The sequence below is a fragment of the Achromobacter sp. GW823-FHT04E03 genome (assembly GCF_058796095.1).
Genome location: NZ_JBXAIJ010000001.1, coordinates 728,852 through 786,522 on the forward strand (window position 1 = coordinate 728,852; position 57,671 = coordinate 786,522).

At 68.0% G+C, this 57,671-nt stretch carries 46 protein-coding genes (2 of these 46 running past the window's edge); 25 read left to right on the plus strand and 21 right to left on the minus strand.

The window, feature by feature from the left end:
• Positions 1-819 carry the 5' portion of a hypothetical protein gene (locus tag AC1RHV_RS03385; protein WP_225591366.1) on the minus strand. The gene continues 9 nt to the left of window position 1, outside the view, so the window shows 819 of its 828 coding nt (coding positions 1-819); its start codon is at positions 817-819; its stop codon lies off the left edge, out of view.
• Positions 820-1,075: 256 nt separating this feature from the next.
• A complete protein-coding gene (locus tag AC1RHV_RS03390) occupies positions 1,076-2,653 on the minus strand; it encodes a TerC family protein (protein ID WP_492299720.1) in 1,578 nt (525 codons plus the stop codon).
• A 737-nt stretch (positions 2,654-3,390) separates the two neighbouring features.
• Between AC1RHV_RS03390 and AC1RHV_RS03395 the strand changes: the two genes are divergently transcribed.
• Both AC1RHV_RS03395 and AC1RHV_RS03400 read left to right on the plus strand, forming a co-directional pair.
• A complete protein-coding gene (locus tag AC1RHV_RS03395) occupies positions 3,391-3,753 on the plus strand; it encodes a hypothetical protein (RefSeq protein ID WP_492299721.1) in 363 nt (120 codons plus the stop codon).
• Positions 3,754-3,935: 182 nt separating this feature from the next.
• Positions 3,936-4,649: an MgtC/SapB family protein gene (locus AC1RHV_RS03400; RefSeq protein WP_492299722.1), complete on the plus strand. Its 714-nt coding sequence runs from the start codon at positions 3,936-3,938 to the stop codon at positions 4,647-4,649.
• Between the two features lie 11 nt (positions 4,650-4,660).
• Here the strand turns inward: AC1RHV_RS03400 and AC1RHV_RS03405 are convergent, their stop codons facing one another.
• A complete protein-coding gene (locus AC1RHV_RS03405; RefSeq protein ID WP_492299723.1) occupies positions 4,661-6,298 on the minus strand; it encodes an ABC transporter ATP-binding protein in 1,638 nt (545 codons plus the stop codon).
• Between the two features lie 185 nt (positions 6,299-6,483).
• On the opposite strand from AC1RHV_RS03405, the gene AC1RHV_RS03410 reads away from it, so the two are divergent.
• Genes AC1RHV_RS03410 through AC1RHV_RS03420 form a run of 3 tightly spaced genes read left to right on the plus strand, consistent with a single transcriptional unit; the run spans position 6,484 to position 9,469 of the window.
• Positions 6,484-7,251, plus strand: a complete 768-nt coding sequence (locus tag AC1RHV_RS03410; protein WP_054454294.1) for an endonuclease/exonuclease/phosphatase family protein — start codon at positions 6,484-6,486, stop codon at positions 7,249-7,251.
• The gene (clsB, locus tag AC1RHV_RS03415; RefSeq protein WP_119449204.1) at positions 7,248-8,441 is read left to right on the plus strand and encodes a cardiolipin synthase ClsB; all 1,194 of its coding nucleotides are present in this window, start codon (positions 7,248-7,250) and stop codon (positions 8,439-8,441) included. The genes AC1RHV_RS03410 and clsB overlap by 4 nt, the downstream gene beginning before the upstream one ends.
• A complete protein-coding gene (locus AC1RHV_RS03420; protein ID WP_492299724.1) occupies positions 8,438-9,469 on the plus strand; it encodes a lysylphosphatidylglycerol synthase domain-containing protein in 1,032 nt (343 codons plus the stop codon). Before clsB ends, AC1RHV_RS03420 begins: the two co-directional genes overlap by 4 nt.
• Here the strand turns inward: AC1RHV_RS03420 and AC1RHV_RS03425 are convergent.
• The 4 genes from AC1RHV_RS03425 to AC1RHV_RS03440 form a co-directional block, all read right to left on the minus strand.
• Positions 9,459-10,568: a DUF748 domain-containing protein gene (locus AC1RHV_RS03425; protein ID WP_119449203.1), complete on the minus strand. Its 1,110-nt coding sequence runs from the start codon at positions 10,566-10,568 to the stop codon at positions 9,459-9,461. The genes AC1RHV_RS03420 and AC1RHV_RS03425 overlap by 11 nt on opposite strands.
• 82 nt (positions 10,569-10,650) lie before the next feature.
• Entirely contained in the window at positions 10,651-10,989 is a 339-nt protein-coding gene (locus tag AC1RHV_RS03430) for an ElaB/YgaM/YqjD family protein (RefSeq protein WP_054454286.1), read from the minus strand.
• A gap of 45 nt (positions 10,990-11,034) precedes the next feature.
• Positions 11,035-11,235: a hypothetical protein gene (locus AC1RHV_RS03435; protein ID WP_054454284.1), complete on the minus strand. Its 201-nt coding sequence runs from the start codon at positions 11,233-11,235 to the stop codon at positions 11,035-11,037.
• A 44-nt stretch (positions 11,236-11,279) separates the two neighbouring features.
• Positions 11,280-13,052, minus strand: a complete 1,773-nt coding sequence (locus AC1RHV_RS03440; RefSeq protein WP_192352147.1) for a thiamine pyrophosphate-requiring protein — start codon at positions 13,050-13,052, stop codon at positions 11,280-11,282.
• Positions 13,053-13,213: 161 nt separating this feature from the next.
• On the opposite strand from AC1RHV_RS03440, the gene glgA reads away from it, so the two are divergent.
• The 8 genes from glgA (at position 13,214) to treY (ending at position 32,193) form a co-directional block, all read left to right on the plus strand.
• Complete coding sequence (glgA, locus tag AC1RHV_RS03445) at positions 13,214-14,770, plus strand: glycogen synthase GlgA (protein WP_192352148.1); 1,557 nt, start codon at positions 13,214-13,216, stop codon at positions 14,768-14,770.
• A 174-nt stretch (positions 14,771-14,944) separates the two neighbouring features.
• Positions 14,945-17,977 (plus strand): alpha-1,4-glucan--maltose-1-phosphate maltosyltransferase, encoded by a 3,033-nt coding sequence (locus AC1RHV_RS03450; protein ID WP_492300786.1) that lies wholly within the window; start codon positions 14,945-14,947, stop codon positions 17,975-17,977.
• An 18-nt stretch (positions 17,978-17,995) separates the two neighbouring features.
• The gene (gene treS, locus AC1RHV_RS03455; protein ID WP_175180973.1) at positions 17,996-21,349 is read left to right on the plus strand and encodes a maltose alpha-D-glucosyltransferase; all 3,354 of its coding nucleotides are present in this window, start codon (positions 17,996-17,998) and stop codon (positions 21,347-21,349) included.
• Entirely contained in the window at positions 21,346-23,544 is a 2,199-nt protein-coding gene (gene glgB, locus AC1RHV_RS03460) for a 1,4-alpha-glucan branching protein GlgB (RefSeq protein WP_054454272.1), read from the plus strand. The genes treS and glgB overlap by 4 nt, the downstream gene beginning before the upstream one ends.
• Positions 23,545-23,550: 6 nt before the next feature.
• On the plus strand, positions 23,551-25,659 hold the full coding sequence (gene glgX / locus AC1RHV_RS03465; RefSeq protein WP_054454270.1) for a glycogen debranching protein GlgX: 2,109 nt from the start codon (positions 23,551-23,553) through the stop codon (positions 25,657-25,659).
• Positions 25,656-27,434 carry a malto-oligosyltrehalose trehalohydrolase gene (gene treZ / locus AC1RHV_RS03470; protein ID WP_054454269.1) on the plus strand — a complete coding sequence of 593 codons (1,779 nt, stop codon included), beginning with the start codon at positions 25,656-25,658 and terminating at the stop codon, positions 27,432-27,434. Before glgX ends, treZ begins: the two co-directional genes overlap by 4 nt.
• A complete protein-coding gene (gene malQ, locus AC1RHV_RS03475) occupies positions 27,431-29,518 on the plus strand; it encodes a 4-alpha-glucanotransferase (RefSeq protein WP_175160532.1) in 2,088 nt (695 codons plus the stop codon). The genes treZ and malQ overlap by 4 nt, the downstream gene beginning before the upstream one ends.
• Before the next feature lie 2 nt (positions 29,519-29,520).
• Entirely contained in the window at positions 29,521-32,193 is a 2,673-nt protein-coding gene (gene treY / locus AC1RHV_RS03480) for a malto-oligosyltrehalose synthase (RefSeq protein ID WP_492300787.1), read from the plus strand.
• 117 nt (positions 32,194-32,310) lie between these two features.
• Here treY and AC1RHV_RS03485 read toward each other — a convergent pair whose 3' ends face one another.
• Both AC1RHV_RS03485 and AC1RHV_RS03490 read right to left on the minus strand, forming a co-directional pair.
• Positions 32,311-32,487, minus strand: coding sequence for a hypothetical protein (locus AC1RHV_RS03485; protein ID WP_166738370.1), 177 nt, complete (start codon positions 32,485-32,487; stop codon positions 32,311-32,313).
• Positions 32,488-32,650: 163 nt separating this feature from the next.
• Positions 32,651-33,565, minus strand: coding sequence for an EAL domain-containing protein (locus tag AC1RHV_RS03490; protein WP_054454265.1), 915 nt, complete (start codon positions 33,563-33,565; stop codon positions 32,651-32,653).
• Positions 33,566-33,872: 307 nt separating this feature from the next.
• Here AC1RHV_RS03490 and AC1RHV_RS03495 point away from each other — a divergent pair, with 307 nt between their 5' ends.
• Together AC1RHV_RS03495 and AC1RHV_RS03500 are read left to right on the plus strand one after the other, a co-directional pair.
• A complete protein-coding gene (locus AC1RHV_RS03495) occupies positions 33,873-35,999 on the plus strand; it encodes an FUSC family protein (protein ID WP_492299726.1) in 2,127 nt (708 codons plus the stop codon).
• A gap of 113 nt (positions 36,000-36,112) precedes the next feature.
• On the plus strand, positions 36,113-36,946 hold the full coding sequence (locus tag AC1RHV_RS03500; RefSeq protein ID WP_054454849.1) for a universal stress protein: 834 nt from the start codon (positions 36,113-36,115) through the stop codon (positions 36,944-36,946).
• A 10-nt stretch (positions 36,947-36,956) separates the two neighbouring features.
• Here AC1RHV_RS03500 and AC1RHV_RS03505 read toward each other — a convergent pair whose 3' ends face one another.
• The 3 genes from AC1RHV_RS03505 to AC1RHV_RS03515 all read right to left on the minus strand — a co-directional run bounded on the left by AC1RHV_RS03505 (position 36,957) and on the right by AC1RHV_RS03515 (position 38,431).
• Complete coding sequence (locus AC1RHV_RS03505) at positions 36,957-37,898, minus strand: 2-hydroxyacid dehydrogenase (protein WP_175160528.1); 942 nt, start codon at positions 37,896-37,898, stop codon at positions 36,957-36,959.
• A gap of 163 nt (positions 37,899-38,061) precedes the next feature.
• Positions 38,062-38,214: a DUF3309 family protein gene (locus AC1RHV_RS03510; protein WP_082400986.1), complete on the minus strand. Its 153-nt coding sequence runs from the start codon at positions 38,212-38,214 to the stop codon at positions 38,062-38,064.
• Between the two features lie 49 nt (positions 38,215-38,263).
• Positions 38,264-38,431 carry a hypothetical protein gene (locus tag AC1RHV_RS03515; protein ID WP_013393888.1) on the minus strand — a complete coding sequence of 56 codons (168 nt, stop codon included), beginning with the start codon at positions 38,429-38,431 and terminating at the stop codon, positions 38,264-38,266.
• Between the two features lie 121 nt (positions 38,432-38,552).
• Between AC1RHV_RS03515 and AC1RHV_RS03520 the strand changes: the two genes are divergently transcribed.
• On the plus strand, positions 38,553-39,623 hold the full coding sequence (locus tag AC1RHV_RS03520) for a DNA topoisomerase IB (protein ID WP_119449616.1): 1,071 nt from the start codon (positions 38,553-38,555) through the stop codon (positions 39,621-39,623).
• On the opposite strand, the gene AC1RHV_RS03525 is transcribed toward AC1RHV_RS03520, so the two are convergent.
• Positions 39,609-39,860, minus strand: a complete 252-nt coding sequence (locus AC1RHV_RS03525; RefSeq protein WP_082401045.1) for a hypothetical protein — start codon at positions 39,858-39,860, stop codon at positions 39,609-39,611. The two genes, AC1RHV_RS03520 and AC1RHV_RS03525, sit on opposite strands and share 15 nt — an antisense overlap.
• A 161-nt stretch (positions 39,861-40,021) precedes the next feature.
• Between AC1RHV_RS03525 and AC1RHV_RS03530 the strand changes: the two genes are divergently transcribed.
• The 3 genes from AC1RHV_RS03530 to AC1RHV_RS03540 all read left to right on the plus strand — a co-directional run bounded on the left by AC1RHV_RS03530 (position 40,022) and on the right by AC1RHV_RS03540 (position 41,742).
• A complete protein-coding gene (locus AC1RHV_RS03530) occupies positions 40,022-40,351 on the plus strand; it encodes a four-helix bundle copper-binding protein (protein ID WP_125472091.1) in 330 nt (109 codons plus the stop codon).
• Positions 40,352-40,428: 77 nt separating this feature from the next.
• On the plus strand, positions 40,429-40,770 hold the full coding sequence (locus AC1RHV_RS03535) for an ElaB/YgaM/YqjD family protein (RefSeq protein WP_054454257.1): 342 nt from the start codon (positions 40,429-40,431) through the stop codon (positions 40,768-40,770).
• Positions 40,771-40,854: 84 nt separating this feature from the next.
• Positions 40,855-41,742, plus strand: coding sequence for an SDR family oxidoreductase (locus tag AC1RHV_RS03540; protein ID WP_054454255.1), 888 nt, complete (start codon positions 40,855-40,857; stop codon positions 41,740-41,742).
• Positions 41,743-41,757: 15 nt separating this feature from the next.
• Here the strand turns inward: AC1RHV_RS03540 and AC1RHV_RS03545 are convergent, their stop codons facing one another.
• Both AC1RHV_RS03545 and AC1RHV_RS03550 read right to left on the minus strand, forming a co-directional pair.
• The gene (locus AC1RHV_RS03545) at positions 41,758-42,378 is read right to left on the minus strand and encodes a DUF4142 domain-containing protein (protein ID WP_119449614.1); all 621 of its coding nucleotides are present in this window, start codon (positions 42,376-42,378) and stop codon (positions 41,758-41,760) included.
• Positions 42,379-42,396: 18 nt separating this feature from the next.
• Positions 42,397-42,987, minus strand: a complete 591-nt coding sequence (locus AC1RHV_RS03550; RefSeq protein WP_125472095.1) for a hypothetical protein — start codon at positions 42,985-42,987, stop codon at positions 42,397-42,399.
• A gap of 250 nt (positions 42,988-43,237) precedes the next feature.
• On the opposite strand from AC1RHV_RS03550, the gene AC1RHV_RS03555 reads away from it, so the two are divergent.
• The gene (locus AC1RHV_RS03555; protein WP_225588734.1) at positions 43,238-43,471 is read left to right on the plus strand and encodes a DUF378 domain-containing protein; all 234 of its coding nucleotides are present in this window, start codon (positions 43,238-43,240) and stop codon (positions 43,469-43,471) included.
• 15 nt (positions 43,472-43,486) lie between these two features.
• Here the strand turns inward: AC1RHV_RS03555 and AC1RHV_RS03560 are convergent, their stop codons facing one another.
• On the minus strand, positions 43,487-43,720 hold the full coding sequence (locus tag AC1RHV_RS03560; RefSeq protein ID WP_054454248.1) for a hypothetical protein: 234 nt from the start codon (positions 43,718-43,720) through the stop codon (positions 43,487-43,489).
• Between the two features lie 166 nt (positions 43,721-43,886).
• Here AC1RHV_RS03560 and AC1RHV_RS03565 point away from each other — a divergent pair, with 166 nt between their 5' ends.
• Positions 43,887-44,270 (plus strand): hypothetical protein, encoded by a 384-nt coding sequence (locus tag AC1RHV_RS03565; protein WP_054454246.1) that lies wholly within the window; start codon positions 43,887-43,889, stop codon positions 44,268-44,270.
• 2 nt (positions 44,271-44,272) lie between these two features.
• On the opposite strand, the gene AC1RHV_RS03570 is transcribed toward AC1RHV_RS03565, so the two are convergent.
• The gene (locus AC1RHV_RS03570; RefSeq protein ID WP_492299730.1) at positions 44,273-45,649 is read right to left on the minus strand and encodes a sigma-54-dependent transcriptional regulator; all 1,377 of its coding nucleotides are present in this window, start codon (positions 45,647-45,649) and stop codon (positions 44,273-44,275) included.
• 276 nt (positions 45,650-45,925) lie between these two features.
• Between AC1RHV_RS03570 and AC1RHV_RS03575 the strand changes: the two genes are divergently transcribed.
• Both AC1RHV_RS03575 and AC1RHV_RS03580 read left to right on the plus strand, forming a co-directional pair.
• Positions 45,926-46,849: a sigma-54 interaction domain-containing protein gene (locus AC1RHV_RS03575; RefSeq protein ID WP_054454242.1), complete on the plus strand. Its 924-nt coding sequence runs from the start codon at positions 45,926-45,928 to the stop codon at positions 46,847-46,849.
• Positions 46,850-47,036: 187 nt separating this feature from the next.
• Positions 47,037-48,473 carry an RNA polymerase factor sigma-54 gene (locus AC1RHV_RS03580; protein ID WP_175160524.1) on the plus strand — a complete coding sequence of 479 codons (1,437 nt, stop codon included), beginning with the start codon at positions 47,037-47,039 and terminating at the stop codon, positions 48,471-48,473.
• A 27-nt stretch (positions 48,474-48,500) separates the two neighbouring features.
• Here the strand turns inward: AC1RHV_RS03580 and AC1RHV_RS03585 are convergent, their stop codons facing one another.
• The 3 genes from AC1RHV_RS03585 to AC1RHV_RS03595 all read right to left on the minus strand — a co-directional run bounded on the left by AC1RHV_RS03585 (position 48,501) and on the right by AC1RHV_RS03595 (position 53,708).
• On the minus strand, positions 48,501-51,509 hold the full coding sequence (locus tag AC1RHV_RS03585) for a GAF domain-containing protein (protein ID WP_492299732.1): 3,009 nt from the start codon (positions 51,507-51,509) through the stop codon (positions 48,501-48,503).
• Positions 51,510-51,607: 98 nt separating this feature from the next.
• Entirely contained in the window at positions 51,608-52,318 is a 711-nt protein-coding gene (locus AC1RHV_RS03590) for a DUF2325 domain-containing protein (RefSeq protein ID WP_125472098.1), read from the minus strand.
• Between the two features lie 82 nt (positions 52,319-52,400).
• Complete coding sequence (locus AC1RHV_RS03595) at positions 52,401-53,708, minus strand: MFS transporter (RefSeq protein ID WP_192354330.1); 1,308 nt, start codon at positions 53,706-53,708, stop codon at positions 52,401-52,403.
• A gap of 104 nt (positions 53,709-53,812) precedes the next feature.
• Between AC1RHV_RS03595 and AC1RHV_RS03600 the strand changes: the two genes are divergently transcribed.
• Positions 53,813-54,703 (plus strand): LysR family transcriptional regulator, encoded by an 891-nt coding sequence (locus AC1RHV_RS03600; protein WP_492299733.1) that lies wholly within the window; start codon positions 53,813-53,815, stop codon positions 54,701-54,703.
• A gap of 145 nt (positions 54,704-54,848) precedes the next feature.
• On the plus strand, positions 54,849-56,504 hold the full coding sequence (locus AC1RHV_RS03605) for a mucoidy inhibitor MuiA family protein (RefSeq protein WP_254596494.1): 1,656 nt from the start codon (positions 54,849-54,851) through the stop codon (positions 56,502-56,504).
• Between the two features lie 5 nt (positions 56,505-56,509).
• On the opposite strand, the gene AC1RHV_RS03610 is transcribed toward AC1RHV_RS03605, so the two are convergent.
• Positions 56,510-57,671, minus strand: partial view of a ferredoxin reductase family protein gene (locus AC1RHV_RS03610; RefSeq protein ID WP_175160516.1) — the 3' portion only. The gene runs 149 nt beyond the window's last position; the window shows 1,162 of its 1,311 coding nt (coding positions 150-1,311); its start codon lies beyond the right edge, outside the window — the gene reads right to left on this strand; its stop codon occupies positions 56,510-56,512.

Below are 57,671 nucleotides of genomic sequence, written 5' to 3' on the forward strand. Positions count from 1 at the left end.
GAAGGTGATGTTCAAGCCGGCGAACAGCGTGAACTGAGGCAGGCCCTCCCCCTTGTGCGCAACCGTCCATTGCGGTTCCGCGAACACGTTGAAGATGTTCTTCCCGACGCGCCAGGCCTTGCCCGCGCCCAGCCCCAAGGGAATGTAGTAGTCGTTCTTCTGCAGGTCGAAGGTCCAGGTTGCGGTGGACCTCAAATACCAGCCTTGCGGCAGATTGCGTATCAGGAACGGCTGGAAGGTGGCGGTGTGCACCGTGTCGCGCGCATTCTGGCCGGCGAAGGAATGCTGCCATTGCACCAGCGCGCCCAGCAGCCCTTCCTTGCTGGCATGCACCGCCACGCCGGCCAGCCCGGCGGACCATTTGCCCGCTCCCAGCTCGCTGCTGGTCGCGCTGGGCATGGTCAGCATCGGCCCAACGCCCAGGTCCACCGCGCCCTGCTGCAACAGGAAAATGTCGAACACATTGATGTCGCCCAGGCCGGTCTTGTAGCTGCCGTCGGCCTCGGGGCGCGTACTGACTGGGGCCGTGATGCGAAATATCTGCGGCACGCCGACGAGCTCGCCCGGCGCGACAGGGATCGTCGGCCGGATCAGGAAGTCGTTGGTGTGGGCGTTGCTGCCGAACAACTTCGGCGTGTAGTAATTCTGGAAATTCAACGACGCCGCCAGGTTCAGCGGGTTGTTGCTTTTGTTGGCGTCATCCGCCGACTGGGACTGGGCATGCGCAGGCTGCGCAAAGCACAGCGGCGCAGCCACCATCAGCCACGCCGCGATTCCTCTTCCACTGATTTCCTTGAATGCAGACTGCGTACTGCCCATGCGATGTACCCCGGAAAGAGATAACAAAATGCAAAGACGCGCCGTACGGAAATGCTGATTTCGGCAAACCGCGCCGAGATCCAAAGTCGTGAAATCTGTCGCAATCTTCGCACAGAGTTTTACTTTCACCAATACTGGCCATAGGCTGTGATCTATTGCTTTCAAGGCGAAGAACGGATAAGGCGCAACACACAGGCAAAAAAATGGGGATGCCTTCAGGCATCCCCATCGTGGTGCAGGCGCCGGTCGAGCGATATCAGCCGGCTTGCGGCGCCTCTGCGCGCATCAGGCTGGCGCGCACCTGGTCGATGCGCAGGCCGTCGCGGCGGGTGACCTCGAAGCGCCAATCGCGCCACTCGATCGCGTCCCCGGCGTCAGGGATCCGGCCGCCGGCGCGCAACAGGCAGCCGGCCAGCGTGGCGTCGGGGTACTCCTCGGCCAGGTCCGGCGCGTCCAGCAGGCGCGCGGCTTCAGCGACGGCCAGGCGGCCTTCCAGCAGCCAGGTCCCGTCCGCCAGCTGCAAGGCTTCGGGCTGGTCTTCCTGATGCTCGGGCATGTCGCCCGCAACGGCGGTCAGCACGTCCATGGGCGTGATCAGGCCCTCGCACACGCCGTGCTCGTCGACCACGATCAGCATGTGCTCGCGCGAACCGCGCAACTCGTCCAGCACCTTCAGCACCGGCATGGTTTCCATCACGTAGCGCGGCTCGCGCGCCAGCTCCACCAGGTCGATCGGGCCAGGGTTCTGCAGCAGCGGCAGCAGGTCCTTGAAGTGCAGCACGCCCAGCACATTGGACGGATCGCCCGCGCACAGCGGCAGGCGGGAGTGGCCGCTGCCGAACTTGCGCACGATGGCCTCCGGCGTATCGGCCACGTCCAGCCAGACCATGTCGCCGCGCGCCACCATGATGGAGCGCACGTCCCGCCCGCCGATGGACAGCACGCGTTCGATCATGGTGCTTTCCTCGGGCGCGAAAGCCGGTTCGCCGTCCGCGCCGTCGACCAGCGCGGCCACCTCGTCGGCCTGGCCGGCGGACTGCCCGGCGCGGCCGGCGCGCAGCAGGCGCAACACGGCCTGCGCGGTGCGCTGGCGGCGGCCCAGGGCGTGCGTGCCTTTGACGCGATTGCGGCGCGCCAGCTGATTGCACAGCTCGATCAGGATCGAGAAGCCGATCGCGGCATACAGATAGCCCTTGGGCACGTGGAAGCCCAGGCCTTCGGCCACCAGGCTGAAGCCGATCATCAGCAAGAGGCCCAGGCACAGGATCACCACGGTCGGGTGGCGGCCCACGAAAGCCATCAGCGGGCGGCTGGCCAGCATCATCACGGCCATGGCCACGATCACCGCGATCATCATGATGCTGAGGTCCTGCACCATGCCCACGGCGGTAATCACCGAGTCCAGCGAGAACACCGCATCCAGCACCACGATCTGCAGGATCACCTGCCAGAACACGGCATGCTGCGGCTTCTGGCCTTGCTCGTGGCTGGCGCTGCCTTCCACGCGTTCATGCAGCTCCATGGTGCCCTTGAAGAGCAGGAACAGGCCGCCCAGTATCAGGATCAGGTCGCGTCCGGAGATCTCAGCGCCCAGCAGCGTGAACATGGGTTCGGTCAGCGTGACCACCCATGCGATGCTCGCCAACAGGCCCAGGCGCATCACCATCGCCAGCGTCAGGCCGATCAGCCGTGCGCGGTTGCGCTGTTCGGGCGGCAGCTTGTCGGCCAGGATGGCGATGAACACCAGGTTGTCGATACCCAGCACAATTTCAAGCACGACCAGGGTCGCCAGGCCCAGCCAGGCGGTGGGGTCGGACATCCAATCGAAAATCATCGAGATTCCATGCAAATCGGGACCGTGCGCCACGCGGCGCCGGACAGGATCAAGGGGAATGCGCCGCGGATGCGGACACGAGACTCAGTGCGGGCGCGAACGGCCCCAGGGACGGCCGGCGGAGCGCGGCCGCCCAGGCGCGGCGTGGCCGCGGCGGCGAACATGGAATCGGCTTGCGGGCTGCGCGCCCGGGCCGTGGCGGGAAGATTGGGCACCGGGCGCCGGCTTGCTTGCGGCGCCCTGCTAGAGGGTGGGTCTTCGGTCATAGATGGCGGACGGCTCAGGCTGCCGGGGCAGCAAACGGATAGAGCGCCCGCCTTGCTCTCTTTCTTACGGGAAACTGAATACTACATGAATCCGGTCTCTCCCGCATCCGAGGATCCCCAGGCAATGCCATGCTGCGGACTCGCTTCTTTGCGGCATTTTTACTGGTGTTTACCCTAGGTCGACGATATACTGCGGGCACCTTCAACTCACCAGAGATCAATGTGGACAACGACGGATGTAGTCGGAACACGACTGCAAGCGCCGCTTGACGCAGGATCCGCGGAAATAGTCCGCGCCGGTCCTGCCTGAAAGCCAGGACCCGGCTCTTCGGTCCCCGACGCGGGACCGCCAGCCCTCTCCCCTACTGCTTGCCGACGCGATGCGTTGCGCCTTGTTGCGCGCGCCTGCGCATCGGCCACGCGGCGCATGCATGTGGACCTTCCACCGTACTCCCCGCTAAGGAGACGATCATGCGTATCAAGCAATTCCTGCCCTTCCCGGACCGGACCGGCGCGGCCGCGCCCATGGCGGCAGCGCCCAAGACGGCCTCTTCCACTTACCAATTCACCATCGTGAGCCTGGGCGACACGCTCAACGCGCTGCGCAAGCAGCTCTATTACGAACTGCGCGACCTGGACCTGCACGTGCAGGCGGTGCGGATATCGCGCGCCGAATCGGGTCAGTTGGCGTCCACCGTCGTCACGCTGCAATGCCCGCCGCATCTGCGCAACCTGCTGGGCGCGGTCGCCTTGCGGCTGGGCCAGAGCCCGGACGTGCGCCGGGTGCACTGGGAATGCGAGTCCGGCGCGGCCATCGCCGTGCTGCCCGCCTGACGCCAACGCGGCCGGGAGGCTGTCATGAAAGATCCGTACAAAACCCTGATGATTGCGCGCGTCGTCCTGCTGGCGCTGATCTGGCTGGCCGGACTGCTGCTGGTCCTGGCGTCGGTCTGGCGCCTGCCCTGAGCCCGTCCGCGCCCATCCATAACATGCTGTAGAAGAAGAGAGAGAAGAAGATGAAGAACTTCGAAAACATCCAATTCATCACGCTGGCCAATACCCTGATCAGCCTGTTGACCGCGTTCGTGCTGGGCTCCGTGGTGGGCTTTGAGCGCCAGTTCCGCCAGCGCACGGCCGGCCTGCGCACCAACGTGCTGGTGGCGGTGGGCGCCGCCATCTTCGTGGACCTGGCGTTTCGCGTGGGCGGCGCCGATGGCGGCTCGCGCGTCATTTCCTACGTGGTCTCGGGCGTGGGGTTCCTGGGCGCCGGCGCCATCATGCGCGAAGGCGGCAGCATCCGCGGCCTGAACACCGCCGCCACGCTGTGGGGCTCCGCCGCCATCGGCGCCTGCGCCGGGGCATCGTTGATCCTGGAAGCGGTCGCCGCCACCGCCTTCGTGCTGGCGGCGAACACCTTGCTGCGCCCGGTCGTCAGCTACGTCAACCGCCAGCCGGTCGACTCGCAGACCACCGAAGTCACGACCGTGATACATGTAATTGCGAAAGTGGAGCAGCGGCAGGCGGCCATGACAGTGCTGGAGGACGTGCTCGAAACCGAACAGCTGCCCCTGTCCGAACTGAAGATAGACCAGTTCGGCGAGAACGAAGTCGAAATCGAAGCGGCATTGAGCGAAGCCTCGGTCGACGAGCTGGACCTGGACCGCGTGACCGCCAGCATCGCGGCCTCGCCCGCCGTGCGCACCGCCTTCTGGGCCGCCCGCACGGTATAGCGTTGCGCGGCTCAGGCCGCCTGACGCAACGCCGCCGAGGCCGGATCCCAGCGCCGACCCGGCACGGCGGCAAGCAGCGCCTGCGTGTAGGGATGCGCGGGCTGGCCGAAGACCTGGGCGCAGGCCCCCGCTTCCACCACCCGTCCATTCTGCATCACCGCGATATCGTCGCAGATTTGCGCGGCTACGCGCAGATCGTGCGTGATGAAGAGGACGGACAGGCCCAATTGCTCGCGCAGCCGCGCCAGCAGCGCCAGCACCTGCGCCTGCACCGACACGTCCAGCGCCGATACGGGCTCGTCCGCAATCAGCACGCGCGGCCGCATGGCCAGCGCGCGCGCCAGTCCGATGCGCTGGCGCTGCCCGCCCGAGAACTCATGCGGATAGCGCCGCACGGCGTCCGGCGACAAGCCCACCAGTTCAAACAGTTCCTGTGCGCGCGCCAGCGCTTCCCGCCTGGGCGTGCCGTGCACGATCGGGCCGCGCGCCACGATTTCGCCGACGCGCTGGCGCGGATTCAATGAACCATAGGGATCCTGGAACACCATCTGCACCCGCCGCGCATGCTCGCGCCGTGCTGCGCCGCCATGGAGCGCCAGGGGCGCGCCGGCCAGCGTGATGCGGCCTGCGTCCGGCGGCGCCAGGCCCAGCAAGGCGCGCGCCAGCGTGGATTTGCCCGACCCGCTTTCGCCCACGATGCCCAGCGTGCCGCCCTCCTTCAGTGCCAGCGTCACGTCGTCCAGCGCCCGCGTTTCGCGCCCCGGGCGGCCGAACCAGCCGCGCTTGCGGTAGGTCTTGGAGACGGCTTGCGCGCTCAGGATGATGGGCGCATCGCCCCGCAGTTCCGGCCGGACCGCGGCCGGCGCCAGCGGCGGCACCGCTGCGATCAAGGCGCGCGTGTAGGGATGCCGCGGATGCTCCAGCACCTGCCGCGCCGCGCCGCTTTCCACCAGCACGCCGCGCTGCATCACCGCGACGCGGTCGGCAATCTCGGCGACCACGCCGAAGTCGTGCGTAATGAACAGCACGGCCGTGCCCTTGCGGCGCTGCAAGTCGTGGATCAGATGCAGGATCTGCGCCTGCGTGGTGACGTCCAGCGCGGTGGTCGGTTCATCGGCGATCAGCAAGGCGGGTTCCAGGGCCAGCGCCATGGCGATCATGGCGCGTTGGCGCTGGCCGCCTGACAATTCATGCGGATACGCGCCCAGCGCCCGTTGCGGGTCCGGCAGCCGCACGGACTCCAGCAGGTCCAGCGTGCGGCGCCGGATATCGGCACGTCCCAGGCGGGTATGGGTGCGGAACACTTCCGCGATCTGGTCGCCGATGGTGCGCAGCGGATTGAGCGCCGTCATCGGTTCCTGGAAGATCATGCCGATGCGCTGGCCGCGCAGCCGGCGCAAGGCCTCGGGCGCCAGCCGCAGCAGATCCTGCCCTTCCCACAGCACCTGGCCGGCGCTGGCGCGCACGTCCTGGGGCAGCAGCCCCAGGACCGCGCCGGCCGTCAGCGATTTGCCGGAGCCGCTTTCACCCACCACACAGACGATTTCGCCCGCGCTGATGTTCAGCGACAAGTCCTGCAGCGCATGCGGCCGGTCGGCGCCGGGCGGCAGGTCCACGGTCAGGTTCTGGATGCGCAGCAGTTCGGTCATGGGTCGTCCACCAGGAAGAAGCTTCGGATCGTAGGCCTGGCCTGCACGGATGAGAACTGCGCATTTCGCATTTGCTCATTCGGTTTGTGACGCAACAAGCCTGGCGCCACCCCGGCGGTTACGCCTCTTTACGTTTTGGGAACGCGGATTGCTCCGCTGTGCGGATCGACCCATCCGGAGCATCCATGCCCTCCTCCCGCTACATCGATGCCACCACGCTGACCGTGTTGACCGTGAACACGCACAAGGGCTTCACCAGCTTCAACCGCCGCTTCATGCTGCACGAACTGCGCGAGGCGCTGAGGATGGCGAGCCCCGACATCGTCTTCCTGCAGGAAGTGCTGGGAGAACACCAGGGGCACGCGGAACGGCACCAGGGCTGGCCCGCCTTGTCCCAGTACGAATTCCTGGCTGACTCGCTGTGGACGGATTTTGCCTACGGCCGCAACGCGGTCTACCCGGCGGGACATCATGGCAATGCGCTGCTGTCCAGGTATCCCATTGAACAGCACGAGAACCATGACGTGACGGTGCATGGACACGAAGGCCGCGGACTATTGCACTGTGTGCTGCGGGTGCCCTCGCTGGACATGCCCGTCCATGCCATATGCGTGCACCTGGGCCTGCTGGAAGGCCACCGGGGCAAGCAGCTGCGCCGCCTGTGCGAGCTGGTGGCGCAAGGCGTGCCCGCCGGCGAACCGCTGCTGATCGCGGGCGACTTCAACGACTGGCGCCTGCGCGCCGACGCGCTGATGCGGGATTGCGGCACACGCGAGGTCTTCACGTCGCGCCTGGGCCGCCCCGCCCGCACGTTTCCGGCGCGCTGGCCCCTGTTGCGACTGGACCGCATCTACGTGCGCAACGTCCGGGATTGGCAACCAGTGCCGCTGGCCTCGCGGGTCTGGTCGCGCCTGTCCGACCATGTGCCGATCTGCGCGGAGATCTCGCTATGAACCTGCGCTGGCGCGAGAACAACCGCTACACGCTGCTGGAGAATGGCACGGGCTACTTTCCGGCCGTGCTCGATGCGATCGCCGCGGCGCGCGGCGAAGTGCTGGTGGAAACCTTCATCCTGTTCGACGACGCCGTGGGGCAGGAATTCCAGCGCGCCCTGATCGCCGCGGCCCGCCGCGGCGTCAGCGTGGACCTGACGGTGGACGGCTATGGCTCGGACGAGCTGGACGGCGCCTTCGTCGGCGCCATGACCGAAAGCGGCATCCGCGTCCACGTATTCGATCCCCGCCCGCGCTTTCTCGGCGTGCGCACCAATGTGTTCAGGCGCATGCACCGCAAGATCGTGGCGGTGGATCGCCAGATGGCCTTTGTCGGCGGCATCAATTTTTCCGCTGACCACCTGCCGGACTACGGGCCGCAAGCCAAGCAGGACTATGCGGTGCTGGTGGAGGGACCGCTGGCCGCGGACATCGCGGACTACGCGCGCGAGGCGCTCGCGGTGGATGCGTGGACCCGCAAGCGGCGGCGGCCGGCGCGTCTGGATCCCATGCCGGAGGGCGACGGCGGCGGCCGTCTGGTGGTGCGCGACAACATCGAGCACCAGACGGACATCGAACGTTATTACCGTGCCGGCGTGCGCGCCGCGCGCGAAGACGTGCTGATCGCCAACGCCTACTTTTTCCCTGGTTATCAGTTGCTGCACGATCTGGCCAACGCCGCTCGCCGCGGCGTGCGCGTACGGTTGCTGCTGCAAGGCGAACCCGACGTGCTGGTCGCGCGGCTGGCGGCGTCCATGCTGTATGACTATCTGATCGATGCAGGCGTCGAGATCTATGAGTACTGCAAGCGTCCGCTGCACGGCAAGGTGGCCTGCGTGGACCGCGACTGGAGCACCATCGGCTCCAGCAACCTGGACCCGCTCAGCCTGGCGCTGAACCTGGAGGCCAACGTGGTGGCGCGCGACGCCGGTTTGAACGCCGCGCTGCGCCGCAGCCTGGACCGGCTCATCGAACAGGATTGCCGGCGCATCGAGCTGCCCGAGGGATCCAGGCGGCGCTTGCGGCGGCTGTGGATCGGCGTGGTGGTATTCCATTTCCTGCGGCGCTTTCCCGCCTGGGCCGGCAGCCTGCCCGCGCACAAGCCCCGCCTGAAGTCGCTGCCCATCGCGGCGCAAGAGGAGTCGGCATGAGAGTGTTCCGCTCCACGCTGACGCGCGCCTGGCGCCACCGCTGGCCGCGAGTCAAGCGTGCCTTGCCTGTGATCGTATTGGCGTTGGTGGCGGCGCTGCTGTACTACTTTGGCCGTTCGATCGACTGGGCCCAGGTCTGGGTCGCCATGCGCAGGATACCGCCGGGGACGATAGCTGTCGCCGCCGCGCTGGTCGTGGCGGGCTACCTGGCGTATGGCGCCCTGGACCTGCTGGGCAAGCGCTACACCCGCCATACCCTGCCCTGGGCCAAGGCCCTGGGGGTGGCCATGATGAGCTACGCCCTGAACCTGAGCCTGGGCGTCCTGCTCGGAGGCCTGGGCGCGCGCCTCAGGCTGTACGCCCGGCTGGGCTGCCGCAAGTCGGTGGCGACCCGGGTGGCCCTGTTTTCCGCGGTCTCCAACTGGGTAGGTTACGCGTGGGTTGCTGGCGCGCTGTTCGTCGCGGGCGCCGTGCCCGTGCCGCAGGGGTGGGCCATCGGTTCGAATCTGCTACGCGTGCTGGGTGCGGCGCTGTTGTTGCTGGCGGCCGGCTACGTGGCAGTATGTGTGCGGGCCACGCGGCGGTCCTGGACCTTGATGGGACAGCACGCCGTGTTGCCCCGCGCCGGCATGGCGGCGGCGCAGAGCGCGGTTGCGGCATTGTCGTGGGTGATCATGGGCGCCATCATCCACCTGCTGCTGCAGGGCAAGGCCAGTTATCCCGCGGTGCTCGGCATCCTGCTGTGCGCCAGCTTCGCGGCCTTGATCATCCGCGTGCCGGGCGGGCTGGGCACGACAGAAGCCATCTTCGTGGCCACGCTCGCGCCAGGAATCCCGGCCCCCGAGGTGCTGGGCGCGGTATTGGCCTACCGCGCGCTATATGCGTTCGCGCCTTTGTTCCTGGCGCTGGCAGCCTTTGGCGTGATGGAGGTGAAGCTCAGGCGCCGGCGCGCGCACGCGGGGGGCCACGCTCAGCCCGCCGCGGACGGCGGCCGCGGCAACAACACGGGCCAGTCGTTCAAGGCTTAGGCGTGAGCAGGTCCGACAAGGCATTGCCCAATTCCTTCACCGCGCCGGTGACGCCTTCGGCCGCGCCCTCGGCGCCCACCCCGATCGCATGGCTGAAGCCCTGAGCCACCTGGGCGGCAAAGCCGCGCGTGACGGAAAACTTGGGATTGTCCAGGTCGCCCGCCAGGGCAAAGTCGAAGCGCAGCGTGCCGCTTTGGTCCTTCAGCGCCGCCAGCACCGCCTTGCGCGGCAAGGAAAACAGGTCGCCGTTGCCGCCAAAGCGCAAGCCGCGCAGGGCCACGGTACCCGTGGCCTGCAGTTGCCGCTTGGCGATGGCGGTACGCATGTCCAGGTCCATGGCGCCCGCAGCCAAGGACGTGGCGCCGTTGTCCGCAAGGTACGGCGCGGCATGCTGGATGTCCATGTTGCGCACCGCCACCTTGATGTCGGCATCCGTGCTGCCCAGCACCAGCCAACCTTGCGCCCTTACCGTGGCCGCGCCGTTGCGGTTGCCTTCGACATTGCCGGAGAATTCCATCTCGCTGCGCGCGCCGTCGCCGGGGAGGGTCAGCGGACGCAGGCTCGCCTGGACGCCAGAAAACGGGATCCGATGCGCGGGCCGGGAGACCGCCGCGTCCTCGAAATCCAGCCGGCCGTCGCGCAGGATCAGTTGCGCGATGCGGATCGGAGTATTGCGCCGGGATTGGCCGTCATTGCCTGCGCCGGCCCGCAAGGAAGACTGCAAGGCGGGCGCGATGTCCATGTCGCCATTCGCCCTGCGCACCACGGTGAAGTCGAAGCCTTCGATGATGACGGTCTTGAAGACGGTCTCGTGCCGCAGAAAGGCAGACCACTCCGGCTCCAGGATCACGTGCCGCGCGCGGGCGCTGGCCTGCCCCGTGCCGCCAGATATCGTCACGTCCTTCAGGATCACCTGCCGGTAGCCGATATCCACCTGTCCCACCTCGCCGCGCGGCCCCAGCATGTTGGCGATGCGCTGCTCGGCGATGCGCAGGGCGGCGAACGCCAGCACGACGGCCACGGCCGCGATCAGGGTTACGACCGCGAAGGCTTTCCCCCATAGCGATCTGCGGCGTGGCGCGGCTGGGTCGAGGTTCATCGTGGATTCCGGTGTTGCGGCGCAATCCGAGCATGGTCCTGGAAACGCCCCGCCCCATCAATGGGCAAAAAGGATTAGGCGCTCAGCGGCGCTTATGGTCGGACATGAGGCACACCCCCGCCAGCACGCCGATCAGCGCCGCGCCCGCCAGGCTCTTCCAGGCGTTTTCGTGGACGTACTCGTCGGCGGCATGGGAGGCATGCCTGGCGCGGTCCCAGGCCGCCCGTTCCCAGCCCTTGGCGTGTTCGCGGGCAGCCTCCAGTTGGTGCTTGAGGCTGTCGCGCGCCGATTCGATCTCGGATCCGCCGTAGCTAGCCGTGCTGCGCAAGAGCGCCTCGGTGCCGGAGATCAGCTCGCGCATCGTGCGCGTGGCGTTGTCGGCCGGTTGAAACATGTCCCGCAATCCATGGTGCTTGTTCATACGTGCTCCTCGTGAAAAAACTGTGCCGCGGAAGGCCGCGGTCCGTCAAAGCCTGTCGATTCCCGGCGTCTGCTGGGGATCCAGTCCCGGCATGGGGTTGGGCAGGCTGTCGGGCGGCCAACGGCCGTGCCGGTCGGTCTCATGCCCGCCAGGGTCGGGGTTGGACTGTTCGGCGGGATGCTGCTCCGGACCCGGTTGCTTGGGGTCCGCGGGCCGGGCGGGCCCGGAAGGTTTGGACTTGGTCATGGCATGCTCCTGAACGACGGAATGCGATCGATGCGGCCGCGGCCTCAACCGGCCCACCATTGCTTGATGGTCGCGCGCAAGGCCGCGCCCGCCGCGCCGCCCTCTTCCTTGCGCAGCGCCTGGAAGTACGCGGCCACCTGCCTGGCCGGGATGTGCGGCGGCAAGGGCGGCACCTCGGGGTCGGTCACCATTTCCAGCACGACCGGACGGGTTGCCGCCAGGGCTTGATCCCAGGCGTCTCCCACGGCGTCCGGGCTGTCCACCCGTATGCCCTCCAGGCCTAACAGGCGGCCGTACTCCGCATAGGAAAGCTGGGGCAGCCATTGCGAATCCGCGAACCTGGGGTCGCCGCCCATGACGCGCTGCTCCCAGGTGACCAGATTCAGGTCGCCGTTGTTCAGGACCATGACGATCAAGGTCGGGTTGGCCCAGTCCTTCCAGCGGTGGGCGATGGTGATCAGCTCGTTCATGCCCAGCATCTGCATGGCGCCGTCTCCGACCAGCGCAATGACGGGCCGATCCGGATGCGCCAGCTTGGCGGCAAGCGCATAAGGCACGCCGCAGCCCATGGTGGCCAGGCCGCCCGATACCGAGCCCATCATCCCTTCGCGCAGCGCGATGTCGCGCGCGTACCAGTTCGCCGCCGAGCCCGAGTCGCAGGTCAGAATGCTGCGCGGCGGCAGCCGTTTCGACAGTTCCAGGAAGGGTCGTTGCGGATTCAGCGGCTTGGCCTGCACCATTGCGCGGGCCTCCACGGTTTCGTGCCAGCGCGCGACCTTGGCCTCGATGCGTTCGCGCCAGCGGCGCGCGGTCTTGGGCTGCAATAAGGGAATCAGCGCCTGCAGGGTCAGCCGGCTGTCGCCGACCAGGCCAAGTTCCACGGGATAGCGCAGGCTGAGCTTGCGGCCGTCCAGATCGATCTGCACCGCCCTCGCCTGTCCCGGCGGCGGCAGGAATTCCGAATACGGGAACGACGTGCCCACCATCAGCAAGGTGTCGCACTCGTTCATCATGTCCCAGCTGGGCTGCGTGCCCAGCAATCCGATGCAGCCCGTGACGTACGGCAGGCTGTCGGGCACCGCCGCCTTGCCCAGCAGCGCCTTGGCCACGCCAGCGCCCAGCAGTTCAGCGGTCTGGCGCACTTCCGCGCCGGCCTGCAGCGCGCCCGCCCCGACCAGCATGGCGACCCGTTCGCCGCGGTTGAGGATGTCGGCGGCATTGCGCAACGCAGCCTCGCCGGGTACGCCGGCATGCGAGGTCAAGCCTATGCCCGTCGGCACGGTGCCATGTTCGCGGGCGGGCTTTTCCACCGCCGGCAAATCCTGCACATCGTTTGGAAAAATGACGCAGGTCACGCTGCGCCGCTCCAGGGCGATGCGCATGGCACGGTCGATCATGTGGCGCGCCTGTTCGGCAGTCGCGGCCATCTGCACGTAATCGTGCGCCACGTCCTTGAACAGGCTGATCAGGTCGACCTCCTGCTGGTAGTCGCCGCCCAGGGCGCTGCGGGCTTGCTGGCCGACCAGGGCCACGACAGGCTGATGGTCCAGCTTGGCGTCGTACAGGCCGTTCAATAAGTGAATGGCGCCTGGACCGGAGGTCGCCAGGCAGACCCCGGCCTGGCCGGTGAACTTGGCGTGGGCGCAGGCCATGAACGCGGCGGCCTCTTCGTGGCGGGCCTGGACGAACTCCAACGGCTCCTGGGTGCGGCCGAATGCGCCGATCAGGCCATTGATGCCGTCCCCTGGGTAGCCGTAGATCCTCCTGACCCCCCATTGCGACAGCCGTTCCAGCACAAAGTCCGCCACAGTCTTCATTCGATGCTCCCGCGTTTGCCTGCATTCCGACAGAACGCCTGAATCAGCAATTGCCGTTCCCGGCGTTCTAACGCCTGCGACGGTGCCGGCGCGGGCACGGCGCTTGCGGATGAAATCCCTGCGGCGGACGCGCTCGACGATCCGCCTAAAAGGGAGTTGGCATGACAAAGATTCGAACCCTGGTAGTGGCGGGTGAAGCGTTTCCCCTGGCGAAGACGGGCGGCCTGGGGGACGCCATAACGGGCATGGCGCGCGGGCTGTGCGAAGCCGGCGTGCCCGTGACGGTGCTGCTTCCGGCCTACCGCGGCGTGCGCCAGCGGCTGGAGCGCTTGCGGGTAGTGGCGCCGCTGCACAACCTGCCGGGCGGCGAAGCGCAGCTCCTGGCGGGGCATTGCCCGCAGTCGGGGTTGGACTTCCTGCTGCTGGAAAACGACGCGCTTTATGACCGGCCTGGCATCTATCTGGACGAAGACAACCGCGAGCACGCCGACAATGCGCTGCGCTACGCGGCGCTGGCCCATGCGGCGGTGCGCGTGGCGGGCGGCCTGCCCGGCATCGCGCGGCCGCAACTGCTGCATGCGCACGACTGGCACGCCGGACTCGTGCCGCTGTTGCTGCGGGAATACGGCCCGGGCGACGTCAAAAGCATCATGACCATCCACAACCTGGCGTTCCAGGGACAGTTCCCGATGGAATGCGCCGCCGCCCTGGGCATCCCTGAACGCTACCGTAACGACGAAGCCGCCGGCGCCTGGGGCCGCTTGAATTTTCTCAAGACCGGCATCCGCTACGCCGACCGCGTCACCACCGTCAGCCATACCTACGCCCGGGAAATCCTGACGCCCGCCTTCGGCTGCGGGCTGGAGGGGCTGCTGCGGCGGCGCGCCGCCGATCTGGTGGCCATCCCCAACGGCATCGACAACATGGTGTGGAATCCGGTGCGCGATCCGCATCTGGGCTCATTGCGGTTTTCGGCGCGCGACCTGGGCCGCAAGGCTCGCTGCAAGGCGGCCCTGCAGCGCGAGTTCGAGTTGCATGAGGACGCCGAAGCCGTGCTCCTGGCGATGGGCAGCCGGCTGACGGAACAGAAGATGGCGGACGTCGCCGCGCAGGCCTTGCCGCAGGCGCTGGAACGCCACCCGCGCCTGCAGGTCGCGATTCTGGGCCAGGGCGACCGTCGCCTGGAAGAGGCCCTGAAACTGCTGTGCGCGCGCTTTCCCGGGCGCTGCGCCACCCGTATCGGCTATGACGAGGCAGTGGCGCACCGGCTGCACGCGGGCTCCGACATGCTGCTGCACGGCAGCCGCTTCGAGCCGTTCGGCCTGACGCCTCTGTACGCGATGCGCTACGGCTCCATCCCGATAGGCTCGCGGGTGGGCGGCATGGCCGACACGATCGACGATCCCGGGCCGCGCGCGCCGCTCTCGGCAATGGCCGGTTCCAACGGCTTGCTGTTCGACGGCGACGACCCTGCGGCCATGGCCGCGGCCATCGCCCGCGCCCTGAGCTTGCGCGAGGACGCCATGCTCTGGCGCACCATGCAGCGCAACGCCATGAGCGCGGATTTCAGCTGGCGCGCCGCCGTGGCGCCCTACGCCGAGCTCTATCGCGCGCTGGCCGATACCGGCAGGAGGCCCCGCGTGCCAACCGTGGCCGAGGTGGCCGCCCTGCGCGCTGGCCAGCGTTCTGGCGGGCCGTTGCCCGCGCCCGCGGTCTAGGCTCGCCCACAGGAGGAACCGCAGGTGCCCACAGCCCCGCCTATCCATCCCCACGCTCCCCTGCGCCTCTACCACGCCCGTGGCGGCGCAACCGGGGACGTCCGCGCCCGTGGCGGCGAGCTGGGGCCGGCCCTTTATTCACGCCTGCGGCAACGCGGATTCAATGCCTTGCTGATGCCGGTGCCCTGGCTGTCGGGGCCGGAAGGCGCTTCGGCCGCCCCGCTGGATGCCGACAGCGCGCTTTTGGCAGGCAAGCGCGTGGCCATGGCCGACTGGATCGCGCACGCCGCCGGGCAGCTTGCCGAACATGGCCTGGCGCTGTATCTCGATATCGTCATGGACCGCTGCGCCATTGGCGCCGTAGCCGACACGGCGGGCCCCGGCTGGTACCAACCGCCCGCCGAAAACCCCGCGCGCGATCCGCGCATGAGCATCGACGTGCGCGAGGCACTGCACTTGCGCCCGGGGCCGCCACCGCCCGGCTTTGTACAGGCCTGGAGCACGCGGCTGAAGCGCTGGACCGAACGCGGCGCCGCAGGCTACGTCTTTCACGCGCCGCAATGCCTGCCGGCCCAGGATTGGGCGGCATTGGCAGCGGCAGTGGGCGGCCCGGATCGCACCGCGCAATTGTTTGCCTGGGCGCAGGGACTGACGCCCGAGTCGCTGGCGGCCCTGCGCGGCGCGGGTCTGGACGGCCTGTGCTCGTCCTTGCCCTGGTGGGACTACAAGTCCGGCTGGCCGGCGGAGGAAGACGGCAGGCTGCGCGCCATCGCACCCGTCATCGCTTCGCCGCCGCGTGTGGCCCCGGACAAGCGCGGCGCCTGGGCCGCGGCGCTATCCGCGGATGTCCTCATGTTCGACGACGAGGACGATGCCCGGTTGCCCGACGTAGCCGAGGCCAATCGCTGGTTTGAACAAGCCGGATTGCGCGGCCCGCTGCGTCTGGCCGGCGGGCGCGACGGCCACTGCACCCTGCTGCTGCGCGACTGCGCGGCCGGCACGGCCGTACTGGCGCTCAATCCTTCGGATACGGAGGAGGCAAGCGTGGATTGGGACGCGTTGGCGCCGCTGCTGCCACCGGCCGATTTCCTGTCCGAAGGCGTGCCGGACGGCCTGGCGCTGCAAGGCAATGCCATTGCGCCCGCGGGTTGCGCCATGTATCTGCTCGAACCCACGCATCCGGTGCGCGAAGCCTCGCGCCACGTGGCGCGCCGCATGGATGGCGCCATCAGCCAGCGCATCGTGGTCGAGCAGGTCAGTCCGACCGTGGATAGTGGCGCCTTCCCCATCAAGAGCATCCCGCATGAGCGGATTCCCGTCAGCGCCGACATCTACATGGACGGCCATGAACTGCTGGCCGCAGAACTGCGCTGGCGGGCGGCGGATGAAAGTTCGTGGCGCGCCGCGCCCTTCACGCGCGGCTTGAACGACCGCTGGGAAGCCTCGTTCCGTCCGCGCCGCATCGGGCCGCACGAGTTCGTGGTGCACGCCTGGCTCGACGCCTGGCAGACTTTCCGCCATGACCTGGAGGTGAAACACCAGGCCGGCGTGGACCTGCGCCTGGAAGTGGAGGAAGGCCTGCTGATGCTGCGCGCAGCGCTGGCGCGCGCCCGCAACGCGTCGCACCCCGGCGCCATGAGGTTGCGCGAGACCCTGCAAAAGTTCGCCAAGGCCACCGAAGGCGAGCTGGCTCCGCCCACACCGCAACAGATCGATGCACTGCTGGACGAAGACCTGGCCGGCACCATGCGCGAACTGGACGACCGCCCTTTCGAATACGTCAGCCCCGCGCCCTATCCGGTCTGGGTGGATCGCAGCCAGGCCTGCCACGCCAGCTGGTATGAGCTGTTTCCGCGCTCGCAATCCATGCTGCCCGGCCAACACGGCACCTTCGACGATGTGATCGCACGGCTGCCAGATGTGCGCGAGATGGGATTCGACGTGCTGTATCTCCCGCCCATACACCCCATCGGGCAACGCAACCGCAAGGGGCGCAACAACAGCCTGCGCGCCGAGCCCGGCGACGTGGGCAGTCCCTATGCCATCGGTTCGGCCGAAGGCGGGCACGACGCGGTTGAACCGCTGCTGGGCGGACTGGACGGGTTCCTTAGGCTGGTGGATGCCGCCCGCGCCCACGGCATGGAAGTGGCGCTGGACTTCGCAATCCAGTGCTCGCCGGACCACCCGTGGCTGGCGCGGCACACGGACTGGTTCTCCTGGCGTCCGGATGGTTCGCTGCGCTATGCGGAAAATCCGCCGAAGAAGTACCAGGACATCGTCAATGTCGCCTTCTACGGCGCCGCCGCGCGCCGCGCGCGCAAGCTGACCCTGTGGCGCGCGCTGCGCGACGTGGTGCTGTTCTGGGTGCAGCATGGCGTGCGCACCTTCCGGGTCGACAACCCGCATACCAAGCCGCTGCCATTCTGGCAGTGGCTGATCGCCGAGGTCCATGCCCAGCATCCCGACGTGATTTTCCTGTCGGAAGCTTTCACCCGGCCCAAGATGATGTACCGGCTGGCGAAGATCGGCTTTACCCAGTCCTACACCTACTTCACCTGGCGCAATGACAAGGCGGAACTGGAATCCTACCTGGAGGAAGTCTCCACGCCGCCCGCCGCCGATTTCTTCCGCCCGCACTTCTTCGTCAACACGCCGGACATCAATCCCTACTTCCTGCAGTCCTCGGGCCGCCCGGGCTTTCTGATACGCGCCGCGCTGGCGGCGCTGGGATCCGGCCTGTGGGGCATGTACAGCGGCTTCGAGCTGTGCGAGTCGGCGGCCTTGCCGGGCAAGGAGGAATACCTGGACTCCGAGAAGTACGAATTGCGCCAGCGCGACTGGTTTGCGCCGGGCAACATCCGCGCGGAGATCACCCGCCTGAACCAGATCCGGCGGACCAACCCGGCGCTGCAGAGCCATCGGGGCCTGACCTTGGTGCATAGCGGCAACGACCGCGTGCTGGCGTTCTGCAAGTCCACGCCTGGCCGCGGCAATTTCATCCTCGCGGCCATCAGCCTGGATCCTTTCCAGCAGCAGGCGGCGCGCATCGAGGCGCCCTTCTGGCTGTTCGGCGAGGCCGACACGGGCCGGCTGATCGCCGAGGACCTGCTGGCCGAGCGCAGCGAGCCATGGCAGGGGCAGATCCGCGAACTGACCCTGCATCCCGATCAACCCTATCGCGTGTGGCGCTTGTCGCTGCATGGATGACCCCGCACGCCCATTGCCATGATCAGTGAAACCCAACCTCTCCAGGACGATGGCCTTTGGTACAAGGATGCGGTCGTCTATCAGCTGCACGTCAAGTCATTCTTCGACTCGAATGGCGACGGCGTGGGCGATCTGCCAGGCCTGATCTCCAAGCTGGATTACATCTCCAGCCTGGGGGTCAACACGATCTGGCTGCTGCCCTTCTATCCCTCGCCGCGCCGCGACGACGGCTATGACATCGCCGACTACCGCGGGGTGCACGCGGACTACGGCACCGTGGCCGACGTGAGGAAGCTGATCCGCGCGGCCCACGCCCGCGGCCTGCGCGTCATCACCGAGCTGGTGGTCAACCATACCTCGGACCAGCATCCCTGGTTCCGCCGCGCGCGCGCGGCCAAACCCGGATCGGCCGCGCGCAACTTCTACGTCTGGTCGGACAACGACAAGGCCTACGCCGGCACGCGCGTCATCTTCTGCGATACCGAGAAATCCAATTGGACCTGGGACCCCGAGGCCGGCGCCTACTTCTGGCACCGCTTCTATTCGCACCAGCCCGACCTGAACTACGACAATCCGCAGGTGCTCAAGGAAGTGCTGGCCGTGATGCGCTATTGGCTGGACATGGGCGTGGACGGCCTGCGCCTGGACGCGGTGCCGTACCTGGTCGAGCGCGAGGGCACCAACAACGAAAACCTGCCCGAGACGCACGAGGTGCTCAAGCGCATCCGGGCCGTGATCGACGCCGAGTATCCCAACCGCTTGCTGCTGGCCGAGGCCAACCAGTGGCCGGAGGATGCGCAGGAATACTTCGGCGCGGGCGACGAATGCCATATGTCCTTCCATTTCCCGCTGATGCCGCGCATGTACATGGCGATCGCGCAGGAGGACCGTTTCCCGATTATCGACATCATGCGCCAGACGCCGGACATTCCCGCGTCCTGCCAATGGGCGATCTTCCTGCGCAACCATGATGAACTGACGCTGGAAATGGTCACCAGCCGCGAACGCGACTATCTCTGGAACGTGTACGCGGCGGACCCGCGCGCCCGCATCAACCTGGGCATCCGGCGCCGTCTGGCGCCGCTGCTGGAGCGCGACCGGCGCAGGGTCGAGCTGATGAACAGCCTGCTCCTGTCCATGCCGGGCACGCCCGTCCTGTACTACGGCGACGAGCTCGGCATGGGCGACAACGTGCACCTGGGCGACCGCGACGGCGTGCGCACGCCGATGCAGTGGTCGCCCGACCGCAATGGCGGCTTTTCGCGCGCCGACCCCGAACAGCTGCCCCTGCCGGTGCTGATGGGCCCCTTGTACGGCTATGAAGCGGTGAACGTGGAGGCGCAGCAGCGCGATCCGCATTCCCTCCTGAACTGGACCCGACGCCTGTTGGCGCAGCGCCGGCAAAGCCATGCATTCGGGCGCGGCACGCTGCGCTTCATCTTCGCAGGCAACCGGAAGATCCTGGCTTATCTGCGCCAATGGCAGGACACCACCATCCTGTGCGTGGCCAACCTGTCCAACGCCGCCCAGCCCGTGGAACTGCAGCTGCAGGAATTCAATGGCCGCGTGCCAGTCGAAATGCTGGGCGGTACGCCCTTCCCGGCCGTGGGTGAACTGCCGTATCTGCTGACCCTGCCGCCCTACGCGTTTTACTGGCTGGACCTGAGCAACGAAGCCGCGCCGCCAGACTGGCATGCGAGCGCTCCCGCGCAGATGCCGGAACTCACCACGCTGGTGCTGCGCGCCCACGGCGGCGCCGCGCTGACCGACGTCTCCCGCGCTACGCTGGAGCGCGAGGTCCTGCCCCAGTACCTGGCGCGCCAGCGCTGGTATCCGGCCAAACAGCCGCCCGCCCGCGCACGCCTGGCGTACGCCACGCCGTTCACGGCGGCCGATGGCGAGTATTACTGGGCCGAGGTCGAGCCCGAGGACGGCGTCACGGGCCTGCGCGCGCAAGCGCCCTTCGTGCTGGTGTGGGACGAGACGGCAGCGGTGCATTATGCGATCGCGCGGGTGCGGCGCGGGGCCGAGGTCGGCATTCTGGCGGACGCCTTTCTGCAGCCCGGCTTCGTGCGCGGCATCGTCCAGGCCATGCAAGAGGGCCGCGAGCTCGACGGCCGCAGCGGCGGCAAGCCTGGCGACAAGCCGGGCGTGATCCGCTTCCTGCCCGAAGCTGGCCTGGCCGCCCTGGAGGTCGCCGGGGACGGCGAACTGCAGTGGCTGACGGGCGAGCAATCCAACAGCTCGGTCGTCGTCGATGGCAAGCTGATACTGAAGCTGATCCGCGCCGTCCAGCCCGGCGGATCGCCCGAGTTGGAAATGACCCGCTATCTGACGCGCGCCGGCTACGCCAACATGCCGGCGCTGCTGGGCGAGGTCCAACGTGAGGATGCCGACGGCGTGGTCCACACGCTGGCGGTGGCGCACCGCTACGTCGCCAACGAAGGCGACGCCTGGAACTGGACGCTGGATCTGCTCAAGCGCACGCTGGACAACGCGCTGCTGGTGAACCAGAGCCCGGACGAATTCGCCCAGGACCTGCAGGGCTACGCCGCAATGGCCGCCACCATGGGCGAACGTCTGGCGCAGATGCACAACCTGCTGTCGCAGGCCTCCGACGACCCCGCGTTCCAGCCGCGCGCCGCCAGCCAGGCGGACGCCGATGCGCGCACGCGCCGCGTCCAGGACCTGCTCGAACGCGCGGAAAAGGACTTGCGCGCGCAGCTCGGTGAACTGGAAGCCCCTTCGCGCGCCTGCGCCGAATGGTATTTCGAGCACCGCGCCCGGCTGGCGGCGCGCGTGGCGGCGATGGCGCAGGCCGAGACCGGCGTCCTTTGCCTGCGCGTGCACGGCGACTTCCATCTTGGGCAGGTGCTGGTGGCGCAGGCGGACGCCTATCTGATCGACTTCGAAGGCGAACCGGTCAGCAGCGTGGACGCGCGCCGCGCCCTCGCCTCGCCCTACAAGGATGTGGCGGGCATGCTGCGTTCGTTCGACTATGCCGCCGCCTCGATCGCCCGCACCGACATCATCGGCGGCGCGCCGACCGACGCCAATGCCGGCGCGGGCGAAACGCCGGGCGCGCCTGTCGCGCCAGCAGAACTGCGCGACCTGCTGTTGGCGCGCTTTCGCCAGACCGCCAGCCAGGCCTTCCTGCAAGGCTACCGCGATGCGCGCGCGTCGGCGCTTATCCCGCCTGCGGATGAAGACGCGCTGCTGGCCCTGGCCCAACTGGAGAAGGCCGCCTATGAAGTGAGCTATGAAGCCGCGCATCGCCCAGACTGGATTTCGATACCGCTGTGCGCCCTGGCGGAACTGGCGCGCAGCCTGCTGCTGTCGGCCGCGGTGGACGAAGAGGATGCACGATCATGAGCCAGGACATGCCCGCAGGCGGCAGCATCAGCCCCATAGCGCCCGTCGAACTGGCCGCCTTGGCCAGCGGCCTGCACAGCGACCCCTATGCCTTCCTGGGGCCGCACGACGGCGAAGTGCGGGTGTATGCCCCGGGCGCGCGGGCCGTGGCGGCGCTGGACGGCGACGGCGCGCGCATCCCCTTGCGCGAACAGGGCCAGGGACTGTTTCTTGGACGCGTTCCTTACGCCCGCCCCGGCGACGGCGCCTCGTACCGTCTGGCGATCCAATGGCCCGACGCCGAACAGATCACCGCCGACCCCTATGCCTTCGGCACCCTGCTGGAAGACGGCACGCTGGAAGAGCTGGCGCAAGGCGCATGGCGCAGCGTGGGAACGGCCCTGGGCGCGCGCCTGATGGAAGTCGACGGCGTGGCCGGCCTGCGCTGCGCGGTATGGGCGCCGAACGCGCAACGCGTGGCGGTGGTGGGCGATTTCAACGCCTGGGACAGCCGCCGGCACGGCATGCGGCTGCGGCACCGCGCCGGCGTCTGGGAGATCTTCATCCCGGACGTGCAGGCCGGCGAACGCTACAAGTTCGCAATCACCGACCGCGCCGGCAACCTACGGCTCAAGGCCGATCCGCTGGCGCGACGCAGCGAAGCGCCGCCTGCCACCGCCTCGGTGGTGGAAGACGGCGCCGACTATCCGTGGCAAGACCAGGCCTGGATGGCGCAGCGGCGCACGCGCCAGTCCACGGACGCGCCGCTGTCCATCTACGAAGTGCACGCCGGGTCCTGGCTGCCTGACGAACCGGAATCGCACGCCTGCATCTGGGACCGGCTGGCCGACAAGCTGCCGGCCTATGCCCGCGCCATGGGGTTCAGCCATGTGGAGCTGCTGCCCGTCATGGAGCATCCTTTCGGCGGGTCCTGGGGTTATCAGCCGCTGGGCATGTTCGCGCCCGCGGCCCGCTATGGTCCGCCCGCCGCATTCGCCCGTTTCGTCGACCGCTGCCACCACGCAGGCATCGGCGTCATCCTGGACTGGGTGCCTGCGCACTTCCCGGACGATGCGCACGGCCTGGCCCGCTTTGACGGCACGGCGCTCTACGAGTACGAGGATCCGCGCGAAGGCTATCACCCGGACTGGCACACCATGGTCTACAACCTGGGCCGCACGGAGGTGCAGGCCTTCATGATCGCCAGCGCGCTGCATTGGCTGCAGCGCTTCCATGTCGACGGCCTGAGGGTGGACGCGGTCGCGTCCATGCTCTATCGCGACTACAGCCGCCAGCCCGGCCAATGGATCCCCAACCGCTACGGCGGCCGGGAAAACCTGGAGGCGGTGCAGTTCCTGCAGGCGCTCAACGGCACCGTGCGCCACGAAGTGCCGGACGCCATCATGGTCGCCGAGGAATCGACGGCCTGGCCCGGCGTCACCGCGCCGATCGCCGACGGCGGGCTGGGCTTTCACTACAAATGGAACATGGGCTGGATGCACGACACCTTGCGCTACCTGTCCGAGGACCCCGTGCACCGCAAGCATCACCACCACGACATCACCTTCAGCATGGTGTATGCGTACAGCGAGCGCTTCATCCTGCCTCTATCGCACGACGAAGTGGTGCACGGCAAAGGATCGCTGCTGGCCAAGATGCCGGGCGACGCGGCCGCCAGGCTCGCCAACCTGCGCGCCTACCTCGGCTTCATGTGGGCTCATCCGGGCAAGAAGCTGCTCTTCATGGGCGGGGAAATGGCCCAGCCCAGGGAATGGAACCACGACGTACCTCTGGATTGGGACCTGCTGGACCGTCCCGGCCATCTGGGCATACAGCGGCTGGTTGCAGACTTGAATGGCCTGTACCGCGGGGTGCCGGCGCTGCATGCGCTGGATGCCGACCCGGCGGGCTTCGCCTGGACGATCCTGGACGACCGCGACAACAGCGTGGTCGCATTCATCCGCAGCGACGGCGTCCATCACGTGCTCGCGGTCGCCAACTTCACGCCGGTGGCGCGGCACGACTACCGCATCGGCGTGCCGCGGGCTGGCCGCTGGGCGGAAAAGCTGAATACCGACGCCACGCACTATGGCGGATCCGGCCAGGGCAACCAGGGCGGCGCCAGCACCGGCGTCAGCGCGTCCCATGGCCAGCCCCAGGCCTTGTCCCTGACTTTGCCGCCGCTGTCCACCCTCTTCCTGCTCTACGAAGGCTGAACCCATATGGATCCCTCCCAATTCACGCGCATCGCCGGGGGCCAGCCCCATCCGCTGGGCGCGGTCAGCGATGGCCTGGGCGTGAACTTCGCCGTGTTCTCGGCCAACGCCACGCGTATCGAGCTGTGCCTGTTCGACCCCAAGGGCCGCAAGGAACTGCGCCGCTTCGACCTGCCCGAATGCACCGACGAGATCTGGCACGGCTACCTGCCGGACGCGCATCCCGGACTGGTGTACGGCTATCGCGCCCACGGCCCGCACGATCCGCGCAATGGGCACCGTTTCAATCCCCATAAGCTGTTGCTCGATCCCTACGCGCGGCAGTTGACCGGACCGCTGCATTGGAGCGACGCGCTGTTCGGCTATCGCATGAAGCACGCGCGCGCCGACCTCAGCATCGACCGGCGCGACAGCGCGCCCGCCATGCCCAAGGCCATCGTGGCCGAAGAAGCGCCTTTCACCTGGGGCAACAGCCGGCCGCCGGCCACGGCGTGGAACGATACGGTGATCTACGAGGTGCACGTGCGCGGCGCCTCCATGCTGCGCGAAGACCTGCGCCAGCCCCTGCGCGGCACCTGCTCCGCGCTGGCCGACCCGCGCTTCATCGAACACCTGCAGCGGCTGGGCGTCACCGCCGTGGAGTTGCTGCCGGTGCATGCGTTCCTGCAGGACCGCTTCCTGACCGAACGCGGCCTGCGCAACTACTGGGGCTACAGCACGTTGTCGTACTTTGCGCCGGAGCCCTCCTACCTGCAGCACAATCCGAACGAACTGCGCCAGGCCATACGCCGGCTGCATGCCGCCGGCATCGAAGTGATTCTGGACGTGGTCTACAACCACACTTGCGAGGGCAGCGAATTGGGACCCACGCTGTCCTGGCGCGGACTGGACAACGCCAGCTACTACCGCCTGGTGCCGGGCGACGAACGCTATTACATCAACGACACCGGCTGCGGCAACACGGTCAACCTGTCACATCCGCGCGTCCTGCAAATGGTCACGGATTCGCTGCGCTATTGGGCGCAATCCTATGGCGTCGACGGCTTCCGCTTCGACCTGGGCGTGACCCTGGGACGCGAAGGCACCGGCTATGACCCGGGTTCGGGCTTTTTCGACGCCGTGCTGCAGGACCCTGCCCTTGCCCGCCTGAAACTGATTTCCGAACCCTGGGACGTGGGGCCGGATGGCTACCAGCTGGGCAACCATCCACCGGGCTTCGCCGAGTGGAACGACAAATTCCGCGACGCGACGCGCCGCTATTGGCGCGGGGATCCCGCCATGCGCGGCGAGATGGCGGCGCGCTTGTGCGGATCGCGCGACCTGTTCGACCGCCGCCACCGCCGGCCCTGGAGCAGCGTCAACTACGTGGCCTCGCACGACGGTTTCACGCTGGCCGACATCGTCAGCTACGACGCCAGCCACAACGAGGCCAACGGCGAAGGCGGCAACGACGGCCACGGCGAGAACTACAGCCACAACTGGGGCGCCGAAGGCCCGACCGAGGACGCCGCCATCCTGGACACCCGGAAACGGGTGCAACGGGCCCAGCTCGCCTGCGTGTTCCTGGCGGATGGCACGCCGATGCTGCTGGCCGGAGACGAATTCGGCAATAGCCAGGAAGGCAATAACAACGCCTATTGCCAGGACAACGCCCTGTCGTGGCTGGACTGGACGCAGGCGCAGTCCGATGACGGCCGTGAGCTATCCCGCTACGCGGCGCGCCTGATCGCACTGCGCCGCGCCCACCCCAGCACGCGCGCCGCGCGCTACGGCGATGCGGGGCAGGAGCTCGCGCCTGGCGTACAAGCCATCTCCTGGTTCGATCCGGCGGGCGCTGAACTGGACGCGGCGGCCTGGGAGTCGGAGGCCAATGCCATGGTCCTGCGCCGCGCCGCCTGCCGCGAAGACGGCAGCGTCGACGTGACGCTGCTGCTACTGAATCCCGGCGCGGAGGACACGGTTTTCCAGATGCCGTCGCCCGCGCTGGCGTGGATTCGCGAGCTGGATTCCGCCACGCAGGCGCCTGCCGCGCCACTGGCGGATGCCGCCGTCACGGTGGCGGCGCGCAGCGTGGCGCTGCTGGCGGCGACCTACGTGCCGGGAGATCCGCCATGACACATGACTATGCTTCAGGCGCAATCCCGCTGGAGAGCGGCGTCACGCGCTTTCGCCTGTGGGCGCCGACCGCGCCGGCGGGCTTCGCCCTCGAGGTCGAAGGCCATCCTCCCATCGCCCTGAGCCCCGGCCCGGACGGCTACGTGCAGGCCGACGTGGACTGCCCCATCGGCGCCCGCTATCACTACCGCCTGGACGCGGACACGGTCGCGCCCGATCCCGCCTCGCGCCTGCAGCACGGAGACGTGCACGACGACAGCGTCGTGGTCGCGCCGGACTCCTACCCCTGGCGCTACGGCACCTGGCGCGGACGGCCTTGGGAAGACGCCGTGCTGTACGAAACCCATGCCGGCCTGGAGGGCGGCTATGCGGGCCTGCTGGCGCGGCTGCCGGAGCTGGCGGCGCTGGGCGTGACCTTGCTGGAGCTGATGCCCATTGCCGACTTCCCCGGGCCACGCAACTGGGGCTATGACGGCGTGCTGCCCTACGCGCCCGACACGGCCTACGGCACGCCCGATGAGCTCAAGCGCCTGATCGACGAGGCCCATGGGCTGGAAATGGGCGTGATGCTGGACGTGGTCTACAACCATTTCGGCCCCGACGGCAATTACCTGCCGCGCTATGCCGCGCCGTTCTTCAGGAAAGACGTCGCCACGCCTTGGGGCGACGCCATCGACTTCCGCCAGCCGGCGGTCAGCCAGTTCTTCAAGGACAACGCGCTGTACTGGCTGACCGAGTACCGCTTCGACGGGCTGCGTCTGGACGCCGTGCACGCGATTGCGGGCCATGAATGGCTGCATGAATTGGCCCAGTACCTGCGGCAGCATATTCCTGCCGAACGCCATGTGCATCTGGTGCTGGAGAACGACGACAACCGCGCCAGCCTGCTGCAAGGTGACTTCGATGCGCAATGGAATGACGACGCGCATCATGCCTTGCATTGCCTCCTGACCGGCGAGAGCCACGGCTACTACGCCGATTACAGCGCTCAGCCGGCCCAGGCGCTGGCGCGCTGCCTGGCCGAAGGCTGGCTGTACCAGGGGCAGCGTTCGCCCTACCGCGGCGGACAACCGCGGGGCGAACCCAGCGCGGAACTGCCGCCAAGCGCCTTCGTGCTGTTCCTGCAGAACCATGACCAGACCGGCAACCGTGCGGGCGGCGAACGCCTGGCCAGCCTGGTGGACAGTCCCGCCCGGCTGCGCGCCGCGGTCGCGTTGCAGCTGCTGGCGCCGCAGATCCCGCTGATCTTCATGGGCGAGGAACGCGGCGCGCGCACGCCGTTCCACTACTTCACCAGCCATGCCGACCCGGCTTTGGCGCAAGCGGTGCGCGACGGCCGGCGGCGCGAGTTCTCGCGCTTTCCCGAATTCCAGGGCGCGGGCGCGTTGTCCGACCCGAACGATCCCGCAACCTACGTGGCCAGCAAACCACGGGCCAGCGCCGCCGACGCGCATGCCTGGATGCGGGACTACGCGGTCCTGCTGCATCTGCGCGCTCGCCTGATCGCGCCCCGGCTGGCCGGCGCGGTCAGCCTGGGTGCGGCCGCGATCGGCGAACGCGGCGTGTTCGCGCGCTGGGAACTGGCAGGCGGCGCGCGCCTGACGGTCTATGCGAACTTCGGCCCCGATCGCGTGGCGCTGCCCGAGGCCTTGCAGGCGGGCGCCGAGGCCTATGCCACGCTGCTCTTTGAATCCGTGGCCGGCGCCCGCGACGCCCTGGTCCACGGCGAGGTGTGCGGCGACAGCACCGTGTGGCTGCTGGAGGAACCGGCATGACCGCAACGTCCGCCGGCGATCCGGCCTTGTCCGCGCTGGCCGCCAAAGCCGGCATCGCCGAACACTGGACCGACGCGCGCCAGCGTCCGCAGCAAGTGTCGCCGGATACTTTACGGCTGCTGCTGGAGGGCATGGGCTTGCCGGCGGGCAACGCCCATGACATCCGCGACAGCGACCATCGCCTGGGCGTGGAGCTTGGGGCCCGGCTGCCGCCCCTGCTGGTCGCGCGCAGCGGCATGGCCGCGTTTCTGCCCGCTTGCGCGCGCGGCCGCTACCGCATCGTGTGCGAGTCAGGCCAGACCAGCGACGGCGAGGTCGCGGACGACGGCAGCCTGATCGCACCGCAGGAGCCCGGATACCACACGCTGCACCTGGCATGCGGCCAGACCGTGCTTGCGGTGGCGCCCCGCCAAGCGCCTGGCCTTGATGATCTGACCGACGGCGTGCGGCCGCGCGGCTGGGGACTATGCGCGCAGGTCTACAGTCTCAGGCGCGATGCCGACCAACCTGGCGACGGCGGCTACGGCGACTTTGGCGCCGTGCGCGAACTGGCTGTCGCCGCCGCGGCCCAGGGCGCGGACGCGCTCGCCATCAGCCCGGTGCACGCCATGTTCGCCGCGCAACCGCAGCGTTGCAGTCCTTACGCCCCATCCAGCCGCTTGTTCCTGAACACCCTGTACGCAGATCCCGCCGCCATCGTCGGCGACGATGTCTTGCGCCGGGCGCTGGCCGAATTGGCCGCCCAGCCGCGCCCAACGGCGTTGATAGATTGGCCATCGGCCGGGATATGGCGGCAGCGCCTGCTGCGCGCGCTGCACCGCCAGTTCCGCACAAGCGGACCGGCGGATGCCCGCCAGCGCTACGAGGCGTACTGCGCCCGGCGCGGCAAGGCGCTGCGCGACCACGCCGTATTTGAAGCCCTGCATGCCGCCCAGGCAGCGCATGGCGCAGACCACCAGCCCTGGACGCAATGGGCCGCCGGCCTGCGCGATCCGGACTCGCCGGAAGTCGAACGGTATGCGCGGCAGCATCCGGTCGAGGTCGACTTCCATCGCTACGCCCAATGGCTGGCCGCCGAAAGCCTGGACCACGCGCAGAAGGCGGCGCGACGCGCCGGCATGCGCGTGGGGCTGATCGCCGACCTGGCCGTGGGCGACAGTCCGGACGGCAGCCACGCCTGGAGCCGCCAGACCGACCTGATGCCCGGCCTGTCCATAGGCGCGCCGCCCGACATCCACAATCCGCAAGGACAGAACTGGAACCTGGCCGCGTTCTCGCCGCGCGCAATGCATGCCCAGGGCTACGCGGCCTACATCGACATGTTGCGCGCCGCGCTGGCTCACGCCGGCGGCCTGCGCATCGATCACATCCTGGGCATGGCGCGGCTGTGGCTGGTGCCCGATGGACTGACGGCCGATGCGGGCGCCTATCTGCGCTATCCACTGCGCGAACTGCTGGCGCTCACGGCGCTGGAAGCCTGGCGCCATCGCGCGCTTGCCATCGGCGAAAACCTGGGCACGGTGCCTGAAGGTTTCAACCGCGAGCTGGCGGATCACGGCATCCTGGGCATGAATGTGCTGTGGTTCATGCGGCAGGAACCTGACGCGCCGCCATCTGCGCCGTCCACGCCGGCGCCCTTTCTTGCAGCCGGCGACTGGCCCGGCCAGGCCGTGGCCATGACCTCGACCCACGACCTGCCGACCTTGCGCGGCTGGTGGGCCGAGCGCGACATCGACCTGCGCGCCGAACTGGACTTGCTGGGCGGCGGCGACGATGAAGCCACGCTGCGGCGCAACCGCCGCATGGACCGCAGCTTGCTCGCGCAAGCCCTGGGCTGCGCCGCCGAGCCCGCGCGCGCGCCCCTGGAGGACATGCTGCGCTTCGTGTCTTCCAGCCCTTGTCCCCTGCTGTTGGTGCCCATGGAAGACCTGGCGGGCGAACTGGAACAGCCCAACCTGCCCGGCACAGTGGACCAGCATCCCAACTGGCGTCAACGCCTGGCCGCAAGCAGCGCGGCGTGCTTCGCCGCCCCTGCCGTGCAGGCCCGGCTGCAAGCCCTGCGCACCGGACGGGGCCGGCCATGACCATGCCGCGCGCCACGGCCCGCCTGCAATTGCATGCCGGCTATACCTTTGAGGACGCTCGAGCCTGCGTGGACTACTACGCGGACCTGGGGGTCAGCCACCTCTACCTGTCGCCCATCACCTGCGCCCGCCCCGGGTCCACGCATGGCTATGACGTCATCGACCATGGCGCAGTCAATCCGGAGCTGGGTGGGGAATCCGCTCTGAGGGATCTGGCCCGGGCGGCCCGTCGGCGCGGGCTGGGTCTCATCGCGGACATCGTGCCCAATCACATGGCGGCCCACCCCGCCAATGCCTGGTGGCGCGATGTGCTCGAACACGGCGCCGCAAGCGCGCATGCGCGCTGCTTCGACATCGACTGGGACGCGCCTGATCCCGCCCTGCGCGGCAAGGTCCTGCTGCCCATCCTGCCCGACTCCTACGGTGTGTCGCTGGCTCAAGGCGCAATGGCGCTGCGCTATGACGCCGATGCCGGACGCATCGAACTGGAGGTCTCCGGGCAGCGCTATCCGCTGGCCCCGGAGTCGCTTGCGCGCGGGCAGGATCCGCAGGCCCTGCTGCGCCGCTGCGACCCGGCGCGCGCAGCCGGCCGCGAGCGCCTGCACCGGCTGCTGGAGAGCCAGCATTACCGGCTGGCCTGGTGGCGTTGCGCTGCCGATCAGATCAACTGGCGGCGCTTCTTCGAGATCAGCGAGCTCGTGGGCGTACGGGTCGAGGACGAAGCCGTTTTCAATGCCGTGCATGCGCTGCCGCTGCGCCTGTATGCGGAAGGCTTGCTCGACGGACTGCGCATCGACCACATCGACGGGCTGGCCGCGCCGGGCGCCTATCTGCGCAGGCTGAATCGACGCCTGGCCGAAGCCGGAGCCCGCCGTCCACCTTCTTGCGCCCAATCGCAAGCCTACCTGGTGGCGGAGAAGATCCTGGCGCCGGACGAAGCGCCCGATGCGCGCTGGCAGCTGCATGGCACCACCGGCTATGACTTCATGGATGAGGTCGGCGCATTGCTGCACGACCCGCAGGCCGAGGCGCCGCTGCGGGCGTTCTGGCAGATGCTCACGGGCGATCTGCGCACGCCGCCGCGGCAGCTGGAAGCGGCGCGCACCCGCATGCTGCAACGGCACTTTCCCGCGGAACGCCTGGCGCTGGTCCGCTGCCTGGAACGTTTGGCGCGGCAGGACCGCCGGACCCGCGACTGGTCCGCGCCGGCCATGGACCGCGTGTTGTCCGCGTGGCTGGCGGCCTTTCCGGTGTACCGGACCTACGCGGAGGACGGCGGCCGCAGCGATGCGGACCGCCATCACTGCGAGGCGGCAGCGCAACGCGCCGCCGCCCTGCTGCACGCGTTGCCCGGCACAGCGGACGCTGCCTTGTTGGCGCAGATGGACCGGTGGCTGGGCGGCGGCCCCGCCGATCCGGCAACCGCGCCGCTCCCGCAATCTGAGCCAAACGCCGCCCAGGCCCTGCGGCGGTTCCAGCAGCTGACACCGCCTTTGGCAGCCAAGGCGCTGGAAGATACGCTGTTCTACCGCTACGGTCCGCTGCTGTCGCGCAATGAAGTCGGCGCATCGCCGCAGCGATTTGCGCTGTCGCCCGAGGCATTTCATGCCCAGGTCGAGGCGCGGGCGCGCGACTTCCCGCACGCCATGCTGGCGACGGCCACGCATGACCACAAGCGCGGCGAGGACGCGCGCGCGCGGCTGGCGGTGGTTTCGGAAATGCCGCAGGCCTGGCGCAAGACAGCGTATCGCTGGACCCACGCCCTGCCCGACGCCGGGCTGCTTACCTTGGCGGACCGCTACCTGCTCGTGCAGACGCTGATCGGGGCGTGGCCCGCCGACTGGGATGCCGACATCATCGAACAGCGGCCAGAAAGCGTGGCCGCATGGATCGAGCGCGTGGCGCAATGGCAGCTCAAGGCGTTGCGCGAAGCCAAGCTGCATTCCAGTTGGACGGATCCTGACCCCGCTTACGAAGCCGCCGGGCTTGGCGCACTGGAATTTCTGCGGGACGCGGCGCCCGGGCGCCGCCTGCTGGCCGAAATCGCCACATACGCCCTGGAACTGGCCCCTGCCGGCATGATCAACAGCCTGGCCCAGACGCTGTTGCGCAACACGCTGCCCGGCATGCCGGACCTGTACCAAGGCACGGAGCTATGGGACTACAGCCTGGTCGACCCCGACAACCGGCGCGCGGTGGACTACCCGCCGCGGATCGCCATGCTGGCCCGCACGCGCGCCAGCGCCGCCGTGCGACCCAGCGCAACGGACTGGCGCAGCGGCGCGGTGAAGCAGGCCCTGATCCAGCGCCTGCTGGCGGCGCGGCAGCGCCACCCGGCATTGTTCGGCCAGGGCGAGTGCGTCCCCCTGGCTGTAGCCGGGACGCATGCACAGCACGTCGTAGCCTGGCTGCGGCGTCATGAAGACGAGCACGCCCTGATCGTCGCGCCGCGGCTGTGCGCGCTGCGTCTGTCTGGCTACGCTCGCGGCGAGCCGCGGGCGGCACGGGACTTCTGGGCCGACACCGCGCTGTGCCTGCCCGATGCCATCAAGGGTCTGGCTTGGCGCGATGCAATGGGCGGCGAAAAAGCGAGATCCGGCTCCGGTGGCGCGCTGCCCTTGTCGGAACTGTTGCATGAACTGCCGGTTGCGCTGTGGCTGCCAGCGGCGGCTTGATGCCGAAATCCGAAGCCATGATGAAGCACAAACGGCCTTGTCCGCCCACAGCGGGACAAGGCCGTTCTTACCGCGATACCCGCCCGACTAGAGGGCCCGGAACACGCGGTCTACGAGTCAGCGCGGCATCTTGCCTTGCTGGCCCTGATTCTGGCCAGGTTGCTGCCGATCCTTATCGGCATGCTGGCCGGATTGGCCGGGCTGCTGCCCGGGCTGATTGCGGTCCCTGGGGTTTTCCTGGGCCTGTTGCTTCTGTTGCTGCTTTTGCTGGTCGGGCTGGTTCTGATTGGGCATTGCAAGTCTCCTGGAAGACGGAAAAAGCTCCGCCATCTTCCATACAGCAACCCGCGTGCCCAAGCGGCGCCGCAGCCAGCCCCCGCAGCCCGCGGACACGGGGACGCAAGGACTGCGGGTAAAGTCCGGCCTGATTGGTAAAAAATACGCTGCGCGACCAGCCTTATTGCGTGGTGGCGTGGCGCTTGCCGCGCGTTGACTGCGGCTCCTGGGCGGACGCGTCGTAGGCATCGAGCCAGGACGACGCGTAGGCGGCAGGCGCGGCCAGCGGTTCGCCCTGGTCGCGTTGCGTGCGCAGGCGCACCGTCAATTCGTCCAGCGGCATGGGGCGGCCCAGCGCGAAGCCCTGGCCGTAGCGGCAGCCGGCCGCGCGCAGGGCAGGAATGTCCGCCACGTTTTCGACGCCCTCGGCCACCACCCGGCGGCCCAGCCGGTTCGCCAGTTCCGCGGCGGTGCGCAACACTTCGAAGGCGACTGCGCTGCGGCGCATGCGCGTCACGAAATATTGGTCGATCTTGACCTCGGACAGCGGCAACGCCGATAGCAGCTTCAACGAAGCATGGCCGGTGCCGAAATCGTCCAGGCTGACCTCGCAGCCGGCATTCTCGAGCTTGAGCAGCGTGGCGCGCAGCACGTCGAGTTCGCGGATGGGCTGGTCTTCCGTCAGTTCCACGCGCACCAGCGACGCGGGCAGCTCCGCCGCGTAGATGCGGTCCAGCAGGAAATCGACCGCGGCCTCGTCCGACAAGGTGGAGGCAGGCGCATTGATGGCCACCGGAATGGCGATGCCGGCGCGCCGCATCGTCAACAGCATGTCTATGACACGCAGGCAGACGCGCTCGAACAGCACCTTGTCCAGGCCCAGGCGGTTGACGGCGGGGATGAAGTCGGAAGGCATGATGATGCCCAGGCGGCGATGCCGCCAGCGAGCCAGCGCTTCGGCCGACACGATCCGGCCTGTCAGCAAATCCACCTGCGGCTGCAACAGCATGCGCAGGCCATCCTTGCCGGTGATCATGGCGGCGATCTCGTCGTCGCTCGCCACCGAGTCTGTGGAAGCCTCGTGATTCGACATCATGTCGATACTCCTTGCGCGCCCCTGGGTCAAAACCTGCGCTGTCCGGGCGCAGAAAGAGGCACATTGGACTGAGTATTCCCAGCTACAGCGCTTTTTGTATGCGATTTCCAGACTTTCTTCCAGGCAATTTTGCGCCGCTGCGGCGGCAAAGTCACATATATGTATCCATACGTATTAAGCTGCTCGGATTCATGAATGAAACCGGCTTTCCGGCCCTGGCCGTCACCCCCGCCGAAATGCCTTGTCGACATGGTAGGGTTTGCGTCTTTCGCCCTGCCGGGCCCACCGCCGCTGCTGTATTCCTAGCGTGAAGAATCTTTATTCCCGTTGGCGCGCCTCCCTGCGCAACGTTCTGTGGCTGGACGCCCTCCAAGCCGCGGCCATCAGCGCCGCGCCTGTCATCCTGGCCGTGCTGGCGCACGAGCCGCGTTTGGGCTGGAGCGCCATCGCGGCTTTCTGGGCCTGCTTCGGCGATCCGGGCGGTCCCCTGCGCCAGCGCGCGGGGGCAATGCTCGCGCTGGGGCTGATAGGCGCGCTGTTCTGCTTTCTGGCCAGCGTCAGCGCGGCTCATCTGTGGCTGCTGCTGCCCCTGACCTTCGTGTGCTGCACATTCGGCGGCCTGTTGCGCGTGTTGGGGCCGGCCGCGGCAATCGTCGGCACCCTGCTGTCCGCAGGCTTCGTGGTGGCAGCGGAACTGCCCGCCCCGACCTGGACGGAAAGCCTGTCCTACACCTTGTTTTTCCTGGCCGGCGCGGCCTGGGCCATCCTGATGACGGCGCTGGTATGGCGCCGACGTCCCTGGAAGGACGCCACTCACGCGGTGGCGCACTGCTACCGCGGCCTGGCGGATTTCGCCGACGCGCTGGCCCGCATGTATACCGGGTTGACGCCCGCGGCCAGCCCCCAGGCCTGGAGCGCCGTCACGCGGCCGCAGCGCAGCGCCCAGCGCGCCGCGCTCGAAGCCGCCCGCACGCGCATCCGCGAAGTGCAGGACGCGCGCCCATCGCGCCGCGCCCGCGCGCATCAACTGCTGTACCTGCTGGACAATGCCGAGGACAGCTTCATTGCGCTGGTGGCCGCAGCCGACCTGATGGAATCGAATGCGCCGCGCTGGCTCGGACGCGGCGCCGGCGCCCATCTGTCGCACGCGCTGCACCGCTACGCCAGCCTGTGCAATGCCATCGCCAGCACCTCCGACGTCAACGACGCCAAGCAGGCCCAGTGCCTGCGCGAACGCCTGGCCCATTACAGCGCCGGCCTGCATGAACTGCGCGGCAGCGCCCTGGCCCACGCGCCCGAACTGGCCACCATGGCGCCGGTGCTGGACCGCCTGCTGCACACGGCGCAGGCCGTCACCCAGTCCCTGTTCGACCAGGGACGGACCCCGGCGGCGCCCACGCGCGATCGCCGCGCAGCCAACCCTGCGCAAGACGCGTGGCGCGCGTTGCGGCAGAACCTTAGCTTCGAATCCGACGCGTTCCGCCACGCGCTGCGGGTGGGCGTGGGCGCCACCATCGCGGTGGCGCTGTCCAAGACCTTCGCCGTCAACCATGGCTACTGGATGTCGCTGACGCTGGTCTTCATCCTGCAACCTTACTTCGCGACCACCTGGCAGCGCACGCTGGAACGCGTGGCCGGCAGCGTGGCTGGCGCCGTCGGCGCCTCGCTGCTGGGCCTGTTCCTCAGCACCCCCTTGTCCGTGGCCCTGGCGGTGCTGCCCATCGCGCTGGGCACGTTCGCCGCGCGCACGATTCATTACGCGCTGTTCACGTTCTTCCTGACTTCGCAATTCGTGCTGGTCACCCACATCCAGCAGCCTGAGATCCAGGAGCCGATGCTCGCGGCCCTGCGCGCGTTCAATAGCGTGCTGGGCGGCGTCCTGGCGCTGCTGGTCGGCTTTCTGGTCTGGCCCGAAAAGGAGCCGCGGCAATTGGCCGGGGCCCTCAGCCTGGCGCTGGAGCGCCACGCCGCCTATGCGCGCGCCCTGTTGCGGGCCAAGAGCGGCGATGCCGGCGACGGACAGGACCTGGTGGCGTTGCGCCGCATGGCCTGCCTTTCCGCCGACAATGCGCAGGCGTCCTTGCAACGGCTGCAGCAGAATCCGGTGCATCGCGACCGCAATGTCGGTACCGCCGAAAACCTGCTCAACGCCATGCGGCGCGTGACGGCGGCGGGCACGGTGCTGGAGATGCAGCCGGCCCTGCCAGCCGGAACGCCTGCCGCCCAGGCGCTCTCCGAGTACGGTCCGGCGCTGGCGCATGCGCTGCATCCGCAGCAACCCGCGCCAGGCGCCAACGATCGCCAGTTGGCCGTGCCGCCAGCGGTGGCCGCGGGCTATCCGGAACTGGCCGGTCCGCTGGACCGCATCGCGCAACAGGCGCGCCAGTTGCGCCAATTGCGCGAACGCGTGGAACGGGCTCCCGCCGCGCCATAGCCTGCGGTTTGCGCGCACACCGGCGAACTGCCGCGGGCTTGACGCGCATCAAGGGCGAAAAGGCCGGAAAGCGTAACCATATGCACATGGCACGCTTAAACAAGGAGGCCTTCATGTACCGCCGCATTTCCGTCCACCTGGACCACGGATTCGACTGCAAACGCCGCATTGAAGCTGCCCTGGCCCTGGCCAAGCGCCACAAGGCCGAGCTGGTCGGCATCTACGCCAACGCCGCGCCGCCGCAGTATTACTACGGCGAGTCCGTGCTCATGTCGCGTTCGCTGGGCATCATCAAGGAATTGCAGGCGCAAAGCCGCGACGCGGTGGAAACCGCGTTTCTGGAAGCCGCGGCCGAAGCCGACGTGCCCGCCTTCATGCGCGCGGGCACATCCTCGCCCAGCGAGACCGTGGCGCTGCTGGGCCGCACCACCGACCTGATCGTGGTCAGCCAGGAAAACCGCGAGGACGTCGAAGCCGCCCACGAGATCGAGTTCGTCGAGCAGACCCTGCTGACGGCGGGCCGGCCGGTGCTGGCGATTCCGTCCAGCGGCGAGTTTCCGGTGATCGGCGACCGCGTGCTGTGCTGCTGGGACGGCAGCCGCGAGGCCGCCCGCGCGTTGGCCGATGCCGCGCCGATATTGCGCCTGGCTTCGCACATGACCGTGCTGAGCATGAACGAAGGCGCCGCCAGCCCCAAGCATGAAGCGCCGTTCGAGGACCTGGCCACCTACTGCGTGGCGCAGGGCATGCCGGCGCCGGAGCACGTTCGCCGCGACATCAAGGGCGTAGGCGTGGGCAGCACCATCCTGAATGCCGCCGCCGACCACAGCGCGGACCTGATCGTCATGGGCGCCTACGGCCACAGCAAGCTGCGCCAGTGGGCGCTGGGCGGGGCGACGGCATCCATCCTGAAGAGCATGACCGTGCCGGTCATGTTCTCGCACTAGCCTTGGCCTGCTAGCCTCGGCGCACCGGGGTCAGCACCGGCTTGCCGCCGAAGTGCGCCGTGGCGTTGTCCAGGAACAGCGCCACGGTGGCATGCACCGCTTCCGGCGAGCGCCCCGCGCTATGCGGGGTCAATACCACGTTGTCGAGCTCAATGAGGGTCTTGGGCACGTCGGGTTCGCCATCCACCACGTCCAGGCCCGCGCCCGCAATGCGGCGTTCGGCCAGCGCCGCGATCAGCGCCTGCGTGTCGACCACGCTGCCGCGCGCTATGTTCACCAGATAGCCTTCCGGCCCCAGCGCTTCCAGTACCTGCGCGTCCACCAGGTGGCGCGTGTCCGCTCCGCCCGGCGTCGCCACCACCAGGAAATCCGATGCCGCGGCCAGCGCGCGCGGGCTGTCGAAGTAGGCATAGCCCGATTCCGGGCGGACGCTGCGGCTGTAATAGCCCACGCTCATGCCGAAGCCGTTGGCGCCGCGCCGCGCGATTTCCAGTCCGATGGTGCCCAGGCCCAGGATGCCCAGCCGCTTGCCGGTGACCTGCGGTCCCATGAAGCCGCCCCAATGGCCCTGGCGCACCGACGCATCGGCTTGCGGCAGGCGCCGCGCCGCGCCCAGCAGCAGCGCCATGGCGTGGTCCGCCACCGACACCGCGTTCGCACCCGGACCGTGGGTCACGACGATCCCGCGTTCCGCCGCGGCGGCCAGGTCGATGTTTTCGTACCCCACCCCCAGCGAGCAGGCAATTTCCAGCTTGGGCATTGCCGCCATTTCCTGCGCGTACAGGCCGGTGGCGCCGCGCGTGAGCACGATGCGGATCTCGGGCCCGTGGTCGCGGATCGCCTGCGCGCGCGCTTCGGCGGTGGGCGCAAAAATCGCGCGAAAGCCGCGCGCTTCGATTTCGGGCAGGTAGTCCTGCACGCTTTCTATCAAGACAAGCAAGGGGATGGTCATGTCGGGAATGCCGCGGATGGCGGAGGGCTGCACAAAAACCCGGCGATCTTACGCCTGGGCGCAAACCCGCGCCACCCGCCGGTCCGCCAGACGGCCGCCTGGCGGACCGGCGGCGCGCGAGCCGTCCGACACGGCCCGCGCGCCCATGACCGCATGGGACCTGCTAGAGCCGGCCGGTCAACAGCATCACGATCAGCACAATCAGCAATATGCCCAGTATGCCGCTGGGGTAATAGCCCCAGCCGCGGCTGTGGGGCCAGGCGGGCACGGCGCCGATCAGGAGCAGGATGAGAATAATCAGCAGGATGGTCGACATGGCGACTCCTCAGTTCTTGTTGGGATCAGGGAAAAACCACAAGCCCGCGTCAGGGGCTGGGCGGCGTGATTTCCTTGCCGGGCGGCGACAAGGGCGGCAGGTCCACGTCCGGTTCATCCGTATCCGGATCCACAGGCAGGTCGCCGGGCGGCGAACCTGGCGGTATCGGATCTGGCTTGGGCGGAACGTGCAGGTAGTACGAGTACGCGATGTGCATGGCTGTCTCCGGAGAAAGTCCATTCCCGCATCAGCAAGCCGCGTGCCTGGCTACGCACAAGGGGTGGCGGGCACGCCGCATGCTGATGACAGCGCCCCTGCTCCTGTTAGCCGCAGACGACATGAACCCAAGTCCCCGAACGGCGCCCGCCCGCGGCGGCGCAGCGCTGGTCTACTACGACGACAGCCTGGCAGGCTATACCCGGATCCGCGTCAACGGCAGCGCCTTCCACTACCTGGACGCGCAAGGCAGGCGCATACGCAGCGCGCGCGAAATCAAACGGATCGACGCCCTGGCGATACCGCCGGCTTACGAAGATGTGTGGATCTGCCCTTCCCCGCTCGGGCATCTGCAAGCCACCGGGCGCGATGCCCGGGGGCGCAAGCAATACCGTTATCACCCGGACTGGACCGCGGTGCGCGACGCGAGCAAGTACCAGAGCCTTGCAGCCTTCGGCCAGACGCTGCCGCGCATACGGCGGCAGGTCGAGCGCGATCTGCGTACCGCCGGGTTGTCCCAGAACAAGGTGATAGCCGTACTGGTACGTTTGCTGGAGACGACGCTGGTGCGCATCGGCGCTCGCGAGTACGCCAGAACCAACAAGTCCTATGGCCTGACCACGCTCAAGCGGCGGCACGCCAGCGTGACGGGCGACAAGTTCCGTTTCCGCTTCCAGGGCAAGAGCGGCGTGACCCATGACGTCAGCGCTGCGGACCGGCGCGTGGCGCGCATCATCAAGCGCTGCCTGGACATACCCGGCCAGCAGCTGTTCCAGTATCTCGACGAGGACGGCGGCAGCCATCCGGTCGATTCGGGCGCGGTCAACGCCTATCTGCGTGTAGCCGGCGCCGGCGATTTCACGGCGAAGCACTACCGGACCTGGGCAGGCTCCGTCATGGCCTATGCCGCGCTGCAGGCATGCCCCAGCGAGAGCGCCAGCCAGGCGCAGAAGACGGTGGTGGAAGTGATCAAGCAGGTCTCGCGGCGGCTGGCCAATACGCCAGCCGTGTGCCGCGCCTGCTATGTGCATCCGGCTATTCTGGCCGCCTATCTGGACGGCACGCTGCCCGCGCGCTCGGCAGCGCCACGGGGTCCCCGCGGACTGAATGCGGACGAACGGCGCCTGCTTGCCTTCCTGGGCGGAGAGGCCGCTGCGGCAGCGAACGCCAGGCAGGCGTCAAAGGATCGATGAGCGCGCGTTCTTGGCCCGAGGTTGCGGCGCAGAACCGTCCGCCCAGTTCGACTCGGTGCGCGTATCGGCCACGATGCGCTTGTCGCGCGCGGCCTCGTTCGGGGTAGAGGCGTCTGGTTTATCCGGTCTGCGCGGAACATCGACGGGAGAGCGCGGCGGCAGTATCTTAGCGTTGTCTTCCGCCCGCTTGCCGGCTTGCGCCGGTTTCGCGGATCCGGGTACGGATGCTGGCTTCATGCGTGGCTCCTGCAGTGACTCCCCGACGGGGATTCGAACTTCCATGCTACGGCTCCAGGCCGCCCGGGTCATCGCCGTGCGGCATCAAATTGCAAGCGGATGTGGCCCGGTCTCCGGGCACGCCGGTTGCCGCGCGTACCCGGCACACACAAGGAGATGCAATGCGAGACCAAAATTTCGAGCAATGTGTGCAAGCCTGCTATGAATGCGCCGTCGCCTGCGATATTTGCGCATCCGCGTGCCTGCGGGAAAATCCGTCCCACATGCAGCGATGCATTGCACTCTGCACCGATTGCGCCGCGGTTTGCCGGCTGTGCGCGGCCATGCTGGCGCGCGACGGCGAGTTCGCCAATGCGCTTTGCACGCTGTGCGCGCTGATCTGCGATGCCTGCGCGCGCGAATGTTCATCGCACGAGGCAGAGCATTGCCAGGTCTGCGCAGGCGCTTGCCTGAGCTGCACCCTGGCCTGCCGCGACATGCTGGAGGCCTGAAGCCTTCGGATCCGCAGCGCGGCCGCCCGGGCCGGTCCGCGCAGGCGTATTTCCCGCCCGACAGCCAGGAGCTACCGATGGCCTCTACCAACACCCCCCTGCCCTCCGACTTTCCGGAAAACGGCCCGGACAACCGCGGCGCGCACAGGCGTGCACGGCACCCGGAGGCCTGGATCGACGACCTGGAAGCCACGCTCAGCGACGCCTCGGCGACCGATCTGGAGGCGCTCAAGGCGCGCCTGTCCGAACAGCTGCACGCCACGCGGCGCAGCCTGCGCGACGCTTCAGACCATGCCGGCGACCTGATGCGGGAGACCATAGACTGCACCGAGGAGTACATCCACGCCCGGCCATGGCAGGCCATCGGCCTGGTGGCTGGCGCGGCTTTCCTTTTCGGCGTGGTGGTGGGACGGCAGTAGCTCCGGCGCGCGCGGCGGGCCGGGCATGGCATTTGCTCGGCAATGGGCGAGGCGCCTGTCGCGCCTGCCCACCAGGAGACCCTCATGAGCAAGCCCGATCAAGCCGACACCGGCGCCCGCCCGCATCCCACACCGCCCATGCCGGCCCAGCACCTGGAAAAGCCGGGGCAGGAAGCCGACATGGTTCTCAAGCCACAGTACCAGGCGCCCCAGTACAAGGGCAGCGGCAAGCTCGAGGGCATGGTTGCGCTGGTGACAGGCGGCGATTCCGGCATAGGCCGCGCGGTCTGCCTGCTGTATGCGCGCGAAGGCGCCGACGTGGCGGTCGTCTATCTCAACGAGCAAGAGGATGCCGAAGACACCCGGCGCGCCGTGGAAAGCGAAGGCCGCCGTTGCCTGCTGATCGCAGGCGACGTACAGGAACCCGCGTTCTGCGAACAGGCGGTGGAACAGACGATCCGGGAATACGGCAAGCTCGATGTGCTGGTGAACAACGCTGCCTATCAGCAGCACACCGACACGCTGCCCGAGATCAGCGACGAGAAATGGGACAAGACGCTGCGCACCAACATCACCGCCTACTTCCAGATGGCGCGCGCGGCGCTGCCGCATCTGCACGCTGGCGCTTCCATTATCAATACCGGGTCGGTCACGGGCCTGCGCGGCAGCGCCAAACTGTTGGACTACTCCACCACCAAGGGCGCGATCCATGCTTTCACACGTTCGCTGGCCGCCAATCTCGCGGGCAAGGGCGTGCGTGTGAACGCAGTGGCGCCGGGACCCGTATGGACGCCGCTGAATCCCGCGGACCAAAGTCCGGAGAAGATCAAGGAATTCGGCAAGCACACGGACTTGGGGCGTCCGGCGCAGCCCGAGGAAATCTCTCCGGCCTACGTCTTCCTGGCCTCGCCCGTGTGCGCCAGCTACATCACCGGCATCGTGCTGCCCATTACCGGCAGCGCTGGCGACTGAGGCCCGCGCGTCCCGCTACTTGGCCGGCGCGATCGAGGCCGGCGCCTCGCGCGACGCTGGCGACACGGCCGGCGCTTCGCCCTTCGTCGCCGGCTGGATCTTGTCCGGGTCGGCGGGCGGCGTGCTTTGCAGCTTGCGGCCCATTGCCAGATGTTCGGCCACCATGGGCAGCGCACGCACCGCGAAATCGCGCACCTGCGGATCCTTGGACTCGCGTGCCGCCGTTTCGAACAGGCGGTTGGCGGTGACGTGCGCGTCCACGGCTGCCTTTTCGATGTAGAGCGCGTCGAAGTCCGGGCCGGTCCTGTTGCCCAGCTGTTGCAGGGTGCCCCGGTCGGGTTCGGACGGTTCAGCTGGCAGCTTCACCTGCTTGCGCCCGGCCAGGGTCTTCAGTTCGGCGTTCATGGCGCCATGCTGCTCCTGCATCCGTGCGGCGTATGCCTTCACGTCGCGGTCCCCTGCTCGCTTCTTCGCCAGCTCCGCCGCCTCTACCTCGAACATGCCGGAGCCGGCCGCCGCCTGCAGGAAGCGCGCTTCCGGCTCCGCCAGTTCCTGCGCCTGCACGCCGCCCAGCACACCGGGCGCGGCCAGCAGGCATAGCGCGACGACACCGCAGAGCCATAAGGTCTTTTTCATCTCCGTGTCTCCCTCGGCCTAGTTCGCCATCGTCGACGCGTCCACATGCCGCGGCGGCGTCAAGGGGTCGAAGTCTTCCCATTTGCCATTCAACCAGCGGCCTTGCGCGCGCTCGACGTCCGTGCCGCCGGCCTGCGTCAGCACGGTTCTTGCCAGCGCATCGCGGTCCGGCGACACGTGCAGCGCCAGCATCACGCCCGCCTGGCGTACGGCAGGATGCGCGTCACGGGCGACGGTGGCCGCCGGATGCCTGCGGCGTCCGCGCCCGATCACCCATAGCGCCCCGGCCAGCGCGCCCAGGTAGGCGCCTACGCCCGCAGCGGCAATGACGATCAAGACCGAAGCCCCCACCCGGGCGGCGATCAGCCCGCCCAGCAGCGCAAACACCAGGCCCAGCGCGGAGGCGCCCGCCACCGCGCCGAAATGGCCGCCCCGGGCATCGGGATCGGCCACGCGGTCGCCGCCTATCGGAAAGCGCGCGTGTTCGCCCGCCGTGTTGATGTAGAAGGTATGGATATCGTCTTCGGTGAATCCTTCGGCGCACAGCTTGCGCGCCGCCTCGGCGGCGTGGTCGAAAGTGTCGAATCGGGCGGCAACGATCAGGGACATTGTGCTCTCCATCGGGAATCATTCCCTTGTGGTCAGCAACTGCCGTGCCCGTTCCAGGCATGGGAATTGCTGTAGCGCTGGCGAGCGGCCTGGACCGGCAGGTTCAGAGGCAGTCCGCCCGCAGTCCCGCCTACCCGCATTCTGCGCAAAGGACTTCCACATGGACATGCCCGGCCACCAAGAAGATCTTTCAGAATTGGAAGAGGATTCTGCTCCTCCCCCGGTCCCTCCCGAGGCCCGCGGCCTTTCCTTGCTTGACTGGTCCGCCTTGATCGCGGTGGTTGCGGGCGGCCTGAACTGCGGCCTGATCGCGGCGGTAGGCCTGGATGTCTTCGCGAAGGTGCTGCCGTCGGCCGCCGCGACGCGCAGCGTCTACGGCCTGATCGGACTGGCCGCGCTATACAGCGTGGTGCTGCTGTTCCGGCTGGGCGAGCAAGAGGCGGACGCAATCCCCGCCGAAAAGACGGAACAAGCGGCGGATTGAACCCGCCGCCAGCGGCTATTTTGAGCCGGGCCGTTTGCCCGGATACTGGCCGCCTTCCTCGTACTCCGCGCCCTTGTCGTTGGGCTTCTTGTCCGACTCGCGTTTGGGCGCCGCGGCCGGCTTGCCGAAGCCCGGCTTGTCGGTTCCGAACTGGCCGCTGCGATGCGCCGCCTCAGTTTGCGTGCGCGGCGCATTGGCCTTGCCTTGCTCGGTGTCCGCCTTTTCATGGTCTGCGCGCTTGGTTTGCATGTTCGTATCCCCGGGCTCGTTCAATGGATGCTTGCAGTGTGCGCATGGGCACCGCCTGCGGCAAGGTGCCGGAGCAAGCGGCGTGCCCGGCCGGCCCGGGAACGCCGCTTGCTTGCACATGCGGCCAGGCCCGGGCGATGCCGGGTCCCCATCCTAGGAGTCAGCCATGAATCTGTCCCGAGTCGTTCTCCCCGCCGTCGCCCTGAGCCTTTCCGCCCTGGCTTTTCAGGCGCAAGCCCAAACCGCGCAGACCAGCGGCGGCGCCGTGCGCAGCAACGCGCAGATCGATGACCAGTACAAGCTGGACAAGAAACGTTGCGACGGCATGAAAGGCAACCAGAAGGACGTCTGCCAGCAGCAGGCCGAAGCCACGCGCGACAAGGCCCGGGCCGACGCCAAGGCAGGCAAGGAAAAGGCCGAGGCCTCGCATGACGCGGCCAAGGTGCGCAACGATGCCGACTACAAGGTCGGCAAGGAAAAATGCGACGCCATGTCCGGCAATGCCAAGGACGCCTGCATGGCGGACCTGAAAACGCGGTACGGCAAATGAGGTCAGGACCGGTCCTGTTTCCGGCCAGGCGCCGCTGCGGCGCCTTCCGCGTCCGCAGCGGCGTATTCCTCAAGCCGGTTGTACAACGTCTTGGGGCTGATGCCGAGCACTGCCGCGGCCTGCTTTTTCACGCCGTTGCAACGCTCCAGCGTCGCCAGGATCAGGCGCCGGTCCGCTTCCGCCAAGGTTTCTCCCACGGGCACGCTGACCTGGCCGCCCGCGCCCTCGCCCGCCGGCGACACCCGGGGCGTCAGCATATCCACTTCCAGCGTATCGCCATCCGCCATGATGAAGGCGCGGCGCACGTAGTTCTTGAGCTCCCGCACGTTGCCCGGCCATGCGTATTGCTGCAGCGCGGCCAGCGCGCGCGGCGAGAATTCCTTGTTCTTGCCGGATTCCTGGTTCAAGCCTTGCAGGAAGCGATTCGCAAGGAACAGGATGTCGTCGCCGCGTTCACGCAGCGCCGGCAGCGTGATGGGGAAGACGCTCAGCCGGTAATAGAGGTCCTCGCGCAGCTTGCCATCCTTCACCGCCTGCTCGGGATCGCGGTTGGTCGCGGCGACGATCCGGATATCGCAGGCGATCTCCCGATTGGTGCCCACGCGCATGAACTGCCCGGTCTCCAGGACCCGCAAGAGCTTGACTTGCAGGTCCAGCGGCATTTCGGTGACTTCGTCCAGGAACAGGGTTCCGCCGTCAGCGCGCTCGAAATAGCCCTTGTGCTGGCGGTCCGCGCCGGTGAAGCTGCCGCGCTCGTGCCCGAACATTTCGCTTTCGATCAGGTTGGGCGAGATCGCGCCGCAATTCACCGCGATCAGGGGACGCTGGCTCCGCGCGCTGAGTTCATGGATGGCATGCGCGGCCAGTTCCTTGCCGGTGCCGCTTTCGCCGATCAGCAAGGTCGTCACATTGGTGGTGGCCACGCGGCCGATCTGACGGTAGAGTTCCTGCATGCAGGCCGACGCGCCGTACATCTTTCCGTAGCGCCCCGGTTCTTCGAACGGAGCCCCCCGCAGATCGCCACTCGAATTCGCATTCACGCGCGCGAAGATTCCGTTCAGGCGTTCCATGCAGATCGGCTTGACCAGGTAATCGGTGGCCCCGAGGCGCAGGGCCTGCACGGCGTTGTCGACGGTGCCGTGGCCGGTCATCACCACCACCTCTGCGCTGGCGGCGGCGTCGCTCTTGAAAATTTCCATCCCGCTGCCTTCAGGCAAGCGGATGTCGGTCAGCACCAGATCGGGCGCGTGCCGCTCCAGCTGGATCAGCGCATCCTTGACGCTGGCGGCCAGGGCTACTGAAAAGCCGCTTTCGCGCCCGATTTCGGCCAGGGTTTCGCGTATCGCCGGGTCGTCATCAACGATCAACAGATGAGGCATGCTTGCTCCGTGTCGCGGATGTTGAGGGTCAGTGATTCAGCATAGCGATAACCGCCGGCCCGGTGGCAAATGTTCGACACTTTCCATCAACATTTTCGAATGCTTGCAAATCGTCGCATACCGTACTGCGTCGATTCTCTAGCATGGAAACAGACTCACGGCCCGCGCGGGCCCTCAGGAATCAGCATGCCCAATCGCAGCACTACTACTGCCCCGCGTGCAGCGGCGTCCGCGAAGTCCGACGCGCTGCTGGACCCATCAGCCCTGTCCCCCGTGATGCAGAAACTCGGCGCGCAGCTGCAATTGGCCGCAGCCACCGATGCCAGCGTCTTCATCGTGGGAGAAAGCGGGACCGGCAAGGAAATCGTCGCGCGCGCCATCCATGACGCCAGCGAACGCCGCGAACAGCCTTTCGTGGCGGTCAATTGCGGCGCCATCAGCGGCAGCCTGGCGCATGCCGAATTGTTCGGGCATGAAAAAGGCAGCTTTACCGGCGCGGTCGCCCAGAACGCCGGCTACTTCGAATACGCCAGCGGCGGCACGCTGTTCCTGGATGAAGTCACCGAAATGCCGCCCGACCTTCAGGTGAATTTCCTGCGCGTGCTCGAGGCCGGCACGTATCAGCGCGTAGGCGGCTCGGACTTGTTGCGCGCCAATGTCCGCATCATCTGCGCCAGCAACCGCGACCCCTTCGCCTCGGTCGCTGAAGGCCGCCTGCGCCAGGACTTCCTGCACCGGCTCCTGGTGATTCCGTTACGCGTGCCGCCGCTGCGTGAGCGGGGCGAAGACGCCCTGGTGCTGGCGCACTGGTTCCTCGACACCTTGAATGCTGCAAACGGCACGCGGAAGTCGTTCTCCCCCCGCATGCTGGAAGCGATCTCCCTGCATGATTGGCCGGGCAATGTCCGTGAACTGCGCAACGCGGTGCAGCGGGCGTTCATTCTGGCAGACGGTGAACTCGAAACCGAGCTATTGCCCCGGTCGCGCGAGGCGCAGCGGCCGATGCTGCGTAACGGCGCGCTGACCCTGCCCATCGGCATGTCATTGGGCGAGGCGCAGCGCGCATTCATTCTTGCGACGCTGGCGCACCATGCGGGCGACAAGCGCATCGCCGCGGAGACGCTGGGCCTGAGCCTGAAGACGCTCTATAACCGCCTCGAAGACTACGACCAGAACGGGCAGGACGACGCCGGGGCTTGAGCGCCAGGGCCGATCTTGCGGCCACCGCGCGCGAGAGGCGCGAGAGGCATTTCTTACCACTGGCTTGTAATACTGGGGCAGCGCCGCGCGCGCAATCAACCCGCCTCGCCCGCCGAGACGCCTGGCATGGTCTTTGCTTCAGCACAAGGATGGACTGCCGCCGGCAGCCAGTCCCCAGGAGGCTCGATTGGTCTACCCCACGCAAGAACTGCGCCTGCGCCAGCAGATGGCGCTGGCGCCTCGCCTGCAGCAATCCGTCAAGCTGCTGCAGATGACCGCGCTGGAATTCACCACGGCAGTGGAACAGGCCTTGGCCAGCAATCCATTCCTGGAGGATCCCGACGAGCTGGAAGACGACCTGCCGGCCGCCGCGGAGGGCTTTCCTCCTGCTGACCCGCCCCAGCCCGCGCCGCTGGAGCCTGCGCCCCAGGATGATCTGCCCCCGCCTGATGCTCCCGCCTATTCCGGCGACTACCCCACGCGCGCGCAGGGCGACGGCCCGGACCGGGACCAGGGATTGTGGGTCAGCGCACCCATATCGATGAGCCAGCGCTTGTCCCAGGAACTGGGCAACTATCAATTGCAGGCGCGCGACCGCCTGCTTGCCGAGTACATCATCGACGCGCTGGATGACGACGGCTATCTGCGCACGCCCCTGTCCAGTCTGTGGGAAGACGCGCCGCGCGGCGCCGAGCCCGTCCCGGATGAATGCGAATGGATGACTGCGCTGCGCCTGGTCCAGCAATTGGATGCACCGGGCCTGGCCGCGCGCGATTTGGCCGAGTGCCTGACGCTGCAGCTGGCGGCGGCAACCGGCATCAGCGACGAGTTGCGGACGCTCGCCCTGCGCATCGTGCACGAGCAACTCGAGCGGCTGGCCCGCAACGACTGCGTCGGCTTGCGCCAGCAGCTGGGCTGCTCCGAGGACGCCTTGCGCGAGGCCTGCGCGCTGATCCGCAGCCTGGACCCGAAGCCCGGCGGCCGCTATAGCGCCGAAGCGCCTGTCTACGTCGTGCCCGACGTATTCGTCGACAAATGGCAATCGCGCTGGCGCGTGCTGCCCAACCGCAACGCCATGCCCCAGGCGCGGCTGCACCAGACCTATGCCGAATTGTTCCGGCGCGCTCGCCTGGACGACCGCAGCCCCATGGCCCAGGAGCTGCAGGAAGCCCGCTGGCTGGTGCGCAACGTCGAACAGCGCTACATCACGATCCAGCGCGTGGCCGAAGCCATCGTCAAGCGCCAGCAGACCTTCTTCGAATATGGCGACGTGGCCTTGCGGCCGCTGATGCTGCGCGAGGTCGCGGATGACCTGGACATGCACGAATCCACGGTGTCGCGCGCCACCGTCGGCAAGTACATGGTGACGCCGCGCGGGGTGTTCGAGTTCCGCCACTTCTTTTCGCGCGAACTGGCCACCGACACCGGCGGGTCCTGCTCCGCCACGGCGGTGCGGGCACTGATCAAGGAGATGGTCGAGGCCGAGGATCCGGCCATGCCGCTCTCGGACGTGGCCTTGACCCAGCAACTGGCGGCCAGCGGCATACTGCTGGCGCGGCGCACGGTATCCAAGTACCGCGGGCAATTGCGCATGCCTCCCGCGGAACTGCGCCGCCGTCACTAGGCCGGCGCCGGCCAGGGCTTGCGCGGACTAGTGGCGGGACTCCTGCCCCGGCCTGCCGGGCGCGCTGTCCAGCATGCCCTGCACGCGCTCGGTCAGCTTGTCCAGCTGGAAGGGTTTGACGATCAGCTCCAGCCCCTGTTCAAGAAAGCCCTGGCCGCGCGCCGCGCTTTCGGCATATCCCGTCATCAGCAGCACGCGCAGGCCGGGACGCGCCACGCGGGCGGCGTCGGCCAGTTGCCGGCCATTGAGCCCCGGCAGTCCCACATCGGTTACCAACAGGTCGATGCCGCGCGCGGATTGCAGCAGGTCCAGGCCGGCCTCGCCGTCCACCGCCGTCAGCACCTCCAGGCCGAGTTCGGCCAGGCATTCGCGCACCATTTCCCGCACGTTCGCATCGTCTTCCACCACCAGCACGACTTCCTTGCGCGCTCCGCCGGCCGTAGCGGCCGCCGGGCGTTCGCCATCCTGCACGCTTTCGGGCGCGCCGTCGTAGCGCGGCAGGAACAACCTGACCGTGGTGCCCACGTCCACCGTGCTCTCCAGGCTGGCCGCGCCGCCAGCCTGCCTGGCGAAGCCGTAAATCATGGACAAGCCCAGCCCGGTGCCCTGGCCCAAGGGCTTGGTGGTGAAGAACGGGTCGAAGGCGTGCGCCAGCACGTCTGGCGGCATGCCGCAACCCACGTCCGTCACCGATACTTCCACGTAGCGTCCCGTATGCTCTCCGGCGCAGAGCGACAGGAGCGGATCGTGCGGCTCCACATTACGCGCGGCAACCGTCAGCGCGCCGCCGTTCGGCATGGCGTCGCAGGCGTTGATCACCAGATTCAGCATGGCATTCTCGAACTGGTTCTTGTCGCAGCAGACCGCCCACAATTCCTGCGGCAGGTCCAGCCGCAGGGCCACGCGTTCGCCGGTGTAGCGGTGGAACAGCGCCACCATGGACTGCAGCGCGGAGGCCACGCAGAACGGTTTGGGGTCAATGGGCTGGCGGCGCGAAAAAGTCAGTAGCCGCTGGGTCAGGTGCGCCGCCCGGTTCGCCGAATCCATGGCGACGTCCACGAAACGCAGCGCCTGTTCCGGCGCGCCGGCCGTGATCTTGCGTTGCACCAGGTAGAGCGCGCCCGAGATCCCCTGCAGCATATTGTTGAAATCGTGGGCGATGCCGCCGGTCAGGCGTCCCACCGCTTCCATCTTCTGCGACTGCCGCAGCGCGTTCTCGGTGTCGCGCAAGGCCTCGGCCTGCAGCTTCAGGTCGGTGTCGTCCCGCCCCGTCATGTACAGGCTGTCCTGGGTCCAGGACATGCTCCATGTAATCCAGCAATAGCCGCCGTCTCGCTTGAGCAGGCGGTTTTCCAGATGCCTTGCGCCGGGACGCGGACCCGCGTCGCCCGAAGACCAGCCCCAGGCCGCCAGCGTCGCCGCCAGATCGTCCGGATGGATCAGGTCGGCCAGCGCCAACGACATGAACTGCTCAGGGGTCCAGCCTAGAATGGGCCGCACCGCAGGGTTGACGCTGACGAAGCGCCCTTGGCGGTCGACCACCGCAAGCAGTTCCGGCGAAAGGCGCCAGATCCGGTCGCGCTCCGCGATCGCGTCTTCCACGCGCTGTTCCAGCATGCGCGAATACTGCGAACGCTCGACCGCGCCGCACATGCGCTCGGCCACTTCCTCGAGGAAGGCGATATCGCTGTTCTTGAGCCTGCTGCCCGATGCGGGACACGCCAACATCGCGCCGGTATGCCGGCCCCAGCGCCGCAGCGGCACGACGATGGCCCACGGTCGGATCTCGCCGCCGGCTTCTCCCAGCAGCGGCGCCAGGTATGTGGTGCGCCCCAGCCGCAAGGCCGCGTGATAGTCGTCGCCCAAGGCATCGAGCGTGTGCGGCGGCTGGCCAAGCAGCGTGGACCCCGGGGGCCAGACCGAAGATATGGCGGGAGCCTGGTCTTCGCCCTGCGTATCCAGCACCGCCATCTGGCCAAGCGCCAGATGCAGGCACAGCCCTTCGCATGCGGCCTGCTCTATGTCCTCCTGGCGATGCAGCTCGCGCATGCGGTCGCCCAGCGCGCCGAGGTAATTCTTGCGGTGCTGCCCTTCCCACAGCTCGGCCTCGGCTCTCTTGCGCGCCGTCACGTCCAGGAACAACGCCATCATCCTGTCGGTTCCGTCCTTGCGCGCGCGGGCCTCGTACCAGGCCTCCGTGGGCGCGGGCACCATGAACTCGAACTGGGCCGGCTCGCCGGTCTCGATGACCTGGGCGAACGTATCCATGATCTGGCCGGGCACGCCGGGAATCATCTCGCGCAGTGTATGGCCCAGGGTATCGCCTTCCTTCATGCCTGTCTGGCGCTCGAAGGCGGGGTTCACCTCCAGGAAGCGGAAATCGACGATGCGGCCGGCGTCGTCGCGCAATGCCTCACTGAGAAAAAACGCTTCCTGCATGCCGGCAAACATGGCGCGCCAGCGTTCGCCGCTCTGGCGCAGCGCCAACTCCGTCAGATGGCGTTCTATTGCCAGGGCGGCGCTACGCGTGACCAGCGCGATCGCGTCGATATCGTGGGCGGAGGGCGAACGCACCACGCCGTAGTAATTGGAGAAGACGCCCAGCAGACGGCCGTCAGGCGCCTTGATCGGGGTGGACCAGCAGGCCCGCAGGCCGTGGGACAAGGCCAGGTCGCGCCAGCGCGCCCAACCGGGGTTCAAGGCGATATCTTCGACGTAGACCGGGCTGCCGGTGTATGCGGCCTCGCCCCAGGACGCGCTGTCCGGGCCGATAACGGCCTTGTGCACCGCGCTGTTGTAGGCGGCCGGCAGGCTGGGCGCGGCGCCATGCACCAGAAAGCCGCCGCTTTCATCCACCAGCGCGATGGAAGTGCGCAGTTCCACGCTGGACTGCGCCTCGATGGCATGCAGCACGTGCTCCAGCACCTCGGCCAGCGGCATGCCGGCGGCTATGCGCTGCAACATGATGCGCTCGTCTTCCAGGCGGGCAAGCGTGTCCGTCCAGGGTAGCGCCACTCGGTCCCGCTTGGTCAGCATGTCGGCCCCCTTGCCCCTAGACTGTATTGCGGCAATGGCCGCGCAGCCGAAACGCTAGGTAACGCGACGCTACGGTTAGCGCGCGGGAGGCGGACGAATCAAGCGTCCGTCTTCAGCGGTGCACGCTCCAGCCGCAGCGCCTGCAAGGCTTCGGGCTTGTCGACCAGCACGCATTGTTTACCGGTGCGGGTGCAATGGTCCTTCACGCGCCAGTAGGCGCCGTGGCTGACGCAACCGGTCTGGCAGATCACCAGGTCCGCGGCCACCAGGCTGGCTTCCAGCGTGTCGCCATCGGCATCCGCGCCGCCATCATGGCCGAGATAGCGCCCGCCGGCCAGTTCGACCGCCTTGCGCGTCAGCGCCAGGGCCACCGCGTCCTCGCCCACGCACAGCACCGCCTTCTCGCGCAGCACCACGGCTGACGGCGCGGGACGCCAGGCAGGAGGTTCCGCGAGCGTTTCGAGTTCACGTGCGGCAGCGCCGGTCCGCCCTTGCCAGGCCAGGCGTTCACGCATGAGCGTCTGCACGCGCTCCATCAGCTGGGCGACGCTGCGCGCCAGCGCCACGCGCTTGGGCAGGCCTGGAATGGAAGTCTCCAGCGTCTTGCGGTCTTCACGCGCCCAAGCCAGCGCGGTGTCGCGCACGATGACGGCTGCGCGCAGGCGCATGGCCTCGCTCTCCAGATACAGGATGCGCGCGGCCTGGGCTGCCAGGAGCCGGCTGCAATGCGCTTGCGCCTGCCCGTAGGCGGCGAGCAGCGCGGCATGTTCGCGTTGCAGGTTCTGGCTGTCGGGAGAGGTAGGATTCATCGCGGCCCTCGGAACTGGATGGGATGGCGCTCACCGAGCGTGCCGCAAATTATAAATGAGAATTACTAGCTTTTAGGCCATCCTAGGATATGCCCCGCCCCACCGCGGCGGATGCCGGCACGCGGCCCGTGCGCTTGTACAGGCCGGCGCTGATCGCCAGCGCCAACGCGAGCAGCCCGCCGGCCATCGCGGCCACGCCGGGCCACTGGCCCGTGGTCCAGAAGTGTCCGCCCAGCGATCCGAGCACGCTCGATCCCACGTAGTACACCAGCAGATAGAGCGACGCCGCCAGCGCCTTGTAGCCGCGCGCCATCTGTCCGACCCAGCCGCTGGCGACGGCGTGGGCCGCGAAAAAGCCGAAGGTGAACACCACGATCCCGGCGATCAGCAGAGGCAGCCAGTTGGACAGCGTCAGCAGCAACCCCGCCAGCGCCAAGCTGGTGGCGGCCGACAGCATCGCGCCGCGTCCATGGCGGTCGGCCAGGCGGCCGAACCAGGTCGAGGCGAAGATGCCGACCAGATAGACCACGAAGATGAAGCCAATGAAGGTCTGGCTCAGCGAAAACGGCGGCAGCAGCAGGCGAAAGCCCACGTAGTTGTAGACCGTGACGAACGCGCCCATCAGCAGGCCGCCCAGCGCGAACAGCCCGCACAGGGGGCCATTTTTCAGGTGCGAGGCTGCGCCTGCGCGCACATCGCCCCACACGCCAGCCCAGCCCCGGCCCCGCTGGGGCGCGAACCTGCGCGACGCAGGCAACAGCCAGACGAACAGCACCGCCGCCACGATACCCAGGAGGCCCAGCGTGCCCAGCGCGGCGCGCCAGCCGAAATGATCCGACACCAGGCCGGTGATGACGCGGCCGGACAAGCCGCCGAACGCGCTGCCGCCGATGTACAGGCCCATGGCGAAACCCAGGGTTCCTGGCTCGACCTCTTCGGCCAGGTAGGCCATGGCCAGCGCCGGCACGCCGCCCATGGCCAGCCCTTGCAGCGCGCGCAGCGCCAGCAGGCTGTGCCAGTCGGGCGCGGCGGCGGCGATGGTGCCGAGCACGGCGGACGCGAACAGCGACAGCGCCATGGCGCGTTTGCGCGGCACGGCTTGTGAAAACAAGCCCACGAAGAAGATGGCGACGGCCAGGAAAGCGGTGCACAGGGACAGCACTAGGCTGCTCTGCGCGGGCGACACGCCGAACGCATGGGTGAACAGCGGCATCAGCGGCTGCACGCAATACAGCAGGGAAAAAGTGGAGAAACCGGCCGCGAACAAGGCCCACTGGGCGCGCCGCAAACCGGGCGTGCCGCGGGCGAGATGATCGGTGGAAGCAGAGACAGGCTCCGCCGGCGCGGACGCGGCGGTTGGGGATGAGGGACTGGCTAATGGGGCAGACATCGGGATTCTCGAGAACAGCGGGCATGCAGCCCACGCCACCAAGGTAGACTTTTCCCCTGCATATGTCCAATATATGAAAGTCGTCCCGACCATATTTAATAACGATGGAATTGCGCCACCTGCGGTATTTCACCGCCGTCGCCGAAGAGCTGCACTTCACGCGCGCCGCCGCCAGGCTGGGCATAGGCCAGCCGCCGTTGAGCCAGCAGATCCAGCAGCTGGAACGCGAAATCGGCACCCCGCTGTTCCTGCGCCTGCCGCGAGGCATCGCGCTGACCGAGGCCGGCTCCCAGTTCCTGGAAGACGCCCGCGCCATCCTCGCCAGCGCCGACCGCGCCATCGACACGGCCCGCCGGCTGGGCCGCGGGGAACGCGGAGCAATCACCGTGGGATTCACGGCGTCCGCGGTGTTCCACCCCTACCTGCCCCGCGCCATCCGGGCGTACCGGGACCGGTATCCCGACGTGCGCGTCACGCTCACCGAGAGCAATACGGTCACGCTGCTGCGCGGCCTGCGCGCCGGCGACGTCGACGTGGCCTTCGTGCGGCCTCCCTATGTGCTGGACCCGGAGTTCGAGTCCGAGCGCGTGCTGGACGAACCCATGCTGGTGGCCCTGCCGCCAGACCATGCGCTGAGCCGCAAGCGCAGCGTGCCCATCGCCGCGTTGGCGGACGAGGACTTCGTGCTGTATCCGCGCCCCATCGGCGCGGGCCTGTCCGACGCCATCATGTCGGCGTGCCAGCGCGCCGGCTTCGTGCCGCGGGTCATCCAGGAAGCGCCGCAGATGGCCTCCATCGTGAGTCTGGTGGCTGCCGGCGTGGGCATTTCGGTCGTGCCTGCGGCGATGCGGCACATGGGCGCGCAAGGCATCGAGTACCGGCCCATCAAGGGCGACGCGCCGCACGCCCTGCTGGACATGGCCTACCGCCGCCACGACCGCTCGACCGCGGCGGGCAACGCCGTGGACATGCTGCGCGCGCTGGCCCACCCCTAGGCCGCGCCACGGTATCGCCCTGTCGCGTTTGTCATTTTCTGTAAGATCAGCGTCCGGGCCGCAATGTAAATTTGGCGCGCGCGGCGGTCCGTCCCTGTCCAAGGACACGGCGTCGCGCGATTCCAACCTGTACAAAGGTGAAATAGTGCGACGTACCCTTCTGGCCTTGGCCATCGCGACGATCCCCGGCCTGGCCGCAGCCGCCGGACTGCCTTCCTCCATCGGTTCCGTGACCGTCTACCAGGACCGCGCCGTCGTGACGCGCGCCGCCAGCAGCGAGCTGGCCGCCGGCGAACACGAGCTGGTGCTGGAGAAGCTGCCGGCCAGCCTGCAGGAAAATTCGCTGCAAGTCTCGGCCAAGAGCACCGGCCAGGCGACATTGCTGGACGTGAAGGTGCGCGACGCCTATCAGGCAGACACCGTCAACGAACGCGTCAAGCTGCTGGAGGAACAGGTACGCAAGCTGCAAGGCCAGCAGGCGCTGCTGGACGACGAGGCCGCGGTGCTGGACAACCAGCGCGAGCTGGTGCTGATGATGCAGCGGGGCGCCACCGAACCGTCGAAGGACGGCGCGCGCCTGACGCTGGACGAACTGAAGGCGATCCAATCGCTGAGCGCGGACTCCCTGGCCAAGTCGCTGGCCGGACTGCGCCGGGTGGCCGAACAGAAAGAGGTGCTGGAGCGCGAGCTGACCGCCTTGCAGAACCAGCTGGATCAGCTGCAAAGCTCGCTCAACCGCCGCACCAAGACCGTCACCCTGCGCGTCAACCTGGCCCGTGCGGGCAAGCTGGACCTGAACGTTTCCTACGCCGTGGCCGGCGCCCGCTGGACGCCCGCATACGATGCGCGCCTGCGCCCGGCCGATCGCAGCGTGGACCTGGGCTATTTCGGCGTCATCCGCCAGGACACCGGTGAAGACTGGAATAACGTCAAGCTCACGCTGTCCACCGCAAGGCCCTCGCTGGGCGGCGGCGCGCCCGCGCTGCAGCCGTGGATCGTCGACGTGGCCGCCCCGCCGCCTCCGCCCCGCCCGCGCCCCAGCCCCGCGCCGGTCGCGGCAGCCAGGCAAGAGGCCGAAGCCAAGATGTCGCGCCAGCGCGTCCAGTCCTTCGAGGACGCCGGCGCGCCGGTCGCCGAGATGATTCCCGAGCCGCTGGAGCAGGCGACCGCCCAGGTGCAGGCCGAAGCGACCAGCGCATCGTTCCAGATCAAGAGTCCGGCCACCCTGCCGTCCGACAATTCCTCGCAGCGCGTGGCCATCGCCACGGCCAAGCTGCCCGCCACGCTGCAATACCAGTCCACGCCGGCGCTGCGCGAAGCCATGTTCCTGACCGCGCACGCCAGCAACAACACGGAGTTCCCCTTCCTGGCCGGTTCGCTGAACACCTTCCTGGACGACGCCTTCGTCGCGGCCAGCTCCATGAAGGCGGTGATGCCCGGCGAGAAGCTCGAATTGGCGCTGGGCGCCGACGAAGGCATCTCGATCAAGCGCCAGCTGGTCAACCGCTATACCGAAAGCACCGGCTTTTCGGGCAGCGGCAAGCGCGTGACCTACGAGTACAAGATCACGGTCAAGAACAACAAGGCCACCAAGGAGCAAGTGTCGTTCAAGGACCGCCTGCCCATCTCGCGCAACGAGAAGATCGTGGTCAAGCTGTTGTCGCCGGCAGACCGCGAGATCAAGCGCGAGGAAGACGGCAAGCTGGTATGGGACTGGGAAATGGAGCCCGGCAAGTCGCGCGAGACGGTGCTGAAGTTCTCGGTCGACTATCCGGGCGACATCGAGGTGTCCGGCATCTGACGCGCTCAGCGCATCTGGAACGCCTCTTGGTGAAACAGCTCGCTCACCGGCATGCCGCGCCGGTGCAGCCCGTCCTTCAAGGCATCGGCGAATCCCGCCGGGCCGCAGAACCACACGCTGGGCCATGCCGCGCCCGGCTTGTGGTCCGCGGCCAGCTCGGCGGCCGTCAGCGGCCGCTGGGTATCGCTGTAGCGCACATGCAGGGTCACGTTCGGCACGCGCGCGCATAGCGCTTTCAGGTGATCCGCGAACGGCGCGTCGTCGGCGTTGCGGGCGCAGTAGTACAGGGTCGCGACCGGTGCGGTATCCGGGTCCGTCTGCAAGGATTCCATCCATGAAATGAACGGCGTGACGCCGATGCCCGCGGCCACCCAGATCTGCGGCCGCCCATCGTCGCGCTGGAAGTCGAAGCAGCCGTAAGGGCCTTCGATGATGACGTCCTGCCCCACTTGCAGGCTGCGCTGCAGACGCCGCGTGTAATCGCCCAGCGCCTTGATCGAGAACTGCACCCGGCCGGTGCCGTCGTCCGCGCCGGACACCGTAAAGGGATGCGCGCCCTCGCGCCGGTCCGCGGTCAGGAAGGCGAACTGCCCGGCGCGATGGTGCCAGTTGCCCTCCACCCTACAGGTCAGCGCCAGGATGTCGTCCGAAAGATGGTCGATGGCCAGCACCTGCCCCCTGTAGCGGCGCCCGCGTCCGATATTGCCGGTCAGCGCCATGACGGCGCAAACCGTCCCCACCGCCGTGCACAGCGCCACCAGCCAGCCGGCGGGCTGCCACCACCAGGCGGCCGGCGTCAGGACCACGCCATGGAAGGCGACCACCAGGAAGATCACCGCGGCGATGCGGTGGACCTGGCGCCAGATGTGATACGGAAAGCGCCGCCACAAGGTGAGCAACACCATCGCGGCCAGGATCCACACGGCCCATTCGCCGATGTCCTTGGCGGATCCGCGGAACACGTCCAGCAAAGCGGCCGCGCGCGGCGTCTTGGGCACGGGGTCGAACAACGCCAGCAGCAGCGGCTTGCCCAGCTTGATCAGGTAATGCGCCGCCGCCAGCGCGGCAGCCAGGATGCCGCTCCATTTGTGCAGCCGGTACATCTTGTCCAGCCCGCCCATCCGCGTTTCCAGCCACATGGGGCGCACCGCCAGCAGCATGATCAGG

Bases quoted from the DNA above. Each gene is read 5' to 3' on its own strand.
- AC1RHV_RS03390 (WP_492299720.1), bottom strand. From the start codon at position 2,653: ATGATTTTCGATTGGATGTCCGACCCCACCGCCTGGCTGGGCCTGGCG.
- AC1RHV_RS03395 (WP_492299721.1), top strand. From the start codon at position 3,391: ATGCGTATCAAGCAATTCCTGCCCTTCCCGGACCGGACCGGCGCGGCC.
- AC1RHV_RS03400 (WP_492299722.1), top strand. From the start codon at position 3,936: ATGAAGAACTTCGAAAACATCCAATTCATCACGCTGGCCAATACCCTG.
- AC1RHV_RS03405 (WP_492299723.1), bottom strand. From the start codon at position 6,298: ATGACCGAACTGCTGCGCATCCAGAACCTGACCGTGGACCTGCCGCCC.
- AC1RHV_RS03410 (WP_054454294.1), top strand. From the start codon at position 6,484: ATGCCCTCCTCCCGCTACATCGATGCCACCACGCTGACCGTGTTGACC.
- clsB (WP_119449204.1), top strand. From the start codon at position 7,248: ATGAACCTGCGCTGGCGCGAGAACAACCGCTACACGCTGCTGGAGAAT.
- AC1RHV_RS03420 (WP_492299724.1), top strand. From the start codon at position 8,438: ATGAGAGTGTTCCGCTCCACGCTGACGCGCGCCTGGCGCCACCGCTGG.
- AC1RHV_RS03425 (WP_119449203.1), bottom strand. From the start codon at position 10,568: ATGAACCTCGACCCAGCCGCGCCACGCCGCAGATCGCTATGGGGGAAA.
- AC1RHV_RS03430 (WP_054454286.1), bottom strand. From the start codon at position 10,989: ATGAACAAGCACCATGGATTGCGGGACATGTTTCAACCGGCCGACAAC.
- AC1RHV_RS03435 (WP_054454284.1), bottom strand. From the start codon at position 11,235: ATGACCAAGTCCAAACCTTCCGGGCCCGCCCGGCCCGCGGACCCCAAG.
- AC1RHV_RS03440 (WP_192352147.1), bottom strand. From the start codon at position 13,052: ATGAAGACTGTGGCGGACTTTGTGCTGGAACGGCTGTCGCAATGGGGG.
- glgA (WP_192352148.1), top strand. From the start codon at position 13,214: ATGACAAAGATTCGAACCCTGGTAGTGGCGGGTGAAGCGTTTCCCCTG.
- AC1RHV_RS03450 (WP_492300786.1), top strand. From the start codon at position 14,945: ATGCCGGTGCCCTGGCTGTCGGGGCCGGAAGGCGCTTCGGCCGCCCCG.
- treS (WP_175180973.1), top strand. From the start codon at position 17,996: ATGATCAGTGAAACCCAACCTCTCCAGGACGATGGCCTTTGGTACAAG.
- glgB (WP_054454272.1), top strand. From the start codon at position 21,346: ATGAGCCAGGACATGCCCGCAGGCGGCAGCATCAGCCCCATAGCGCCC.
- glgX (WP_054454270.1), top strand. From the start codon at position 23,551: ATGGATCCCTCCCAATTCACGCGCATCGCCGGGGGCCAGCCCCATCCG.
- treZ (WP_054454269.1), top strand. From the start codon at position 25,656: ATGACACATGACTATGCTTCAGGCGCAATCCCGCTGGAGAGCGGCGTC.
- malQ (WP_175160532.1), top strand. From the start codon at position 27,431: ATGACCGCAACGTCCGCCGGCGATCCGGCCTTGTCCGCGCTGGCCGCC.
- treY (WP_492300787.1), top strand. From the start codon at position 29,521: ATGCCGCGCGCCACGGCCCGCCTGCAATTGCATGCCGGCTATACCTTT.
- AC1RHV_RS03485 (WP_166738370.1), bottom strand. From the start codon at position 32,487: ATGCCCAATCAGAACCAGCCCGACCAGCAAAAGCAGCAACAGAAGCAA.
- AC1RHV_RS03490 (WP_054454265.1), bottom strand. From the start codon at position 33,565: ATGATGTCGAATCACGAGGCTTCCACAGACTCGGTGGCGAGCGACGAC.
- AC1RHV_RS03500 (WP_054454849.1), top strand. From the start codon at position 36,113: ATGTACCGCCGCATTTCCGTCCACCTGGACCACGGATTCGACTGCAAA.
- AC1RHV_RS03505 (WP_175160528.1), bottom strand. From the start codon at position 37,898: ATGACCATCCCCTTGCTTGTCTTGATAGAAAGCGTGCAGGACTACCTG.
- AC1RHV_RS03510 (WP_082400986.1), bottom strand. From the start codon at position 38,214: ATGTCGACCATCCTGCTGATTATTCTCATCCTGCTCCTGATCGGCGCC.
- AC1RHV_RS03515 (WP_013393888.1), bottom strand. From the start codon at position 38,431: ATGCACATCGCGTACTCGTACTACCTGCACGTTCCGCCCAAGCCAGAT.
- AC1RHV_RS03520 (WP_119449616.1), top strand. From the start codon at position 38,553: ATGAACCCAAGTCCCCGAACGGCGCCCGCCCGCGGCGGCGCAGCGCTG.
- AC1RHV_RS03525 (WP_082401045.1), bottom strand. From the start codon at position 39,860: ATGAAGCCAGCATCCGTACCCGGATCCGCGAAACCGGCGCAAGCCGGC.
- AC1RHV_RS03530 (WP_125472091.1), top strand. From the start codon at position 40,022: ATGCGAGACCAAAATTTCGAGCAATGTGTGCAAGCCTGCTATGAATGC.
- AC1RHV_RS03535 (WP_054454257.1), top strand. From the start codon at position 40,429: ATGGCCTCTACCAACACCCCCCTGCCCTCCGACTTTCCGGAAAACGGC.
- AC1RHV_RS03540 (WP_054454255.1), top strand. From the start codon at position 40,855: ATGAGCAAGCCCGATCAAGCCGACACCGGCGCCCGCCCGCATCCCACA.
- AC1RHV_RS03545 (WP_119449614.1), bottom strand. From the start codon at position 42,378: ATGAAAAAGACCTTATGGCTCTGCGGTGTCGTCGCGCTATGCCTGCTG.
- AC1RHV_RS03550 (WP_125472095.1), bottom strand. From the start codon at position 42,987: ATGTCCCTGATCGTTGCCGCCCGATTCGACACTTTCGACCACGCCGCC.
- AC1RHV_RS03560 (WP_054454248.1), bottom strand. From the start codon at position 43,720: ATGCAAACCAAGCGCGCAGACCATGAAAAGGCGGACACCGAGCAAGGC.
- AC1RHV_RS03565 (WP_054454246.1), top strand. From the start codon at position 43,887: ATGAATCTGTCCCGAGTCGTTCTCCCCGCCGTCGCCCTGAGCCTTTCC.
- AC1RHV_RS03570 (WP_492299730.1), bottom strand. From the start codon at position 45,649: ATGCCTCATCTGTTGATCGTTGATGACGACCCGGCGATACGCGAAACC.
- AC1RHV_RS03575 (WP_054454242.1), top strand. From the start codon at position 45,926: ATGCAGAAACTCGGCGCGCAGCTGCAATTGGCCGCAGCCACCGATGCC.
- AC1RHV_RS03585 (WP_492299732.1), bottom strand. From the start codon at position 51,509: ATGCTGACCAAGCGGGACCGAGTGGCGCTACCCTGGACGGACACGCTT.
- AC1RHV_RS03590 (WP_125472098.1), bottom strand. From the start codon at position 52,318: ATGAATCCTACCTCTCCCGACAGCCAGAACCTGCAACGCGAACATGCC.
- AC1RHV_RS03595 (WP_192354330.1), bottom strand. From the start codon at position 53,708: ATGTCTGCCCCATTAGCCAGTCCCTCATCCCCAACCGCCGCGTCCGCG.
- AC1RHV_RS03600 (WP_492299733.1), top strand. From the start codon at position 53,813: ATGGAATTGCGCCACCTGCGGTATTTCACCGCCGTCGCCGAAGAGCTG.